54 protein-coding genes, 1 pseudogene and 1 riboswitch (2 of these 56 cut by a window edge) are annotated in these 57,671 nt (G+C 35.3%); of the genes and pseudogenes, 37 read left to right on the top strand and 18 right to left on the bottom strand.

The window, feature by feature from the left end; genetic code table 11:
- Both cspB and M014_RS0109910 read left to right on the top strand, forming a co-directional pair.
- Positions 1–113 carry the 3' portion of a cold shock-like protein CspB gene (gene cspB / locus M014_RS0109915; protein WP_003198964.1) on the top strand. Its footprint begins 88 nt before the window's first position, so only the last 113 of its 201 coding nucleotides appear in the window; the start codon falls outside the window, past its left edge; its stop codon occupies positions 111–113.
- A 262-nt stretch (positions 114–375) separates the two neighbouring features.
- Positions 376–1,209 (top strand): exonuclease, encoded by an 834-nt coding sequence (locus M014_RS0109910; protein WP_026591583.1) that lies wholly within the window; start codon positions 376–378, stop codon positions 1,207–1,209.
- A 342-nt stretch (positions 1,210–1,551) separates the two neighbouring features.
- Here the strand turns inward: M014_RS0109910 and M014_RS0109905 are convergent, their stop codons facing one another.
- Together M014_RS0109905 and M014_RS0109900 are read right to left on the bottom strand one after the other, a co-directional pair.
- Positions 1,552–2,631, bottom strand: coding sequence for a DUF3900 domain-containing protein (locus M014_RS0109905; RefSeq protein ID WP_026591582.1), 1,080 nt, complete (start codon positions 2,629–2,631; stop codon positions 1,552–1,554).
- 160 nt (positions 2,632–2,791) lie between these two features.
- Positions 2,792–3,121 (bottom strand): hypothetical protein, encoded by a 330-nt coding sequence (locus M014_RS0109900; protein ID WP_026591581.1) that lies wholly within the window; start codon positions 3,119–3,121, stop codon positions 2,792–2,794.
- 404 nt (positions 3,122–3,525) lie between these two features.
- On the opposite strand from M014_RS0109900, the gene M014_RS0109895 reads away from it, so the two are divergent.
- Positions 3,526–4,437, top strand: a complete 912-nt coding sequence (locus tag M014_RS0109895) for a VanW family protein (RefSeq protein WP_026591580.1) — start codon at positions 3,526–3,528, stop codon at positions 4,435–4,437.
- 174 nt (positions 4,438–4,611) lie between these two features.
- Here M014_RS0109895 and M014_RS0109890 read toward each other — a convergent pair whose 3' ends face one another.
- From M014_RS0109890 to M014_RS0109880, 3 genes are all read right to left on the bottom strand, one after another.
- Positions 4,612–5,064, bottom strand: a complete 453-nt coding sequence (locus tag M014_RS0109890) for a DinB family protein (protein WP_026591579.1) — start codon at positions 5,062–5,064, stop codon at positions 4,612–4,614.
- 34 nt (positions 5,065–5,098) lie between these two features.
- Complete coding sequence (locus tag M014_RS0109885; protein WP_026591578.1) at positions 5,099–5,617, bottom strand: GNAT family N-acetyltransferase; 519 nt, start codon at positions 5,615–5,617, stop codon at positions 5,099–5,101.
- 504 nt (positions 5,618–6,121) lie between these two features.
- Positions 6,122–6,736 carry a TetR/AcrR family transcriptional regulator gene (locus M014_RS0109880; protein ID WP_026591577.1) on the bottom strand — a complete coding sequence of 205 codons (615 nt, stop codon included), beginning with the start codon at positions 6,734–6,736 and terminating at the stop codon, positions 6,122–6,124.
- Between the two features lie 205 nt (positions 6,737–6,941).
- Between M014_RS0109880 and M014_RS0109875 the strand changes: the two genes are divergently transcribed.
- The 8 genes and pseudogenes from M014_RS0109875 (at position 6,942) to M014_RS0109840 (ending at position 13,995) form a co-directional block, all read left to right on the top strand.
- Positions 6,942–8,123, top strand: a complete 1,182-nt coding sequence (locus M014_RS0109875) for a YhgE/Pip domain-containing protein (RefSeq protein WP_026591576.1) — start codon at positions 6,942–6,944, stop codon at positions 8,121–8,123.
- 212 nt (positions 8,124–8,335) lie between these two features.
- The gene (locus tag M014_RS0109870; RefSeq protein ID WP_026591575.1) at positions 8,336–9,868 is read left to right on the top strand and encodes a cardiolipin synthase; all 1,533 of its coding nucleotides are present in this window, start codon (positions 8,336–8,338) and stop codon (positions 9,866–9,868) included.
- Positions 9,869–10,329: 461 nt separating this feature from the next.
- Positions 10,330–10,785, top strand: coding sequence for a MarR family winged helix-turn-helix transcriptional regulator (locus tag M014_RS0109865; RefSeq protein ID WP_026591574.1), 456 nt, complete (start codon positions 10,330–10,332; stop codon positions 10,783–10,785).
- Between the two features lie 111 nt (positions 10,786–10,896).
- Positions 10,897–11,430, top strand: a complete 534-nt coding sequence (gene pssA, locus M014_RS0109860) for a CDP-diacylglycerol--serine O-phosphatidyltransferase (RefSeq protein ID WP_026591573.1) — start codon at positions 10,897–10,899, stop codon at positions 11,428–11,430.
- On the top strand, positions 11,421–11,909 hold the full coding sequence (locus M014_RS0109855) for a DedA family protein (RefSeq protein ID WP_026591572.1): 489 nt from the start codon (positions 11,421–11,423) through the stop codon (positions 11,907–11,909). Before pssA ends, M014_RS0109855 begins: the two co-directional genes overlap by 10 nt.
- A 377-nt stretch (positions 11,910–12,286) precedes the next feature.
- Positions 12,287–12,658 carry an ATP synthase subunit I gene (locus tag M014_RS0109850; protein ID WP_026591571.1) on the top strand — a complete coding sequence of 124 codons (372 nt, stop codon included), beginning with the start codon at positions 12,287–12,289 and terminating at the stop codon, positions 12,656–12,658.
- A gap of 110 nt (positions 12,659–12,768) precedes the next feature.
- Positions 12,769–12,895: pseudogene (locus tag M014_RS28190) on the top strand (protein-tyrosine phosphatase family protein); the annotation flags it as partial.
- A 314-nt stretch (positions 12,896–13,209) separates the two neighbouring features.
- Complete coding sequence (locus tag M014_RS0109840; RefSeq protein WP_026591570.1) at positions 13,210–13,995, top strand: TrmB family transcriptional regulator; 786 nt, start codon at positions 13,210–13,212, stop codon at positions 13,993–13,995.
- 240 nt (positions 13,996–14,235) lie between these two features.
- On the opposite strand, the gene M014_RS0109830 is transcribed toward M014_RS0109840, so the two are convergent.
- Positions 14,236–14,760, bottom strand: a complete 525-nt coding sequence (locus M014_RS0109830; RefSeq protein WP_035414814.1) for a CbrC family protein — start codon at positions 14,758–14,760, stop codon at positions 14,236–14,238.
- A gap of 286 nt (positions 14,761–15,046) precedes the next feature.
- Here M014_RS0109830 and M014_RS0109825 point away from each other — a divergent pair, with 286 nt between their 5' ends.
- Complete coding sequence (locus tag M014_RS0109825) at positions 15,047–16,432, top strand: FAD-binding oxidoreductase (RefSeq protein ID WP_026591567.1); 1,386 nt, start codon at positions 15,047–15,049, stop codon at positions 16,430–16,432.
- A 160-nt stretch (positions 16,433–16,592) separates the two neighbouring features.
- On the opposite strand, the gene M014_RS0109820 is transcribed toward M014_RS0109825, so the two are convergent.
- The 5 genes from M014_RS0109820 to M014_RS0109805 form a co-directional block, all read right to left on the bottom strand.
- Positions 16,593–18,068: a protein adenylyltransferase SelO gene (locus M014_RS0109820; RefSeq protein ID WP_026591566.1), complete on the bottom strand. Its 1,476-nt coding sequence runs from the start codon at positions 18,066–18,068 to the stop codon at positions 16,593–16,595.
- A gap of 446 nt (positions 18,069–18,514) precedes the next feature.
- The gene (locus M014_RS0109815; protein ID WP_026591565.1) at positions 18,515–18,721 is read right to left on the bottom strand and encodes a hypothetical protein; all 207 of its coding nucleotides are present in this window, start codon (positions 18,719–18,721) and stop codon (positions 18,515–18,517) included.
- Positions 18,722–18,809: 88 nt separating this feature from the next.
- Positions 18,810–19,001, bottom strand: coding sequence for a DUF3967 domain-containing protein (locus M014_RS30615; protein WP_141527929.1), 192 nt, complete (start codon positions 18,999–19,001; stop codon positions 18,810–18,812).
- Between the two features lie 392 nt (positions 19,002–19,393).
- Positions 19,394–21,181: an oligoendopeptidase F gene (pepF, locus tag M014_RS0109810; protein ID WP_026591564.1), complete on the bottom strand. Its 1,788-nt coding sequence runs from the start codon at positions 21,179–21,181 to the stop codon at positions 19,394–19,396.
- Between the two features lie 307 nt (positions 21,182–21,488).
- Entirely contained in the window at positions 21,489–22,721 is a 1,233-nt protein-coding gene (locus tag M014_RS0109805; RefSeq protein ID WP_026591563.1) for a MerR family transcriptional regulator, read from the bottom strand.
- A gap of 186 nt (positions 22,722–22,907) precedes the next feature.
- Here M014_RS0109805 and M014_RS0109800 point away from each other — a divergent pair, with 186 nt between their 5' ends.
- The 7 genes from M014_RS0109800 to M014_RS0109770 all read left to right on the top strand — a co-directional run bounded on the left by M014_RS0109800 (position 22,908) and on the right by M014_RS0109770 (position 32,291).
- Complete coding sequence (locus M014_RS0109800; protein ID WP_026591562.1) at positions 22,908–24,194, top strand: NAD(P)/FAD-dependent oxidoreductase; 1,287 nt, start codon at positions 22,908–22,910, stop codon at positions 24,192–24,194.
- Between the two features lie 13 nt (positions 24,195–24,207).
- Positions 24,208–25,680 (top strand): aldehyde dehydrogenase family protein, encoded by a 1,473-nt coding sequence (locus tag M014_RS0109795; RefSeq protein ID WP_026591561.1) that lies wholly within the window; start codon positions 24,208–24,210, stop codon positions 25,678–25,680.
- Between the two features lie 45 nt (positions 25,681–25,725).
- The gene (locus M014_RS0109790; protein WP_026591560.1) at positions 25,726–27,144 is read left to right on the top strand and encodes an MATE family efflux transporter; all 1,419 of its coding nucleotides are present in this window, start codon (positions 25,726–25,728) and stop codon (positions 27,142–27,144) included.
- Positions 27,145–27,189: 45 nt separating this feature from the next.
- Complete coding sequence (locus M014_RS0109785) at positions 27,190–27,471, top strand: cupin domain-containing protein (RefSeq protein WP_026591559.1); 282 nt, start codon at positions 27,190–27,192, stop codon at positions 27,469–27,471.
- Between the two features lie 246 nt (positions 27,472–27,717).
- Positions 27,718–29,178: a CoA-acylating methylmalonate-semialdehyde dehydrogenase gene (locus M014_RS0109780; protein WP_026591558.1), complete on the top strand. Its 1,461-nt coding sequence runs from the start codon at positions 27,718–27,720 to the stop codon at positions 29,176–29,178.
- 30 nt (positions 29,179–29,208) lie between these two features.
- Positions 29,209–30,564 (top strand): aspartate aminotransferase family protein, encoded by a 1,356-nt coding sequence (locus M014_RS0109775; RefSeq protein WP_197030397.1) that lies wholly within the window; start codon positions 29,209–29,211, stop codon positions 30,562–30,564.
- 107 nt (positions 30,565–30,671) lie between these two features.
- Positions 30,672–32,291, top strand: coding sequence for an amidohydrolase (locus M014_RS0109770; RefSeq protein WP_026591556.1), 1,620 nt, complete (start codon positions 30,672–30,674; stop codon positions 32,289–32,291).
- A gap of 214 nt (positions 32,292–32,505) precedes the next feature.
- On the opposite strand, the gene M014_RS0109765 is transcribed toward M014_RS0109770, so the two are convergent.
- Positions 32,506–33,297, bottom strand: coding sequence for an arylamine N-acetyltransferase family protein (locus M014_RS0109765; RefSeq protein WP_026591555.1), 792 nt, complete (start codon positions 33,295–33,297; stop codon positions 32,506–32,508).
- Between the two features lie 595 nt (positions 33,298–33,892).
- Here M014_RS0109765 and M014_RS0109760 point away from each other — a divergent pair.
- Both M014_RS0109760 and M014_RS0109755 read left to right on the top strand, forming a co-directional pair.
- Positions 33,893–35,794 (top strand): endonuclease MutS2, encoded by a 1,902-nt coding sequence (locus M014_RS0109760; protein WP_026591554.1) that lies wholly within the window; start codon positions 33,893–33,895, stop codon positions 35,792–35,794.
- Between the two features lie 6 nt (positions 35,795–35,800).
- A complete protein-coding gene (locus M014_RS0109755; protein WP_026591553.1) occupies positions 35,801–36,328 on the top strand; it encodes a GNAT family N-acetyltransferase in 528 nt (175 codons plus the stop codon).
- A 62-nt stretch (positions 36,329–36,390) separates the two neighbouring features.
- On the opposite strand, the gene M014_RS0109750 is transcribed toward M014_RS0109755, so the two are convergent.
- Entirely contained in the window at positions 36,391–37,356 is a 966-nt protein-coding gene (locus M014_RS0109750; protein WP_026591552.1) for a quinone oxidoreductase family protein, read from the bottom strand.
- A gap of 137 nt (positions 37,357–37,493) precedes the next feature.
- On the opposite strand from M014_RS0109750, the gene M014_RS0109745 reads away from it, so the two are divergent.
- The 3 genes from M014_RS0109745 (at position 37,494) to M014_RS0109735 (ending at position 39,656) form a co-directional block, all read left to right on the top strand.
- Positions 37,494–38,390, top strand: coding sequence for a LysR family transcriptional regulator (locus tag M014_RS0109745; protein ID WP_026591551.1), 897 nt, complete (start codon positions 37,494–37,496; stop codon positions 38,388–38,390).
- 318 nt (positions 38,391–38,708) lie between these two features.
- Positions 38,709–39,269: a GNAT family N-acetyltransferase gene (locus M014_RS0109740; protein ID WP_026591550.1), complete on the top strand. Its 561-nt coding sequence runs from the start codon at positions 38,709–38,711 to the stop codon at positions 39,267–39,269.
- A gap of 159 nt (positions 39,270–39,428) precedes the next feature.
- A complete protein-coding gene (locus M014_RS0109735) occupies positions 39,429–39,656 on the top strand; it encodes a hypothetical protein (RefSeq protein WP_026591549.1) in 228 nt (75 codons plus the stop codon).
- A gap of 35 nt (positions 39,657–39,691) precedes the next feature.
- Here the strand turns inward: M014_RS0109735 and M014_RS0109730 are convergent, their stop codons facing one another.
- Positions 39,692–41,017, bottom strand: coding sequence for an ArsB/NhaD family transporter (locus M014_RS0109730; protein WP_026591548.1), 1,326 nt, complete (start codon positions 41,015–41,017; stop codon positions 39,692–39,694).
- A gap of 243 nt (positions 41,018–41,260) precedes the next feature.
- Between M014_RS0109730 and M014_RS0109725 the strand changes: the two genes are divergently transcribed.
- The 3 genes from M014_RS0109725 (at position 41,261) to mgtE (ending at position 44,252) form a co-directional block, all read left to right on the top strand.
- Positions 41,261–41,611 (top strand): YojF family protein, encoded by a 351-nt coding sequence (locus tag M014_RS0109725; protein WP_026591547.1) that lies wholly within the window; start codon positions 41,261–41,263, stop codon positions 41,609–41,611.
- A gap of 15 nt (positions 41,612–41,626) precedes the next feature.
- Positions 41,627–42,289 carry a bacillithiol biosynthesis deacetylase BshB2 gene (gene bshB2, locus M014_RS0109720; protein ID WP_026591546.1) on the top strand — a complete coding sequence of 221 codons (663 nt, stop codon included), beginning with the start codon at positions 41,627–41,629 and terminating at the stop codon, positions 42,287–42,289.
- A 286-nt stretch (positions 42,290–42,575) separates the two neighbouring features.
- A riboswitch (M-box (ykoK) riboswitch) is annotated at positions 42,576–42,742 on the top strand.
- 181 nt (positions 42,743–42,923) lie between these two features.
- Positions 42,924–44,252, top strand: coding sequence for a magnesium transporter (gene mgtE / locus M014_RS0109710; RefSeq protein WP_026591545.1), 1,329 nt, complete (start codon positions 42,924–42,926; stop codon positions 44,250–44,252).
- Between the two features lie 148 nt (positions 44,253–44,400).
- On the opposite strand, the gene M014_RS0109705 is transcribed toward mgtE, so the two are convergent.
- Positions 44,401–44,799, bottom strand: a complete 399-nt coding sequence (locus tag M014_RS0109705) for a DUF2871 family protein (RefSeq protein ID WP_026591544.1) — start codon at positions 44,797–44,799, stop codon at positions 44,401–44,403.
- Between the two features lie 321 nt (positions 44,800–45,120).
- Between M014_RS0109705 and M014_RS0109700 the strand changes: the two genes are divergently transcribed.
- The 5 genes from M014_RS0109700 (at position 45,121) to M014_RS26745 (ending at position 49,221) form a co-directional block, all read left to right on the top strand.
- On the top strand, positions 45,121–46,050 hold the full coding sequence (locus M014_RS0109700) for an AAA family ATPase (RefSeq protein ID WP_026591543.1): 930 nt from the start codon (positions 45,121–45,123) through the stop codon (positions 46,048–46,050).
- Entirely contained in the window at positions 46,047–47,144 is a 1,098-nt protein-coding gene (locus M014_RS0109695; RefSeq protein ID WP_026591542.1) for a DUF58 domain-containing protein, read from the top strand. The genes M014_RS0109700 and M014_RS0109695 overlap by 4 nt, the downstream gene beginning before the upstream one ends.
- An 11-nt stretch (positions 47,145–47,155) precedes the next feature.
- Entirely contained in the window at positions 47,156–47,908 is a 753-nt protein-coding gene (locus M014_RS0109690) for a hypothetical protein (RefSeq protein ID WP_026591541.1), read from the top strand.
- A gap of 90 nt (positions 47,909–47,998) precedes the next feature.
- Positions 47,999–48,751, top strand: coding sequence for a quorum-quenching N-acyl homoserine lactonase AiiA (aiiA, locus tag M014_RS0109685; protein WP_026591540.1), 753 nt, complete (start codon positions 47,999–48,001; stop codon positions 48,749–48,751).
- Positions 48,752–48,849: 98 nt separating this feature from the next.
- Positions 48,850–49,221 carry a hypothetical protein gene (locus tag M014_RS26745; RefSeq protein WP_035414809.1) on the top strand — a complete coding sequence of 124 codons (372 nt, stop codon included), beginning with the start codon at positions 48,850–48,852 and terminating at the stop codon, positions 49,219–49,221.
- A gap of 318 nt (positions 49,222–49,539) precedes the next feature.
- Here M014_RS26745 and M014_RS0109675 read toward each other — a convergent pair whose 3' ends face one another.
- Positions 49,540–50,001, bottom strand: a complete 462-nt coding sequence (locus M014_RS0109675) for a hypothetical protein (protein WP_372440524.1) — start codon at positions 49,999–50,001, stop codon at positions 49,540–49,542.
- A gap of 583 nt (positions 50,002–50,584) precedes the next feature.
- Between M014_RS0109675 and M014_RS26740 the strand changes: the two genes are divergently transcribed.
- The 4 genes from M014_RS26740 to M014_RS0109655 all read left to right on the top strand — a co-directional run bounded on the left by M014_RS26740 (position 50,585) and on the right by M014_RS0109655 (position 54,707).
- Positions 50,585–53,236 carry an immunoglobulin-like domain-containing protein gene (locus M014_RS26740; protein ID WP_051588568.1) on the top strand — a complete coding sequence of 884 codons (2,652 nt, stop codon included), beginning with the start codon at positions 50,585–50,587 and terminating at the stop codon, positions 53,234–53,236.
- Positions 53,237–53,446: 210 nt separating this feature from the next.
- Complete coding sequence (locus tag M014_RS28185; RefSeq protein WP_000505670.1) at positions 53,447–53,554, top strand: YjcZ family sporulation protein; 108 nt, start codon at positions 53,447–53,449, stop codon at positions 53,552–53,554.
- A gap of 378 nt (positions 53,555–53,932) precedes the next feature.
- On the top strand, positions 53,933–54,253 hold the full coding sequence (locus M014_RS0109660; RefSeq protein ID WP_026591538.1) for a metalloregulator ArsR/SmtB family transcription factor: 321 nt from the start codon (positions 53,933–53,935) through the stop codon (positions 54,251–54,253).
- Between the two features lie 64 nt (positions 54,254–54,317).
- Complete coding sequence (locus tag M014_RS0109655; protein WP_026591537.1) at positions 54,318–54,707, top strand: hypothetical protein; 390 nt, start codon at positions 54,318–54,320, stop codon at positions 54,705–54,707.
- 1,103 nt (positions 54,708–55,810) lie between these two features.
- Here M014_RS0109655 and M014_RS0109645 read toward each other — a convergent pair.
- Both M014_RS0109645 and M014_RS0109640 read right to left on the bottom strand, forming a co-directional pair.
- A complete protein-coding gene (locus M014_RS0109645; protein WP_026591535.1) occupies positions 55,811–56,317 on the bottom strand; it encodes a DNA topology modulation protein in 507 nt (168 codons plus the stop codon).
- An 89-nt stretch (positions 56,318–56,406) separates the two neighbouring features.
- Complete coding sequence (locus M014_RS0109640) at positions 56,407–56,826, bottom strand: hypothetical protein (protein WP_026591534.1); 420 nt, start codon at positions 56,824–56,826, stop codon at positions 56,407–56,409.
- 418 nt (positions 56,827–57,244) lie between these two features.
- On the opposite strand from M014_RS0109640, the gene M014_RS0109635 reads away from it, so the two are divergent.
- Positions 57,245–57,671 carry the 5' portion of a VOC family protein gene (locus M014_RS0109635; protein ID WP_026591533.1) on the top strand. 32 nt of this gene lie beyond the right edge of the window, so the window shows 427 of its 459 coding nt (coding positions 1–427); the start codon lies at positions 57,245–57,247; its stop codon lies beyond the right edge, outside the window.

The following is a 57,671-nucleotide window of genomic DNA, read 5'->3' as shown; positions in this document are numbered from 1 at the left end:
TCTCAGCTATCCAAGGCGAAGGATTCAAAACTTTAGAAGAAGGTCAAGAAGTTACTTTCGAAGTAGAACAAGGTAACCGTGGACCACAAGCTACTAACGTAGTTAAGAAGTAATTGAATGAAAAGGAGAAGGGATTTCCCTTCTCCTTTTTTTTGTTGGATTTAATCCATTTTATCCTGTAGTATATATCATTGAAAATAATTTGACGAAGATAAAGAAAAAACATGGATTGAAGTTTTATAAAAATTTTTGGGTGTTTTTGTCTTAAAATTCAAAAAATAACCTGTAATCTTTTTTAGAAATTTTGTTTTTTGTACTGGTACAGTGGGGACTATATAGTTAAAACTATAATTAGACAAGGAAGAGGTATGTGACTTGAATGAACCTAAATATTATATTGTATTTGATGTTGAGAGGAATTTTCGGCCTTATAAATCGGAAGATCCATTGGAAGTGGTTGATATTGGAGCAATTAAGGTAGAAGCAAGTACAATGCGTATTATTGAGAGATTTTCTTCACTTGTTAAACCGATAGCACCTCTGACTCGTCATACAACAAAATTAACGGGAATTACAAAGAAAGATTTAAAAGGGGTAGAAAAGTTTCCAAAGGTAATGGAGCGATTTCTTCAATTTGCTGGAGGTGACTATATGTTTATAACATGGGGGAAGGAGGACTATAGATTTCTTGCGCAAGATTGTAAACTACATAATATAGAATGCCCTAATATAGAGAATGAAAGGAAATTTGATTTGCAAAAATTTGTATTTCAAGCATATGAGCAATTATTTATACATACACCAAGTTTGAAATTTGCGGTGGAGCAATTCGCATTAGAATGGGAAGGCAAACAGCACCGTGCCTTTGCAGACGCTAAGAACACCGTAAATATCTTTCTTAAAGTATCAAAGGAAAAGGATATTTATAAGCGATATAAAAGAAATGAAGAGCTCGTACTTGCTAAGAACGGTGTATTGACCGAAAAAGCAAAAAAGAAAATGAAAAGATGGGTATTTAAAGAATTAAAGAAAAAAGAGCATGTTCAATTTAATTGGGAGGATTTTTATAATAGCAAGACATGGGAACATATAATGGAACGGTATTATATTCATGATGATACAATCTTGCTTTTACAGGAATATTTTACTGTTGCTGTACAGAAAGGAAACCAGCAATTACGCGTATTAGAAGAAATGAATGATGTATAGTCAAAAGTTAGGGTGGCTGTTGGAAATAATTTTTATAAGGCGTATCCTTTTACCTAGATTTCTTTAATTAGTAGAAAAAGGAGTATATGTATACAAGTTTTCCAAAATCTAATTTGTGAAATTGTAGTATTTTTTGAGGTGAATGAAATAATTATTCTTATTAATAAGTGGGCTTTTAAATTTTATTTTTGGTTATCTCACTTTGAGCTCGTCTTCATACATCATCTTTCTAAGTTGGTGATTTTTCTAATCGGAGGTTTTAATACTGTAGTAACGCGGTGATAGAAATGTGAGTGGAAATAATCGAGCACTATAAATTAGCGCTCGATCAAAATGTAACTTTTAATATTGATTGGGGTTGGAAGCTTTTTTCTCAATCCTTTCAATCACATCCTGCAACTCATCTGGCTTCAAAAATTCAATAGGAGAGAATCCCTTCTCAAATGTAAGTGTATCCGCTTCAATCATGAGTACATACCTATCGTTTACCTTCGCAATATGGATCTGATCCCCGAAATCTGCAAGTAAGGCCTTCACAGAAATATGATCTGCTTTTACTTTCAGTTCAACCTCAGGGGCATGCTCGACGATTTGCGCTGTGGCTTCCAGTACTTCTTCCGTTGAAAACTGTTCCATAATTTCACGCTTCGGACTTGCAGCCCATACTTCCATTGCTTGGTCAAATTGCTCGCGTTCTTCTGTGCCTTCTTCAAATACATCTTCGATTTGGTCATATACCATATCCATAACTTGTGTTTTCATAATTTCAGGCATGGAACGTTCGTATTCTACGAATTTTAAGAAATCCTCAAAGTAGCGGGCGTGTGATGCTTGGTGTATTTTTAGTTCGCCTACTTCTACCATGCCTTCTTCCGGCATATATGGGTATTGAATGGATTTCATATTTTTTGTTGTAATTGCCATTTCCACGTTATGAATAAGTGTTGCTTCATCAGAAATGGAAGCAACTTTTGGCTCGAAGTCACACTTCATAACGAATACGAACGGGTCGTCAAAGTATTTACGTAATTTTGCCTGAGCAACTAAAAATACACCACCACGTACTGCGCTTGTATCGATATATGTATAAACGAGAGGTTCGCTCATATCTTTGAAATTCTCTTTCGTTTCTGCAAATCGGATACGATTAAATAAATTATAATGAGGATTGGAATCGAATTCGTGCCCAGCTTCTACAATAAATCGACCGATCTTTGTTGGGGCTTGTTCGGTTTTTGCATGGCGTTCTACTTTACGTTTAGATATTTTTAATAATTCACCATCTAAGAATTCTTTTAAAGGGCTATCTTCATATTCTTCAGCATCTAACGTTTGGAAATGCTTATATCGCTTATCTGCTTGTTCACCTTTTCCTTCTACTTGTACGACATAGAAAGAAAGGAAATTTATTTCAAAATCCATATTTATCACCTTGTTTCATTTCATTGACTCTTATCAGTATAGAGATGGAGAAAACTTTCGTCAATTTAATAAGAGAAAACGAATATTGGAGAACTACTACCTATTAATTGGGGCTATAGGGAAGGAGCCTCCTTCCCTATAGTTTTTTTTATTTTATTAATTAGAATCCATCTTCAAGTGCTGAAAATGGAATATTTAGTCGGTTCTCTACAGTACGTAAACGTTGATTTAATCGATTAAGTCTACGTGTATGGCGTTCTACTGTGTTTTGAAGTTGATTTACTTGACGATTTAATTGATTTACGCGTTGCTCTAGCTCATTTACTCGTCTTTCTAACTGACGGCCACCAGTACCTGGGAATGAAATTGGAATTTGAAATTGTCTGTTTGGATCATATGGATCAATTTGTTCAGTTTGTTCTATATATGGTTGATATTGCGTTTGTCCGTCATATTGACCTTGATAATGATAAGGGGTGTAGGGGTACATAAATATCCTCCGTTCTCTAAATTTGGTTGAATTCATCATAATGTATGTGTAAGAGCGGATGGGTGGCACGGCAAATACCTATTTTGAATGAGGTCCTTCATAAGACATATTGAAAAGGATTTTTATGAATTATTATTGATTATGAAAAAATTCTTACATATTAATTTATTAAAATTGTTTTTGAATTATCATTTGGTATATACTGGTTAAATAAGAGAGGGTTACAATCTTACAAACTTAAGTTTTTCAAGTAAATATTTGTAGACATTTCTTAAAGAAAAGAGTAATTTTAATATAGTGGAAATCAAATTGTAATATTTTAGAGTCATATTGCAAAAAACATGTAATCATATATACATAAATTTGAAAACAAAGAGTAATAGCAAAAAAAAGGAGAGAGTGTATTGTTACGTAAGGTACAAAGTATAGTAATAGGGGCACTATGTGTAAGTATAGTGAGTGGATGTGGTACAAAAGTAAGTGAAGTTTCATTAGTGAGTGGTATAGGAGAGCATACTGTAGAAGCTAAGACTGGAGTCAGTGACAGTGTGAGTTTAGTTGATCCTAGAAGTGGGAAAGAAATAAAAAATGTGAATCTAGCAAACTTAGGTTATTTTGAAGATGAAAATAAATTTAAAAAAGAAGTAACGAAGGTTGCTAAGGAAGTTGGAAAAAGCATTGATCAAAAGATGGTTCCTTCACGTATGGCAAGCAATGGAACATGGCAGGAAGGTAAGCCTTCTTATGAATTAATGGAAAAAGAACTAGTAGATAAATTAATGAATGTAGGTATGTGGGATGCCTCATATCAATTGCCGATTGTTGAGAAAAAACCAGTAGCGACACCGGCCGATGCAAGTGGTAATGGTGCAGTTTTAGGGAGATATGAAACAAATTTAGGTGGTTCTACTGGTGGTAGAATTGAAAATATTCGTTTGTCTGCAAATAGCATTAGTGGAGTTGTATTAGGAAAAGGAGATCGCTTCTCTTTTAATGCCCTGATTGGCGATACAACACCAGACAAAGGGTATCAGTTAGGAAAAGAAATTGTTGATGGAAAATTAGTAGATGGTTATGGCGGTGGTGTATGCCAAACGTCTTCTACTTTATTTAATGCAGCAGATCAAGCTGGATTAAAGATGGTGGAGAGAACAACGCATTCCAAAGAAGTAGGATATGTTCCAAAAGGCCGAGATGCTACAATTGCCTATCCATATTTAGATTTAGTATTTGAAAATACAAATGATGTACCTGTGAAGCTTTATATGAGTATAGAAGGTGGAAAGCTTATTGCTGAGGTACGTGCAGCAAGATAAGAAGTGTATTCTTGTTTCGTGCTTGATTGATAAAGGTTGCCTATTCGTAAGGGATGAAAAAATTTTCATTAATAGAAGAGCGAGCTAAGCCATTCTTTCTAGTATTTTTCTAGAAAGAGTGGCTTTTTGTATACAATTAGAAAGCAATTGAGTAGGATAAGGGTGAAATGAGATTTATTTTTTATGTTTTTTAAATATCTGATTAAGATGATGGTTCATATGATCAATATAATCTGTAACAAGCCATTCTAAAGTTACTTCTTGTTGGTCTTCTAACTTACATGTTAGTTGCCATTGTTCATTCTTTACATTGTTTAGTAATCTTATAATTTGTATGTTATTAGCTTCCCATAATTTTAGAATTTCATTTGATGAAAAAGACTGTTGATAATTATGTGTATGCACCCATAAATCTTGGTTATAGCCAGTGAGTGTAATAGCTTCCTTTGAAGTAAGAATATCAACAAAGCGTTTATGATTTACCGTACCGGAATCGCAAAGATGACCTAATATTTCTTTTTTAGACCATTTTGTTAGATTAAATTTTATGTCCATATCAGAAAGAAGTATCATTTTTTGCGAAGCAGTATGAATTATATTTTCTAATTGGGTTGCCAGTGTAGACATGTGAACTCCTCCTTTGTCCTTAATAACTGGATGTTTACAGCTCAATCCAATACCTTCTTACAACATTACCGTCTTCTTCCATAAAGTCACTATCACGAAATCCTCTGTTATGCAAAATTGTTTTTTCTGAAGCGGTATTATTTTCATCGCAAACAACAAGCACTTTTGTAACACCTAATTCTTTTATTTTTTCTAACGATAAAGCTAACAATTTTGTAGCGTATCCTTTTTGTCTTGCTGAAGGGCGGATGCCATAACCAATATGTCCACCAGCATTGAATAAATGCTCTGTTAAACGGTGACGAATATTAACAACACCAACAATTTCTTTATCTTGTGTAACAAGCCAATAAGTAGAGTCAGGTACCCAGCCTTTACGGAGGTTTTTTCCTTCCGCTGCATCGAGTAACTCTTGAACCATGGCAGGTAAGTTAGAAGGATCTTTTGCAATAACCCAAGGAATCATTGTTTCACCACTATTTTTCCATTCTTGATAAAATTCTAAGTATTCTTTTTGTAAGTCAATTGTGGGTTGTACTAAGTAGACATCCATTATTATTAGACTCCTTTTATGTATTTCTTGAAATGTTAAAATAATCTTAACATAATTTGGATGATAGAGAAATAAAGTACTTGCAGATATTGATGTTTCTGAATAAGAGGTGATAGATTGAAATGTTCAAAGGGTATTCATTGTTTCAATGAACATGTACATGGAGGTTTGCAAAATCAATAATTCGTATATGCAAAATTTATCTGTAATATTTCACCATGTTCATAATGTTGTAGAAAGACATGAATTCCTAAACTGAAAATTTATGAATAAACGTTTGTAAATAGACATGAAAGTATAAACTTTTTGATCGTGAGACAAGAAACTCTAAACTTTTTTAAATTATGGTGATAGGGTGGCTTGTCTACTGTGAGAACACAAGGATTTGAAACATGAAAAGACTACAAAGCTTTCTTAAAAAAGCGCTTTGCAGTCTTATAATTTCTTGTTTTATTTAATATAAACAGACAAATAAAATAAGGAGAAAAATGATGAAACGAAACTCTAGCCCTCATTAAATAAAGTAAAACCAATTGCACACAAGGGTCCTTTAGTCAAAAGCTTCACTAATTGTTGTGCAGTATATTTTGGTGAATATTTCATGTCATTTTGAAGCCACCAAATTGCCATCCCAACAACAGAGGAAGTGATGAAATGCAATACCATATCCTTTGGAATATCTAAATCATGTTCTTCAATTTTAAGCTCAATGAAATTTTGTTCAAGGTTATCCATAATAGTCCGCTGCATTTGTAGGTTAAAATCATAAATGCCATGAGGACCAAGCATGGTTTTATAAAAGTCTGCATGTTTTACCATACATTCAAATATGGATTGTAAAATTTCCTCGAATTTCGAAAGATCTATTTGATCTCCCTGTACATGGGCATATAGGACCATCTTACTTGTCAACTCTCCTAGTACCCCCTCACTAAGCTTTGTTAACAAATCTTGTTTATCCTTGTAATGCGAGTAAAATGTTGCCCGATTGATGAGTGCCTCATTTGTGATGTCTTGAATGGTAATAGCATCGTATCCCTTTTCCGCTATCAGTTTGATAAAAGCATCATATATAAATTTCTTTGTCCGAATAATCCGCAGATCCGCTTTTTTCAACATCTTATACCTCCTTGTTCGTTATTGCTGTTATAAACAACAGATTCTACCCTGTTGTTTCTTATCTTACATTTATGTCCTAAATGTAAATTGCATTGTGTAGCAAAAACGATATAATTTCATTATAAACAACATGAATTCATTATAAACTACATATTGTTCGTTATCTATCTTTTTGTTAGACGAATGCTAGGAGGAATAATTTAAAATGCTTACAGTAAAGCAATTTTTCAAACAAAAGATGGTTCTAGGTGGCTTGTTAGGTATTATGGCTGCTGTTATCATCGCTAGTTTTGCTTTTATGGGATCAACTGTTAATCCTGTTCCAAAAGACTTGCCGGTTGCCTTAGTAATACAGGATACAGGTGTGAACTTACAAGGACAAGGAAGTGTAAATATAGGAGATAAAATAAAAGAGCAAATTCTGCAAAATAAGCAAAGCACAGTTAAATGGACGTTCTTACAAACGAAAAAAGATGTATTGCAAGGGATGAAGGATAAGAAGTATTACGCTGCCATTGTGTTTCCACCAGAAATATCCCAGCAACTTGTATCGCTGACCACACCTAAGGGAAAACAAACTGAGGTACAAGTCTTGGTGAATCAAGGAATGAACTATAATGCCGCAATGGTTTCGAGCCAAATGATTGATAAGTTCATTGGAGGGATCAACGAAAATATCCGTAATACCTTGCTTGATCAGCTTTCACAAAAAAATATGACACTAACAACTGAACAGGCAAAGTTATTGGCAAGCCCATTTATTGTTAAAACGGAGTTGATTCATCCAGTTCAAGCACATACAGGTAATGGAAATATTCCTATAATGCTGACACAAATCTTATGGATTACTACTCTTATCAGTTCCTTAGTCTTATTTATAGCTGTCCAAAAGTTTACAAACGGACGTGTTACAGGAAAATCAGTCTTATCACAGATCCTTGCAGGTTCTGTTTTCGTGACAGTAATTGCAAGTTTAATCCTTTTCATTGCTCATACCATACTCGAGGTAAACATACCGAACCAAGGAGAAATTTTCTTATTGTTCCTTTTCTTTGGCTTCATGTTCTTCCTTTTGCAAAGTGCAGTACTCAACTGGATTGGGCGTGTCGGGGTACCAATATTAATGGTATTCTTCTTCTTTTCTATGCCAATCTTATCACTGGCACACGAATTTCTTCCGGATGTGACAAAACACTGGTTGTATTCTTGGACTCCTTTTAAGTACAGTGTAGAAGCATTTCGTAGCAGCTTCTTCTTTGGCGGGTACAGGATAGGCTCATATGTTCAGGTGATGGGGCTTCTTGGACTTGTATCTCTTATAATTATGGTACTGTCTGTATTCAAAAAAGATAAACAAAAAGGTTCTATATCTACTGTGTCAGTATAGAGGAAGTAAATCCATAGTCAAAAAGATACAAGGGAAATTCCTTGTATCTCTTTGGCTTTCATGAGCTCGAATTTATTAAGTCATTACATTTTATGTGAATGATATGACGGACTAGAGCAGCACCCCTGTGATTTAACACTAATAGAAATGTTAGATTACAGCTTCCATATACGAATCCTATATTTAAGACAGAATGGGTGAATTTTATCAAGATGAAAAATCCTATCGTTCAATTATTATTTGTGTTTACACTTGTCTCTATCGTGCTCTTTCTGTTAGATACATCGATTATCTCACTATACAACTTTGTCCGCGTACTATGGTATATCGCAATAGTAGGAATTTCCTTCATTATTTTTATCGAAAACCGTTCACCACAAAGTACTTTAGCATGGTTTTTGGTATTAGCACTTTTTCCGATTGGTGGAGTACTTTTGTACTGTCTTTTTGGCCGGAGCCGCTGGAGAAGAAAAAAACATCTACGTCGTTCAGAGGAGAAAAGAAAATTATTCCGTGAGATTTTAGAAGAAAAACGCCTAGATCTATCATTCACTTCCTCATTAAGTGAGCGCTCTGCTCGTTTAACACAGGTTGTACAAAAATTCGGTGGCGGTCCTGTTGCCAATAATACCACAACAAAACTCTTAACAAATGGGGATCAAACATTTACAAACATTATACAAGCTATTGAAAATGCTACACATCATATACATATTCAATACTATATTTATCGAGCAGATGAAATTGGTACAAAAATTCGCGATGCATTAATAAAGAAAGCAAAATCTGGTGTAATTGTACGCTTTCTTTATGATGGGATTGGAAGCAATTCATTACGAAAGCGCTTCTTACAACCCATGAAAGATGCAGGAATTGAGGTTATGGCATTTGATCCTGTTCTTTCGGCATGGCGTCCACTTGAAACAGTAAATTATCGTAACCATCGTAAAATTGTTATTGTAGACGGAGAGATTGGTTTTACAGGTGGGCTCAACGTTGGCGATGAGTATCTTGGTCGTTCTAAAAAATTCCCAATTTGGCGTGACAGCCACTTACGAATAGAAGGAAAAGCATTGTACAAATTACAAGCAATATTCCTTGAGGATTGGCTCTATGCCTCTAGTGATTTAAATACTTATTCTTGGAATCAATTTATGAATACAAAATACTTTCCAGGTAAAGAAAAGTCTCATGCAGAAGGTGCTGTTCAAATTGTAGCAGGTGGGCCGAGTTCAGATGATACAAACATTCGTAATACTTTACTTGCTGTTATAGGTTCTGCTAAGAAATCAATTTGGATTGCAACACCCTACTTCATCCCGGATAAAGAAATATTAACATTACTACGTTTAAGTGCAATGGCTGGAATAGATGTCCGTATTCTATATCCAGGTAAGAGAGATAGAATCATTAGTGATCAAGCATCTCAATCATACTTCACACCTATTCTAAAAGCCGGTGCTTCAATTTACAGCTATAAAGATGGGTTTATGCACGCTAAAATTGTACTTGTAGATAATGAAATTGTAACAATTGGCACAGCAAATATGGATGTCCGTAGCTTTGAACTAAATTATGAAATCATTAGCGTACTTTATGAATCTAAGACAGTTCTTGATATTAAGCGTGATTTTGAAAAGGACTTTAATTATTCAACTGAAATTCGATGGGAATCGTTTCAGAAACGTAGTATTCAAAAACGAATAATGGAATCCCTAATGCGTCTAATTTCTCCTTTATTATAATTCTGAAAAAAGTAATCTAAACAATAAAATAGCAGTGTTTTTTCTGATCAAGAGTTAAAACATGCATTTTACAGAACAAATCTTTTAAAAAATTATTAAGCATAAAGGTAGCGTAGAAAACCTTGTAAAGGTAGGAATTGAGAAAGCTAAATATTTTTTGTGAAATTTTCATTAGCGTACGAAATTTGCGTTTTTGGTGCTAGCCCTATCGATAGACTAAGAGATCAGTATATCAATATTTCTTTTTTTGATTTATACATTTTTTCTCCTAGAAAGTTTTATTAATAATAATTGGGGCTTCTTATGTGTTACTAAAATGAATTTGTAATGAAAGTATTGATATATATTTTCCTTTACACTAACATAAAGGTGTAATATAGTTAAGTTAACTAAACTAAACTATGTGTCGAAACAAAAAACGGCGCACAATGCAATAACAGAATGGCTGGAGGAACAATACTATGACCAGATCTTATAAAGAAGTAATTAACGAAATGAATCGAGCCTACAATGAATTCTACATTTTACTATCTCAGGAGTTAAAGGATGAGTTCGGTCTTACAGGGCAGCAAGAGAGTATGATATTCTATATTAATTTAAATAAAAATACTACAGCGAACAATATTGCGACCACTTTTAATATATCTAAAAGCGCTGTTAGCCAAGTTTTATCTAAATTGGAAAAGCATAATATGATTTCGAAACAAGTAAATCCTAACAATAAACGTGAGTATTTCCTTACACTTGGTCCTAATGGTAGCAATTATATAGAACGGTTGTCTCAGCTAGATGATTTACTTATTGAGAAGTACTTCTCTAAAATTGATATCGAAGCCTTGCAGCAAATGACTGATACCTTAATTAAAATAAATAAAATTATATTGGAAGAAAAAAAGAAGACACTTGAGCCCAAATAGTAATAAAGTTTCTATGAAGCGATTTTTATTAAAAAAGTTGTATATGTTCACTGAGTTTTAATTAACTTTTTGAAACATTACTTAGTTAGTTGAAAGAGGGAAAAGCATGTTATGAGTTATATACCAAGTATTATTACGATAGCAAATTTTATCTGTGGACTTCTGGCTATTTACTCAGTTTTCGTTCACGATATTTATTTTGGAATGATTTTTATTATTACAGGTATGTTATTTGATCTGTTTGATGGCATGATTGCTCGGAAACTTGATTCTGTTTCGGAGATAGGTAGAGAATTAGACTCATTTGCGGATTTAGTTACCTTTGGTATAGCTCCGTCTATACTTGCATATAGTGTAGCTTTAAAAGATCTGCAGTCTATTGGGATGCTATGTGCACTGGCTTACAGTATTTGTGGAATGCTTCGGCTTGCTAGATTTAATATTCAACAAAGCAAGCTCCCGACGTTTATCGGAATGCCAATTCCATTTGCGGCAATGTGTCTCGTCATTTTATGCTTTTTGAATAATCCTATTCTTATAGCCCTTGGCACATGTGTACTGTCTTATTTAATGGTGAGCAAAATAAAATTCCCCCATTTTAAAAAACATATGTCAAAAAAATTGGAGTCTGAAAGATGGAATTAGTACAGCAGGTTATAGCAGACTATGGTTACCTCGCTATTTTTTTGATGCTTGTTCTTGGGATTGTAGGAATACCAATCCCTGATGAAGTCATGATGACAGTCGTAGGTTACTTTACGAATATTAATGTCCTGAATTATGAGCTTGCCATTTTAGTCAGTTTTGTAGGAGCGTTGTTGGGTATGTTGATCAGTTATATGATCGGCAAAAAGGCAGGTCGTCCTTTTATTGAGAAATATGGGAAATGGATCGGTTTGAAGGAAAAGAGAATAATTAAAGTTGAAAAGTGGATGGGGAAATATGGATCCTATTCTCTTATTTTTGGGTATTTCATTCCAGGTGTCAGACATATAACCTGTTACCTTTCGGGGATTAGCAAAATGAAGTTGAAAACTTATATTTTGTTCGCTGCTATCGGCGCATTTTTATGGTGTTTCGTTTTTATTACGTTCGGCAGGGTTATAGGAGTTATTCATGAATAAGAATGTATGAAATTATCGAAAAGATTCTAACTGGAAAAGCTAACTCTAAAATCATTTAAGACAGTTATGACGATGTTTTGCGGTTATCTCATTCTAGAGGTCACGTTATCAAAAGCGAAAACTTGTACGTTAAGGGATAACATGTTGTTTTGTACAGAAACCCCATGTTATTGAATATAGATATAAAATAAAAAGGTGACATAAAATCATCCTTTTTTTGTGTGGAAGAGAGTATCCGGCACTGGATAGAAGCGGTCAGTTCTTTATTTCACGTGACTTATATATTAGAAAAACAATAGGGATATATGTATTTTTTTAATAGTAGTAGCTGTAGTTGTTGATATGTAAATACAATGAAGCAGGTAAAGGAGCACAGCATGATTCGTATGGCACTAAGAGCATTTAATATACAAATATATTATTTGCTAGGCGCGATGTTATTAGGATGGGTTATGACGCCTTTCTCGTCCCATTTTTTAGGTGCAAGCATTGGCTTGCTTGTTAGTATGTATTGTGTTTGGATTTTAGGAAGGCGTATTGAAAAGTTTGGAGATAGCATTGTAAAAAAAGTAAAAGCACCAACGCTTGGTATGATGAATCGGTTTGCAGCAGCGATACTCGGTGCGATTATTATGTATGAGATTGAACATCATAGTGTCATGTGGACATTTGCTGCTGGAATTATGGGTGGTTATTTCTTAATTGTGATTAATTTAGGCTATTATAGCATGAAAGATGCGAAGAAATAGATTAGCATAAAACCTTTTTGGGTCCACTCAAAGTAGCCACAATCTTTTCATAAACAGATTGTGGCTATTTTTTATCTAATTTGAAGCGTTTAATCGATTAGGTGAGATGGCGTAATCGCACTGGTACAGTGGTAACTGGACTATTGTTAGAATTAGGTTATGCTTCCAATGTTGGAGATGCAGAACAACAAGTAAAAGAAGTTCGTTCAGATTAATATTAAGCTGGAAATGAAGTAAGTGTTGAAACATGTATACGTATAATTCATCTAATCCCCAAAAACAAGAACTTTTGGGGATTTTTCTTTAAAGGAGTTATCTTCTTTCAAATTTATTTATTTGATTTAACCTAAGGCTACATGGGTAGAATTTTGTAAATCTATAAAATTCTAGTTTAGACTTTCTTGTTCTTGTACAAATGTTAATTAACAAGAATAAACAGATGAAATTTTGTTGATTTTCGTTTAAACTAAGGGTAATACACTTTTTAGGAGTATTGATAAATACCACTTAAGATATGCATCCCATTCAAGTGTTAAGATAGGAGGTCTCCCATGATTGATTTACTAAAAAAAATAGGTTTGTCTGATTTAGAAGCAAGGTGTTATTTGACGTTACATGAAGAGACAGAGTTGTCCGGCTATGAAGTTGCAAAACGGGTATCTGTATCAAGAACAAATGTATATGCTGCATTACGATCATTAACGGACAAAGGAGCTTGCCGTAGTATAGAAGGGGAGACAGTACTTTATAATGCTGTTCCAATTAAGCAATTAATTCGCCTTGTTCAGACTGAATTTGAACAAACTTCGAAGGCTCTTATTAATCAATTAAAAAATCCGCCTAGACCTGCATCTGCTTTTTATAATTGGCAAGGAAGCAATGCGTTAGATAATGCTGCACGTCGCGTTATTGCAAATGCAGAAACATCTATAGTTGTAGATGTTTGGTCAGAAGATTTACACCATATAGAGGAAGCGTTACTTGTAGCTGAATGTAAAGGGGTTAGTGTCATATTAATTACAATGGGAGCATGTAAAACACCTCTTAAACATGTATTCCAGCATTATAGGGACGAAGAATGGCCTGTGGATGAAAGGAAGTTTTCTATTCTCTGTGATTCTAGTTCAGCTTTAATTGGTAGTTTCAAAGGAGATATGAAGCCATCTGCATTAGAGACGAGCCATCCAGCAGTAATTGAAGTAATAAAAAACGCTTTTTACCATGATATGATGATGCAACACATTGAAGAAGATTTTGGAAAAGAATTTCAGGAGAAGTATGGTGAGAATTACCGGAAAATGTTAAGTTATTTCAAAGAGAAAGGTTTGCATGTTTAATTGGGGTGCTTTTGGAATTATTGCTGCAAATCAAGATATACATGAAGAAATGGAAAAGGAACTTCAAAATCTTTTCACATATATACAAAAGAGTCCAATACAAGTGGACTCTTTTTCGTTTTTTGATGGTAGGAAGAAGTTGTATTCATTGTTGCTTTGTATCATTATAGAAAAATGAAACGAAATGCGCTATTGGTATAAAGTATTACGATGTGAATACAGTTGTCGCACATTGATATATTAGGTGCAATCTACATGTAAACGGTGTATACCGCAGTGTAAACACTTGAAAAGATATCCTTGAAAACTACCTTGATGCCCCAATGAATACTGAAAATCTTGTAAACTAAGTCCATAATACTCCGTAAATTCAACTAAGTCTTGTTGTAATTCATTCTCTAAATGAGCGATTTCTTTCCATTCTACATATCCAATGAATGCACAAAAATCATTGCAATGTCCTAGCCAGTATTCCTGTTGCCATCCGCGATATCCAGGTGTTCTATGGATAAGTTCCTTTAATTTTTCTTCATCGTTTACTTCATCACAAGAGTATGAATCTTGAAATTCGCCATCAAATTTTTTAGCTGCATTTCCATTAGCGATACACCAAGGGCAGATGCTTTCTACATTTTCTATGGAATAGAAAGGACCACTATAAACATATTCACGTTCGTTTTTGCAAACACAACAAGTCGTAAGTTCTTTTTTTATAATCCCTAATTCTAATGAGTTCGGATTATATTTAAAGGTTGGTAATTGCACGTCTAATTCCCCCATAAATGATATTTATCCTGTATGTCTATTGTTAAATTCAGGTTAATTTGAATATAAACAAAATTTCTTGATGTTACAAACATTAACTCTGGATAATTTTAGTAATCTCCTAACAAGAAAAGAGAAATTTCGAAATTTAAATTGTTTCCGAATTAAGACTTGAATTATTTGATTTTTCAGATTACCATGTATGGAATAGTTCATCAGATGAATCATTATAAAACGATCTTAAATTGTATATCAAATCTGTAACAAAATGATGGGAGAGAATAAAATGAAAGCTGAAACTGCAAATTTGATAATTGCCTTAAAAGAGGTACTTCCTGAAACGCAAGTAGTAGTAAATGAAACGGTGAGAGAATTGCACAGTAAAGATGAATCTTATCATGCTAGTAGTTTACCAGATGTTGTCGTATTTCCAACAACGACAAAAGAGGTTAGTGAAATAATAAAACTAGCGAACAAGTACCAAGCACCCGTTGTACCATTTGGAGTAGGATCAAGTTTGGAAGGGCATGTGATTCCATATGAAAACGGGATTACAATAGATTTCTCACTTATGAATCAAGTGCTAGAGGTAAGAGAAAATGATTTTCTGGTTAAAGTTCAACCGGGTGTGACTCGTTCGCAGCTCAATAAAGAGTTGAAAAAGCATGGGTTGTTTTTTAGTGTAGACCCAGGAGCCGATGCTACGCTAGGAGGAATGGCTGCTACAAATGCAAGTGGAACGACTTCAGTAAAGTATGGTGTGATGCGTGATCAAGTTCGTGATTTAGAAGTGGTACTGGCAGATGGGACAATTATACACACAGGGACTTTAGCGGCAAAGTCATCATCTGGCTATCATTTAAATGGTATTTTCGTTGGATCAGAAGGAACACTTGGTTGTTTTACGGAATTGACATTAAAAGTGTATGGAATACCTGAGCATACGATGGCAGCAAGAGCATCTTTTCCGGCAGTAAATGATGCTGTAGAAGCTGTGATTGATATTTTACAAGCTGGCATTCCGATCGCACGGATTGAACTTGTTGATGAACTTTCAATGAAACAAGTTAATCTTTATAGTGAAACAAATTATAGAGAAGAGCCAACTTTATTTTTAGAGTTTCATGGGAATGAAGCAGGATTAAAACAGGATGTTGAATTTACAAAAGAGATTATGAAAGATCATAAATGTAATGCTATTTCATTTGAAACAGAAACGGCAGCAAGAAATAAATTATGGGAAGCAAGGCACAACTTAGCGTATGCATATGTTCATAGCCATCCAGGGAAAAAACTGATGAGTATGGACGTTTGTGTGCCAATTTCAGAGTTAGCAAATGCAATACAGTATGCCAAAGAGACTTTAGATGCAATGGGAATTGTTGGGGGAGTACTTGGACATGTCGGAGATGGGAATTTTCATGTTCTATTAATGGTGAATCCTAATGATACAGAAGAAGTGCATAAAACAGAAGCGGCAAATGAAAAAATTGTAATGTATGCTCTTGAACGCGGTGGAACATGTACAGGTGAACATGGGGTAGGAATTGGTAAACGAAAATATCAAGAAAAAGAGCATGGGGCAGCACTTCTTGTGATGAAAAATATAAAACAAGCTCTTGATCCGAAAAACATTCTGAATCCGAATAAGATCTTTAAAATGAAAGAATAGGGAATGGTTCTACTAATAACTAGTGGGGAATGAAAAAAACAACTGATTAAAGCTTCACTTTATACGAATCATGTGAAAGAAATGCTCCCCCTTCAAGTGAAGGAGGAGCATTATGTTATATAAACAGTAAATCATGAAAAGGTGTTGACTGCATGTTTTCTCACGTACCACAAAAAGTTCGATAAGGACGGGATGAAGGCGCAGGCAATGTAGCGTATTCACATTGTTCAGGTGAATGTGCGTAAGGGGTTGAAAGAACCGCGAGCAGTCGTTCCGTCACACTATAATCCCCTTGTTTTACTGCGGCCTCTAGCGCCTCTTCCACACGATGATTTCGTGGAATTACCGCAGGATTATTGTCTCGCATCAACTGATGTGAAGAAGATTTTGATTCCTGCTGTCTGCCTAGTCTTGCTTGCCATTTTTTCTTCCACTGAGTAAACTCTGTGCTGTTAAACAAATCGGTATCTTCATTTGTATCAAAAGTTAAAGCAAGGAAGGTATTCGTATAATCTGCGCGATATTTCTCCATCATCTTAAGGAGTTCATCAATAAGGACTTTATCTTCTGCTTCTTCATTACATATACCTATTTTCGCTCTCATTCCAGTTAGCCAATGTTGTTCATATAGAGCACCAAATTTTGAAAGGCTATCTTGAGCTATTTGGGTCGCTTGTTCCAAATCTGTATGTAGGAGTGGTAATAAAGATTCCGCAAATCGGGCAAGATTCCAAACACCTATATAAGGCTGGTTACCATAGGCATATCGGCCTTGTGTATCAATGGAACTAAATACGGTTGCTGGATTATATTCGTCCATAAAGGCACAAGGACCGTAATCGATGGTTTCTCCACTAATGGTCATATTGTCGGTATTCATCACCCCGTGGATAAAACCAACGAGTTGCCATTTTGCAATTAGGCTGGCTTGTTGCTTCAGCACTTCTTCAAGTAGCGCTAAATATGGATTTTCCTGCGATTGAATAGCTGGAAAGTGACGCTTAATTGTATAATCAGCTAAAGTTTTAAGTTCCTCAACTGAGCAGCTAGCTGCTGCGTATTGAAACGTGCCGACGCGTATATGACTGCTAGCTACACGTGTCAAAATTGCACCTGGCAAGGCAGTTTCGCGAATGATTAACTCACCTGTTGAAACTACAGCCAAACTACGGGTAGTAGGAATACCAAGCGCATGCATTGCCTCACTTATGATATATTCACGCAGCATGGGTCCAAGTGCCGCGCGGCCATCCCCTCGGCGGGAGTATGGTGTTCGACCAGAACCTTTTAGCTGAATATCAAACCTCTTACCTGAAGGAGAAATATGCTCGCTAATTAGTAGAGCACGTCCGTCCCCCAGCATATTAAAGTGTCCAAATTGATGCCCAGCGTATGCTTGAGCAAGGGGAGAAGCACCTCCGGGAACTTTGTTGCCGGCAAGCATTGCTAAGCCTTCTTCGTTTTTAAGTTCCTCTATGCTTAACCCTAAAGATGTTGCCAAAGAATCATTTAGAATGACTAACTTTGGTGAACGTACGGGTGTTGGAGAGAGATTGGCGAAAAATGGCTCTGGTAGACGAGCATAACTGTTGTCAAAATTCCATCCAGCTTCTTTTAGTTCTTTTTTCTTTTCCATTGTATCTCCTTTTGTTGTTTTATTTTTAAAACTAGTTTTTTACAAACCTTTCTTGGATTCATCTATAATTATGTGCATTTCCTCTGTAATCAATGAATAAAAAACGTATCAATCATTGGTTTTATTAAGTCGTTCTGATATCTATAGTAGCACTTTTATGAGTGGAACTAAAACGTATTTCATCATTTAAAATTGTATAAAGTTTTTTTCGGATATTCATTTATGTAGTTCATGGTGAAATGTAAGTGCCTCTAGTTGAGGAATAAGAAAAAACAAGGTAATAGAAAAGAACTGTGTCCGATAAAATTTAAGAAAGAATGAAGAGTTAAAAAAAATGTTATAAATAAAAATCCATATAAGGTTAACATAGCGCAATTAGTAGCAAATATAAAAAGCCTAACCTTTCTTACAAAGGATAAGCTTTTTATATGATTTCTTACCAAAAACTAAAAACGAGGAACTATTTTATCAATGTTTGCAATCACAATGAAAACAAATGAAACAACATCTACGACGATGTTCTCTCTTACATCTACAAGAACCACTATCACTATGACGTTTACACTTACAAGAATCACTGTCGTGTTTATCTTTCCACGAATCGCTACGGTGCTCACATTTACAAGAATCATTACGACGCTTCGAACAGTCACTACTCCAACTCATTTTTATACCTCCCTTCGAATAAGAGATATATTATTTTATGTTTTAATAGAAAAAGTGCTTGTTTATTAACCTATATTAACTTTTTTGTACCTCTCGTATATGTTGCATCAGCACTTGATCTCGTTCTTCTAATCTTTGCAAAATACGTTGCTTACTACTAAAAACTCCTGCTTGATTGCCTCTAACAATTCTTTTTTCAATTGTACTTTTTCCATGTTCAAATCTATATCTATGAGTGAAGGGTGTTCTGTGGGGTGAGTGGGACATGCTTTTGCTTGCTCAGCACTTGTTTAATTGCAGTTTCTAGCTTTTGGCCCTGACTTTGTAGGTGCTTAATTTTTTTCTAATAAGAGTACGTCTCGTTCAAGGAATACAGTAGCCTTTTTAATAGATAGTGAAGAAGACTCATTACATTAGGAAACTGAGGTGGGTGATTCATTTATCGAGGGAGGACTTGTATCACTTGCTTTATGGTGCATTAGTTAAATAAAATACATTTAATAAATTTCAATTGGGATAAACAAATTTTGAACATTCTTTTCTTGAATGTCCAAAATGGAATGAGTGATGTATGTAATCAGGAATTTTGAAAGGAGGCAAAAGATTTATTAGAAGGAAAATAAATTTGAAAAAGCCTCTAGCATAAGAGGCTCTTTTTGTTAAAATGACGAAAATTCTTCAACTAGTTTACTAAAACGATCTAATGCACTTTCAATAGGTTTTGATGTTGTTAAATCGACACCGGCTTTCTTTAAAAGGTTCAGTGGATAATCTGAACTTCCGCCTTTTAAGAAATCGATATAATTTTTCTGAGCGGTAGGATCACCGCTTAAAAGTTGCTCTGCGATTTGAATTGCGGAAGCAAATCCGGTAGCGTATTTATAAACGTAAAATGGTCGGTAAAAATGAGGGATTCTAGACCATCCATATTTTACTTCTTCATCGAATACGAGAGTGTCCCCGTTGTATTCTCTAAATAATTTCTCATAAACATCATTGAATGCTTGAGCATTTAGTGGCTTACCTTGTTCTGCCATTTCGTGCGTAATCTTTTCAAATTCAGCAAACATAACTTGTGTAAAGAAAGTTCCTTTAAACTGGTCGATAAAGTGATTGATTAAATGTTTGCGTACGTCTATATCTTTTGCTTCTTTTAATAAATGGTGAATGAGCAGTACTTCATTTACTGTTGAAGCTACTTCGGCTACAAAAATTGAATAGTGAGCGGAAATTCTCGGCTGGAAACTATGTGAATAATATGTATGCATACCATGTCCACATTCATGAGTAAGCGTAAAGAGACTATTTAAGTCATCATTATGATTTAAAAGGATAAACGGATGAACACCATATACGCCAAAATTATAGGCACCAGAACGTTTACCAGGTAATTCTCTTACATCTATGTAGCGTTTGTCTTTAAAACCTCGGAGTGTTTGAAGATATTCTTCACCGAGTGGAGAAAGGGAAGTAAGCATCATTTCAAATGCTTCATCATATGGAATATCTTGTTTTACGCCTTTTACTAAATCAACATTTAAGTCATACTGTCTTAATTCATCTAGCTGCAATTTTTCTTTTCGTAAATGATTATACTTATGAAGAGATTTAATATTTCTTTTAGTCGTATCAATTAAAGTATCATATACTTCCTTTGGAACCATATCACCAAATAAAGATTTTTCTAAAGCAGAAGGATAGTTTCTAATTTTTGAAATGGTAACATTGTTTTTTATAGCTGCTGCTAAAGTAGAAGCTATAGAGTTTTTTAGTTGAACGTAGGGTTGATAGTAGGCTTTATAAGCTTCCTTCCTCGTATCTCTATGTTCATCTTTTATTAATTTTGAGTACATCCCGCGAGTTAAGTTCACTTTATCCCCATTTTCAGTTGTAACTTCTCCAAATGTAATGTCTGCGTTATTTATCATTCCATATGTATGTTGAGGAGCAGAGAGGGCTTCACCCATTTGGGATAAAATCTCTTCTTTATCTTTATTTAAGACATGGTTTTTATAGCGATATAATTCAAATAAATCCTCTTTATAATAATGTAAGCCTTCATTTTCTTCTATATAAGAATGTAATGTTTTCTCATCGATACTAAGTAAGAACGGTGAAAAGAAGGAACGAGTGGCGCTTATTTTAACATGTAATTGTGATGCTTTGTCTACAAGAGACTGAGCTTCCATATCGCGTGTATCAAGGTCAGCTTGAAGCCTTGCATATGCATAAACGAGACTGAACAAACTTGATACTTCTTCACTTTTTGTAAGATAAGTAAGTAAACTTTGGCCATCATGGATATTTCCATTGAATTCTTTTAAGTTCTCTGTTAAAATTTCGATTTTTTCATAGTCGTTTTTCCAGTCTTCAATTGTTTTATAAATGGCTGTTAAATCCCATTTTTCCTGATTAAGTACATCTATTCTATTCTTAAATTCTGTCATAATCATGTCCTCTCTAAATATGTAGTTTGTATATTCTCTATATAACTATGAAATACAACAAATTGCAAAAAATCCCTGCTGCACGATGAAAAGTCTTGTCGGAAACGAAAAACTGAGGGGAGGAAAGTGTCTTTTTAATTTCACTTGCCTATAATTTGCTTAAGAATAGCAAATAGATCAAATCGAAAATGGTAGCACGGGTGCTTATGCCTGCGCTACCATTTTTTAGATTAATCATGATTTTAGCTACAAGGGGGCTGTCTCATCCGTGAACTAGCCTGCTTTTCGGACAGTCTCTTTTTGTGCGCTATTTTTTTGTACTAGCCAAATACATTAGCATGTGGAATTTTTCGCCTATTACATGATAATCAAAATAGGGTCCTGGATCTGTACAGTAACCGATATTTTCACTTTGGGTGATTTGAAACTCGTTGACAGATAAATTTTCTTCTAAGTATTTTGGATATAAAATATGCTCGTTAGAATTTGGATATAAGGCTGAAATATTTTTTAAGGATTTGGCTGAGCTATCATAATAGGAATACCCGCCAACAATTGTTGAACTGCTATGGAAATAGTTTTTTAGAACGTGAGTTGGGAACTGCGGATTGAGCAGTGAAAAATCAGTTGCTGTAAAACTATCCACAAAAATATCGATGCTAAGCGGTTTCAATGGCAAATTTAAATCAGAATTCAAAATATAAAGGACGTTTGGCTTCGGATTCATACGCTCAATTCTTTTTCTAACCTTCTTGAGCATCGCAAGTGAATAGCCACTGAATACATAGGATGCGCTCGTTTCAAGACCATCGATATATTTGGGTAGTGACACAAAAGCGTCAACGTTCGTTTCCACGATTAATTTGTTTTTCAAATCTACATTTTGTAGAACTTTTTGGAACCAAAAATTACTTTTTTCAAATAAGTTAATCATTTTGGGATTGATCTCTTTAATCGTTTCTTTATCGTAAAAATAAGATGGATAAGGAGACGTCTCGTACAAGTTTGAGGTAATGATAATACCTTCCTCGATAGCTGCCTCGTATCCACAAGTACAAGTTAAACTTCCTGTTTGAATGTAGACTTTTTTAATCGTTACATCTTTCATTTCAAGTGGAATGTGACACTTCGGACAATAGAGCAGGTTTACAAAGGAAAGCGGGATCCCTGTAAGATTCTCTTCTTTGGATGAAGGTGAGCTAGTTTGAACCGCTTTTTCAATCAATTGGATAGCTTTTGATATGTCTTCTTTTTTCTTGATCAACTGGCTCTTTTTATCAATGAGCAAGTTGTTGTAGTAGTCGATATCCTCATGGTCCGAGAAGTCTGTGACACGCTGATACGATAAAATTTGTTGAATTTCTAGCAGTGAAAAATGAAATTTTTTCAACTCAGTAATAAAAGCCATGTCGTCGAGACACAATTGGTTCATTTGATACTGGGTGTTTTTTTTGTCTGGTATTAATAATCCCAGTTCAATGTAATAACGAACGGTATCAGTTGTAACGTGAAATAGATTTGCAAATGTACCAATTTTCATAGATGTCCCCCCAATGAAAAAAGTGGAGTTACTCCACTTTTTTCGCAAAAATGAATTCAAAAAGCACTCAAATTGCTATTGACCTGGAGGAAACTCCACGTCATATGATAGATTCACGAAATGTGAATATTGTGAATAATTTGACTGTATTGTAACATACATGTCACCAAAGGAGAAGAATTAGCTATGGATAAGATGGATCGAATGGATACTCTCTCACTGTGGACAGCGACTGCAACCAGTTATGAAAAAGGAAAAATTCTTGAGGGAAATGAAGAGGCAGATGTTGTCATTATTGGCGCAGGTTTCACAGGTCTTTCTTCTGCATATCATTTGCAAAAATTAGGGAAGAGTGTCGTTGTCCTTGAGCAAGAAACAATCGGATATGGCGCAAGCGGTCGTAACGGCGGGATGGTATTGCCAGGCTATAAGCCAACGATGCAGGAGCTTGCCAAAAAGTATGGTGCCGAGGAAGCCAGACAGCTTAACGATCTCTCCCTGTTTAGTGTTGAATTGGTTAAAAGTATCATCAACGAGCATCAAATCAACTGTAACTTTAGAAAAACAGGTCACATTGTGGCGGCTTACAAAGCCAAGCATTTTGAAGGATTGAAACATGAAAGCGAATACTTAAACAAAACTTTCGGGTACGAATCAAGCGTGCTTGATCGAAATCAGTTGCATCAAGAGATTGATTCCCCACATTATTATGGCTGCTTAGTCGACGACTCGAGTTACTCGTTCCAGCCACTGAACTATGCAATTGGTTTGGGAGAAGCAGCTAAATCGATTGGTGCAAGAATCTTTGAGCATTCGAAAGCACTATCTATTGAGTACGGTCAAAACAGTGTGAAAGTTGTAACAGAAAAAGGTGTTGTTACTGCGAAAGACATTATTGTGGCTACAGATGGTTACTCTGGAAAAATCATGAGTGAACTGAACAAAGGCGTACTGCCAATTTCGGCACGTATTATTGCTACTGAACAGCTTCCAGAATCACTGGTGAGTACCGTCATTCCTAAAGATCGCATGGTTTTTGATACAAGCAGTTTCCTTTACTATTTCCGACGTACACCAGATAATCGGATCGTATTTGGCGGTGGCGATGTTCGTCCAAACTTAGGCGATGCTGTTTACCAAAATGTTTACGATGCCATGGTTAAAATCATGCCAAAACTAGCAGGAAGCAAGATTGATTACCGTTGGGGTGGATTTATCGGGGTTACAATTGATACTTTCCCGGTTATCGGCAGATCTAAAGAAGGCGCATATTTCGCAACGGGTTATACGGGCCACGGCGCTTCTCTCTCGACATTGTTTGGTAAGTTATTGGCACAATGGATTGTTACGGGGAGTGCAGGTGGATATCGATTTGAAAAGGAACGCCTCAAATCATTCCCGTTCTATAATCAGAAAACTATGCTGGTAAATCTAGCACATATTGGTTTCAAACTTTTAGATATTATTGCGTAAAGGAGAGCTATTTATGAAAATTAATATGTTCATTGACGGGAAATGGGTAGAAGCGTTATCCGGCGCTAGACGAAACATTATCAATCCGGCAAACGGAGAGGTCATCGCATCGTCTGCTTATGGATCAGCAGACGATGCGAAGATAGCAATCAAGGCGGCTCGCAAAGCGTTTGACAGCGGAATCTGGTCGGATTTATCGGCTGATGAAAGAGCTGACTACCTCTATAAGATTGCAGACCGTCTTGAAGAGAAGGCAGCTGAAATTGCAAGTTTGGAAACTGCAAATAACGGTAAGGTGATTCGTGCAACCACTTATGTGGATATTCCGGTATCGATTCAATGCTTCCGCTATTATGCTGACTTGATCAAGGGCATGAAAAAGGAATCTTACACGCGTGCTGATTCTTCAGACACAATTATTATTCATGAACCGATTGGTGTTTGTGGACTTATTGTACCTTGGAATTTCCCGCTTATGTTAGCTGTTTGGCAAATTGCTCCTGCACTTGCCGCAGGGAATACAATTATACTTAAGCCTGCTGAAGTCACTCCTGTAAGCGTATTCAAACTTTTTGAGATTATCGAAGAGATTGGACTTCCAGACGGAGTGGCAAACTTGGTATTGGGACCTGGATCAAAGGTTGGGAATGAGCTTGCCGAGAGTCATAATGTTGACAAGATCGCCTTTACTGGTGGAACAAAAACAGGTCAAAGCATTATGCGCGCAGCTGCGGGCAATATGAAAAAAATCACACTTGAACTGGGTGGTAAATCTCCACTTATTGTGTTCGATGATGTGGATTTTGAAACTGCAGTCGAGAATGCGATGTTTGGTATTTTCCACAATGCTGGGCAAGTTTGTTCAGCTGCATCTCGTTTGCTTGTACAAGAGACCATTTACGATAAGTTTGTTGAAAGATTGGCCGAGCGTGCGAGCAAAATTGTAGTTGGCAACGGGGAAAGCGAGAACATTGAAATGGGAGCCATCACAAACGAGTCTCATATGAATGAAGTTTTACATTACATTAAGAGCGGAATTGAAGAAGGTGCAAAATTAGTTTGTGGCGGTAAGCGCTTAACAGAAAATGGGCTTGATCAAGGATTTTTTATTGCGCCAACGATCTTTGCTGATGTAAATGCGAATATGCGTATTGTTAAGGAAGAGATTTTTGGTCCAGTCCTTGTTGTAGAGAAATTTAAAGATGAGGAAGATGCCATCCAAAAAGCAAATGATTCCATTTATGGATTAGCCGGTGCTGTATTTACTGAAGATATGGATCGAGCAAAACGAGTCATTAGTAAATTGCGTGCGGGAATTACTTGGATTAATAGTTATCATTTCGCCTATGTTGAAGGTCCTTGGGGAGGATATAAGCAAAGTGGAATCGGAAGAGCGTTAGGTACTGTTGGGCTAGAGCAGTTTATGGAAACGAAGCAAATCAATATTCATCAGAATGCGAAGCCTGTAGGTTGGTATGCGAATTAATTGAGCTTAACTTGCTATATAAATTATTTATAAGGGGACATGCTCATGAAAATAGTAGACAACCGTCCATCATCGACGATAGAGCAACTAGAAGTAATGAATAAGCCGGCGAATGATTCAGTACTGGGAACCAAAAGTATTCCGTTACTATATTTACGGTTTGCTTTGGCTGGAATTATGGCTAACGTGATTCTAGGAGTTGTAGCGGTTGTCGATGGTTATTTCGTCAGTGACTTTCAGGAGCTGGAAGTCGAAGGGATCGGAATTGGATTTACGGTCATGGTTATTACCCGTATGCTTGGCGTTCTTTTTGGTATAGGAGCCGGAGCGGTCATTTCACTTCGACTTGGAAAAGGGGAAATTGAAGAAGGTAGGAGTATTATGGGGCAAACTTTATGGTTTACTCTTTTCTTCTCAACATTACTAGCCATACTTGGATTGGTCTTTGAAAATCAAATCATGACTTTATTCGGAGCAAGTCAGGAGGCACTTCCATATGCGGTGAAATACAGCCGACTATTGTGGATTTCATTGCCAATAACGATATTGGCGGTTGTACTAAGTATTTTTACAAATATTGATGAAAAACCTGTATTATCAATGAACAGTTGGTTAATTGCAGCAGTTGTTGCGGGAATTACAGAATGGATTCTGGTAGTGAAATATGACATGGGAATGATGGGATCTTCGTGGGCGAATACAATTTCACAATCGATCCCTGTTTTACTTATCTTTTATTTTTGGTTTGGGAAAACAAAGCTTAAGCCAAAAATAAAAGATATGAGGATTAAGCTTAAGGTAATTGGTGAGGTGGCTTGGACAGGATTTGCATCTTTCTCAAGTCAGTTCATGATGTTTATTGCAATTATCTTCTTCAACAACTTACTGCAAAGCTACGGTGGTGGGCTGCACGTTGCTGCTTTCACGATTCAAAATGGTTACATTACAAATCTGCTCGCCTTAGCAGCGCTCGGTGGGATGACAGGACTGCAACCGATCATTAGTTATAATTACGGTGCGGGCAACCTTGAGCGTGTGAAACAAGCAATTAAGATGGGAATCATTTTTACGGTTGCTTTCTTTGTGATTGTGACAGCCATCCTAATCATTTTTGCAGATCCAATTGTTTCATTTTTTTCCGGTGGTAATCCTGAATTGCAGAAACTGGGCATTTGGACGACAGTTGTATTCAATTCTTTGTTTGTGTTTAATGCAGTTAGCTTGCTTGTATCTGGTTATTTCGAATCCCAAGAGAGAAACTGGACTGCAACGTTTATAAATGTTAGCAAAATGTTGTTTTTCTCATTTCCATTCATGTTTATTTTCCCGAAGTTCTGGGGTGTAGAAGGTATATGGTACGCAGGTCCTGCTGCAGAAATTCCAGGCGTTCTCATTGCCATATATTTTATAAGAAAAGAGTTCAAACGTTTAAAAGATACGGATGTTAAGAACGTACGTTTATAGAATCTATTCCTTCAAAAATACCAATAAGAAAGAGAGAGGATCATCATGTTTTTTGCGAAAAAACTTACAGCAGAAGAAGCACAAAAATTAGGTGTTGACACGTGGGAACCATGGGTAGGTGAACCGAATAAAGGGCCGTGGCATGTAGAAGAGCAGGAAGTTTTCTATGTGACAGATGGTGAAGTGTTCATTACTGTTGAGGGGGAAAGATATCATATTACAAAGGATTGGATCGTTTCCTTGGCTAAAGACCTTGTTTGTGAATGGGATTGTCCAGTGTTTTTGAAAAAGAATTATAAAATGAACCATGAGATCAATCTGAAATAATGTGAAATGAGAAGAGGGCCTAAGCAGATGACTGCTCCTATGTATTTCACGGGTGAGAAATTCAGAATAGTAGAACAAAAAAGAGATAAAGTCTAACGAACCAAAAAGCCGACATTGTACTCTCAAGTTATGTTGACGAAATGTAGTGAGATTTATGCAAATAATTTTACATACCGTCATATGAATGCGCTTTCTTTTGAGGGTGCAATACATAGGACAGTTATTTAAAAACTAGGAGGTTTGATGATGGTAGTAACGAAAAATGTACAAGCGTTGAAAAATTATATTGGCGGACAATGGATAGAATCCACAAGTAAACAGATTGAAGATGTACCAAATCCAGCAACAGGAGAGATCATTGCTCGTGTGCCACTTTCGACTAAAGAAGATTTAAATAGAGCTGTAGCAACTGCTAAAGAAGCATTCAAAACATGGAGAAGAGTCGCTGTGCCTCGGCGTGCTCGTATTCTATTTCGCTATCAACAGCTATTGATTGAAAACTGGGAAGAGTTAGCTAAGCTCGTTACCCTGGAAAACGGAAAAAGTCATAAAGAAGCTTACGGTGAAGTGCAGCGGGGGATTGAATGTGTTGAATTTGCCGCAGGTGCACCCACTTTAATGATGGGAGAGCAACTTCCTGATATTGCTACTGGTGTTGAATCGGGGATGTATCGTTACCCAATCGGAGTAATCGCAGGAATAACGCCATTTAACTTTCCGATGATGGTACCATGCTGGATGTTTCCACTCGCGATTGCATGCGGAAACACGTTTGTATTAAAACCATCTGAAAGAACACCGCTATTGGCTAATCGTTTAGCTGAACTGTTTAAAGAAGCAGGTCTTCCAGATGGAGTACTAAATGTTGTGCATGGTGCACATGACGTCGTTAATGGCATTCTTGATAATGAGGATGTGAAGGCTGTATCTTTCGTTGGTTCTCAACCTGTGGCTGAGTATATATATAAAACCGCAGCAGCTAACGGCAAACGTGTACAAGCTCTTGCAGGTGCAAAAAATCATTCGATCGTATTAAAAGATGCGGACCTTAGTTCTGCAGCGAAAGAAATTACAAATGCTGCCTTCGGTTCAGCTGGTGAACGATGCATGGCGGCGGCTGTTGTGGTTGTAGAAGAAGACGTTGCAGATGAGCTCGTTAATAGACTACTTCAAGAGGCTAACGCTATTACTATTGGTAATGGTCTGGAAGAAGATGTTTTCCTTGGTCCTGTTATTCGTGAAGGACATAAAGAGCGGACACTCGGCTACATTCAATCCGGTATAGAGCAGGGAGCGACACTTATTCGTGACGGACGTGAAGACGATGCAGCAAACGGTCAAGGTTATTTTGTTGGCCCAACGATTTTTGACAATGTGACACAGGAAATGAAAATCTGGCAGGATGAAATCTTCGCACCGGTTCTTTCTATAGTACGAGTAAAAGACTTGATGGGAGCGATTGATGTTGCTAATGATTCGCCATTCGCAAATGGTGCATGCCTGTACACCGATAGCGCTAAAGCCATTCGTGAATTCCGTGAAGAAATTGATGCAGGTATGCTAGGGGTCAATCTAGGAGTTCCTGCTCCAATGGCATTCTTCCCATTCTCAGGTTATAAAAAATCCTTCTATGGTGATCTCCATGCAAATGGAAAAGATGGCGTAGAATTCTATACTCGCAAGAAAATGCTTACGGCTCGTTATTGAAAGAGTAATGTAAAATCATAAAAAGATAGAATGGAGTTGGTGATTGTGCAAGCGACAGAACAAACACAAAGTTTGAAAAAAGCAGATGAAAAGTACCTTTGGCATGCAATGGGAGGAGCGGCCCCTAATCCAACGAATTTAATTATCACAAAAGCAGAAGGGGCATGGGTGACGGATATTGATGGAAACCGTTATTTAGATGGTATGTCCGGCCTTTGGTGCGTGAATGTTGGGTATGGTCGAAAAGAACTTGCAAGAGCGGCTTATGAACAGCTTGAAGAAATGCCGTACTTCCCTCTGACACAAAGTCATGTTCCTGCTATTAAATTAGCAGAAAAATTGAATGAATGGCTTGGTGACGAATACGTCATTTTCTTTTCTAACAGTGGATCGGAAGCGAATGAAACAGCGTTTAAAATTGCTCGTCAATATCATCAACAAAAAGGCGATCATGGACGCTATAAGTTTATTTCACGCTATCGCGCTTACCACGGTAATTCAATGGGGGCTCTTGCAGCAACAGGTCAAGCCCAACGAAAGTACAAATATGAACCATTGGGGCAAGGATTTCTGCATGTAGCACCGCCGGATACGTATCGCAATCCAGATGATGTTCATACACTGGCAAGTGCTGATGAAATCGATCGTGTCATGACATGGGAGTTAAGCCAAACAGTAGCCGGGGTGATTATGGAGCCAATTATTACTGGGGGCGGAATTTTAATGCCTCCTGATGGATATATGGCAAAAGTAAAAGAAATTTGCGAGAAGCACGGTGCGTTGCTCATTTGTGATGAAGTTATATGTGGATTTGGCCGGACAGGGAAGCCATTTGGATTTATGAACTATGGCGTCAAACCAGATATCATTACAATGGCAAAAGGTATTACTAGTGCGTATCTTCCTTTGTCAGCAACAGCAGTCAGACGAGAGGTTTATGAGGCATACATAGGCAGTGAAGATTATGATCGCTTCCGCCATGTGAATACGTTTGGAGGCAATCCTGCAGCATGTGCCTTAGCTTTGAAGAATTTAGAAATTATGGAGAATGAGAAACTCATTGAACGTTCGCAAGAATTAGGTGAACGACTGCTATATGAACTAGAGGAGATAAAAGAGCATCCAAACGTAGGAGATGTTCGCGGAAAAGGTCTTCTTTTAGGTATTGAACTAGTGGAAGATAAGCAAATGAAAGAACCGGCTGCTATTGAAAAGGTGAACAAAGTCATCAATGCTTGTAAAGAAAAAGGTCTAATTATTGGTAAAAATGGTGACACTGTTGCAGGTTACAATAATATTTTGCAACTTGCTCCGCCATTAAGCATCACAGAAGAAGACTTTACTTTTATTGTTAAAACATTAAAAGAATGCTTAGCTCAACTTTAACTAGTTATGAACAAATCTTGTTAAAAAGCAGAATAGCATATCGAGAGAGATAGTTTTAAATACTGAACGAATCACTCTAAAAGAGTAATTCCGAAAGGGCTGAGTTTATGAAAGCTGATGTTGTATTGATAAATGGAGAAGTTATTACAGTAGACCAAAAGAATACAGTAGTCGAAGCTGTAGCAATAAAAGATAATCGTATCGCAGTTGTTGGTTCGAATCAGGAAGTTAAGAGTTTTATAGGAGAAAAAACGGATGTAATTGACTTGCAAGGAAAAACCCTTCTTCCTGGATTCATTGATTCTCATATTCACCTCATTTCTTATGGGGTGAATCAGTTGGCGGTAAGTTGTAAAGCTGAACATATTGATTCTATCGAGGCTTTGTTAAATGACCTGAAAAAGAAAGCTTTAGAAACTCCTAAAGGTGAATGGATACGTGCTTGGGGCTTTAATGAAACTGCTGTGAAGGAAAAGCGTTATCCAACAATCACTGAGCTGGATGAAATTTCAAGTGAACATCCCATTATTGTATCCCGTACTTGCGGCCATATAAGTGTGGTGAACAGTAAAGCATTAGAAATTGCGGAAATTAACGAGAACACACCGGATTCTAATGGGGGAGTTATTGAAAAGAATCAGGCAGGAAAGCTTACAGGAAAGTTAATTGAAGCAGCAAATATGGAGATGAGCGAGGTTGCAAGTTATACAGAAAGTGAACTGATGAAGGCTATGAAAATTGCATCAGATCATTTCGTTGCAGCGGGCATAACAAGTATACATGAGGCAGGTGGATATGGCCCTGAGAGTTACCGTTTACTACAACAAGCTGTGAAGAGTAAGAATATTCGTGTCCGAATATATGCAATGATATGTCAGTTAAATAACTCCCATGAATTTGTTAATAAAATGGTCGAAGCTGGCGTGGTAACTGGTACTGGAGATGAGAGATTTAGAGTTGGACCAGCCAAATTGTTTACAGATGGAAGTAGCACCGGACCTACAATTGCAACCCGTGAGTCGTACTCCAGTGACTCTAACAACTATGGTATTCTTTATTATAGTGAGGAAGAAATCTACCGGATTTTAGGTGAAGCACATAAAAAAGGCTATCAAATCACTGTACATGCACAAGGTGATAAAGCCATTGAAATGTATTTAAATTGTGTAGAAAAGGCGTTGGAGGAATCACCAAGAAAAAACCACCGTCATCGGATTGAGCACGCGGGAATTTCTTCACCAGATTTACAAGAAAGAATGAAAAAGCTCGAGGTGGTTCCTATTCCAAATCCTCCATTTCCATATGAATTCGGGGAGATATATGTAGAGCACTATGGTGATCGTGTGAATCACATGTACGCTGTTCGTGATTTTATTGATCATGGCATCATGGCAGCAGGTGGATCGGACGCACCAGTTACTGACTATAATCCTTTATTAGGAATTCATGTTGCGGTTAATAGAAAAAGCCAGTCTGGAATGGAGTTTGGTGCTAATCAATCTATAAGCGTAATGGAAGCTATTAAACTATATACCTGGAATGGTGCTTATGCGAGTTTTGAAGAAGAGATAAAAGGAAGCATAGAGGTTGGAAAGTTGGCGGATTTAATTATATTAAATGACAGCATTTTAAGTGTCAACCCAAACCAAATTAAAGATTTAAAAGTAGAAACAACTATTATTGATGGTGAAATTATCTATCAAGAAGAACAACCAGTAAAAATTTAATATTTCATGGTTTGCATACGAACTTGCTAACATTTGTACAAAATAGGTATAACTTATCGCTGATATGTCACTTGGTAAATTGATAAAACGAGTAAACATTCCTTCGAAAGCAAGGCTTAGTATATTCTATATAACTGTGAAATACAACAAATTGCAAAAAAACCTGCTGTACGATAAAAATTCTTGTCAGAAACGACAAGAATTTTTAGTTTGACTATAATTGTATACCAAATATTGCGTGCAATAGGTCTGCATATTGCTCTTTTGTAATCTCTTCTTTACTCTGTTTTCCTTGCTTTGTTACTGTAAAACGATCTTTTGTTAGAGTAGCATGCCCATCAGAAGTTAGTTTTACGGTGAGAGGTACTTTATTAAAAGGGGAGTCTGTATGTTCTACAATTGTTTTTTGTGCTTCATTTAATTTTCTTTCATCAACTGCCTCTATATAAAATGCGTAACCTAATGTCCAATCTTGAGAAGAATCCTGATTTAGAAATTCATTATTTTTTTTCATCTCTAAAATATAGTTTCCCTTTGTAGTTGTTTCTTTTCGAATGCGATAGTCCCCAGTAACGGAATGAACAATCTCACCGGTGAAAGGAACAGGTGAAAGTGGAAGGTTTGAACCGAAACCGACTTCAATTAAATAAAATTCAGTATTATGTTTTAAAACAGTTGCCACATGCCCTGAATCAACAGCCCAAGTATTAGAAGCGGCATGATAAACTGTTCCTGATACTAAGTGAACATCAAAACCGCAATCTTTAAGGAAGTAATACATCGTTGGATTTAATTCGTAACAAAGGCCACCGCGGTTATGCACTAAAATTTTTTCTTGAAGATTTTCTTTTGAAATTTCTTTTACTGTACCGTGAATAATATCTAGATTCTCAAAGGGAATCGCTTGTGCCATTGCAGGAAGGATTTCGTTTAAATCTTCAAATGAAATGGACTCTCTTTCTTGTATATTTAATCTGGAAAAGAATTGCTTTTGTAGTTCTGTCACGTGAATCGCTCCTTATCCATTTTACTTATATATAATTGTATCGAATGTCGAATAAGAAAACATCCGTAATACGTTGAATAAATAATCCATATATATACTTACGACTAAAGTATAATAAGAAGAATATTGTAAAGTATGGAACCTTTACTTCTGCCGTAACATATAGTATGATAATTTCAATAAATTAGATTTCAATGAACATAATTATAAATTAATGAGAGGTGCTTTTTGTGAGTGCGGTAGGTTCTAAATAGGAAAAAATTGAATGAAATAAATCTAATGAGAACAGGGGATTTTTATATACTTCTAACCCCTAACTTTGTCATGGATTTATTTCAAATAACCTATGAAGATACCTACAATACTTTATAAAGCGTGTAATGATTATGGGATAGCCATATGTTTTTTTGAGATGGTTTTATTTTTATATATTGCACAGGCCTTGTAAATGTAAAAAGCTGCGGTATCTACGCAGCTTTTTTGTGTTTATTTTTATCACATGAAAGTTATATTTAATTAAATATATCTCATTGAAATCTAATGGGTAGGTATCTTCATTTTTGATGTGAGTAAATCATAGTGAGGAGAATAGAAATTGAATAAAATGACTTTTGAAAAGTTGCAATATAACGAGTTAAAGGAAATAGTTAAATCGTATTGTGTGAGTGGATTAGGAAAACAATTGTTAGATAAATTGGAGCCAAGCGCAAGTATCAAAGTAGTGAAAAATCGTTTGAATGAAACAACTGAAGCGCGAGCTATATTAGATGCAGAAGGGCATGTACCTTTTTTCGGAATTTCTAATATCGATAGTACAATTCAAAAGCTAGAAAAGGGAATGATTTTAGATCCAACTGAGCTAGTTAGTGTATCAGACTTTTTAAGAGGGTGTCGAAAGGTTAAAACGTTTATGCTGGATAAAGAATTTTTCGCACCCATACTAGCATCGTATGCGAATTCAATGTCTGAATTCAAAAGTGTGGAAGAAGAAATTAATTTTTCAATTAAAGGAAATAGTATTGATTCTGCCGCAAGTAAAGAATTGAAGCGAATACGAAATAATATTGACTCCGTAGAGGGGAAAATTAAAGAACGTTTAAATAAATTTTTAAATAGCAGTACAAATAAAAAATATATTCAAGAATTCTTTATTAGTAAAAAAGACGATCGATATACGATTCCGGTGAAAGCTTCCTATAAAAATCAAGTTGCAGGAACAATTGTTGAAATTTCTTCTAAAGGTTCAACAGTTTTTATAGAACCAAATACTGTTACAAAATTAAATGTGGAACTAGCGAGCTTAAAAGCTGAAGAAGCGATGGAAGAATATCAAATATTAGCTACTTTATCAGGAATGATCTTAGAGGACATTTATAACATTAAGATTAATATGGAGCTGGTTAGTCAATACGATATGGTGTTTGCAAAAGCAAAATGTAGTAAACATATTGGCGGGATAGAGCCGAAATTAAATGATTATGGGTATGTAAAGTTAGTAGGGTGCAGACATCCATTATTAGCAGGAGAAGCTATACCGCTTAATTTTGAAATCGGGCAAAACTATCGGAGCTTAATTATTACAGGACCAAATGCTGGTGGGAAAACGATTGTTTTAAAAACAATTGGGCTATTAACATTGGCGACAATGTCAGGATTGCACATCGCTGGAGACAAGGAAACGGAAATTGCTGTTTTTGAAAATATATTTGTAGACATTGGCGATAATCAAAGTATAGAAAATGCACTGAGTACATTTTCATCTCATATGAAAAACCTTTCAGAAATCATGAGAGTATCAAATAATAATACGCTTTTACTATTTGATGAAATAGGCAGCGGTACGGAACCGAATGAAGGAGCTGCACTTGCGATTTCTATTTTAGAAGAATTTTATCATATGGGTTGTACGACTGTTGCAACTACTCATTATGGTGAAATTAAACGCTTTTCAGAAATGCACAGTGACTTTATGAATGCGGCGATGCAATTTAATAGTGAAACATTGGAACCGATGTATGAGTTAATGATAGGGAAATCAGGAGAGAGTAATGCTCTATGGATTTCTAGAAAAATGAACGTGCGAGAAAACGTACTGCAAAGAGCGAAAGGCTATATGGAAAATAAAGAGTACCGCTTAGAGCGAGTGAATGAAAGTAGACTGAGAAAGCCTAAGATTGTCAAAGAGAAAGCAGAAGAGAAGGATGAATATAAAAAAGGGGACCGTGTGAAATTATTAGACTATGATGACTTTGGAATTGTATATAAAGAAAAAGACAATTTCTTCAATATCGTTGTGTTTTATAATGCCCAATTCATTGAAGTAAACGTTAAGCGAATTTCTTTAGAAGTACAGGCAAAGGAATTATATCCAGAAGGGTATGATTTAGACACATTGTTTGTGGATTATAAAGAATGGAAAATGCAGCATGATATAGAGCGTGGATCGAAAAAAGCGTTGCGTAAAATTCAAAAAGAAATAAGAAAGAATAGAGGATGAGGGGCTATAAATATAAAGATTAGACAAGAATTTGAGAAAGAATATAAAAGGGCAGAAGAGGTTGTAAAACAAGCATTTTCACATGAAACATTTAGCGATCAGAAAGAGCACGAACTTGTAAATCGTATTAGAAAATCTGATGCGTTTATTCCAGAGTTATCATTAGTGGCGGTAGATAAAGAAATTATTGGTCACGTCCTTTTATCTAAAATAAAAATCGTCAATGGTGATAAATCTGTAGATTCGCTAGCGCTTGCTCCAGTATCTGTTGCACCAGACTATCAGAAAAAAGGAATTGGAAGCTTGTTGATTTCGAATGTATTAAGAGAAGCAAAAGAGCTCGGATATCATTCTATAATTGTTTTAGGGCATAAAGAGTATTATCCGAAATTTGGTTTTAAATCAGCTAGTCTATGGAATATAAGAGCGCCATTTGAGGTGCCAGACGAAGTATTTATGGCAATGGAGTTAACGGAGAATGCTCTTCAAAATGTGCAAGGCGTTGTTCAATATTCGGAAGCTTTTTCTGAGTAGCACAGATAAAGATAGCTAGAAGAAATCTTCTAGCTATCTTTTTGATTTTTAAGTCGAAGTGTTCATGGTATTAATAAAATTTTCCCCGTACTTTTTCGACTTTCCAATAAATGATGTGCCTCAGCACCATCTTCTAAAGAGAAAGTAGTTGGATTTTGGATGTTTAATTTTCCAGCAGTAATCCAATCAAATAGTTGATTGGAACGTTGTTTGCGTTCTTCATACGTTGTGAGTACGTTCCAAAGATCGCCGCCAGTTAAAGTTTTCGAAGTATCCATCAGCATTCGTGGATCAACAGGAGCAGGATCACCGCCGGCCATTCCGTAAAATACAACCGTACCACCGATTTTTGTAGTCTTAAAGCTCTCTTCTAATGTAGAACCTATTGATTCGTATACAACATCTACGCCATGACCTTTTGTAATTTGTAGTACTTTCTCACACCATGATTCTGAATATAAAAATACATAGTCTGCTCCAGCTGAATAAGCTGCTTTTGCTTTTTCTTTAGATGAAGTAAGACCGATTACTTGTGCGCCTTGCATTTTAATCATTTGAATGAGAAGTTGCCCAACCCCTCCGGCAGCTGCATGAACTAAAACAAAATCACTAGCTTTTATTTTGTAGCTGTCTTTTGTTAAGTAATGAGCAGTTAACCCTTGTAATAAGACGGAAGAGGCTGCCTCGAAGGAAATAGAGTCCGGGAGTAGAATCGCTTTTTCTTTTGGAACAGCTACTAACTCCGCATTTGCAAATGGTACATCAGCAAATGCAATGCGATCACCGGCAGAAATGTCCGTAACTTCAGCGCCGATTTTCTCTACAATTCCTGAACCCTCATACCCTAATATATAAGGTGGTTTACCAATAAGATGATAGTTACCTCTACGTCTATATATATCAGCAAAATTTAGGCCAATCGCTTTTGTGCGGACGAGAATCTCATTCGGTTTTATAGTTGGGTCTGAAACTTCTTGATATTTTAATACATCCGCATTTCCGAATTCCTCGAAACAAAGTGCTTTCATATGAAATACCTCCAATTTGTAACATGAATCAATATTGTTTGTTATTGGTTCTTATCATACAATATAAATATTAATAGGCAAAGAGGATTATTCAGATATAATCAATCGAAAATATTGATTAGAAGGAGGAAAGTGTCTTGGAGATAAAACAATTAATCACATTTAAAACAGCAGCAGAAAACTTGAACTTTACGCAGACAGCTAAAATATTAAATTTTGCTCAATCAAGTGTCACGGCACAAATAAAAGCATTGGAAGCTGAGCTAGGAGCAACATTGTTTGAACGATTAGGAAAACGCCTTTTTTTGACTGAAGCAGGACGGAAGTTTCAACTATATGCCAATAAGATAATAGCGTTAAGTTATGAAGCGAAAATGGTTGTGCAAGATGAGGAAACAACATCTGGTACGCTAGTGATTGGCGCACAAGAAAGTCAATGCACATATCGGCTTCCTTCCATTTTGAAGGAATTTAAGACGAAATTCCCGCAAATAAGACTTATATTCAAACCTGCTCATTCAAATGAGGCTGTAAAGGAGCAACTGATGGAGGGAAAACTTGATTTAGCCTTTATTTTAGATGAATGTAAAATAGAAGATGCTTTGCATGTAGAGTCGTTAGTTCGAGAAGAATTGAAAATAGTAGCATTTCCTAATCATCCTTTACTTGAAAAATCTTTAATCTCTACAAAGGATTTAGAAAGTGAAACACTTTTGTTAACAGAATTTGGCTGTTCTTATCGTACTATATTTGAAGAACTATTCCGGGCAGAAGATGTATATCCTGCAAATAAAATTGAGTTTGTTAGTGTAGAAGCAATTAAGCAATGTGTAATTGCGGGCTTAGGTATAGCTATTTTACCAGCAATGGTAGTAGAAAAAGAGATACAACAAGGTACAATGAAGGAGTTAGTTTTAGAGAATACAATCTCTCCTATTTTTACACAGATTGCTTGGCATAGAGATAAGTGGATTACAGCGCCATTACAGCAATTCATAGATGTAACAAGAGTGTCAATTGGAAACATGTATTAAGGGGAGAAATATTTGTTTTGCATGTAAGAAGAAAAGTGAATAATAGATGTTTTGAAAGAAGAGAAAGCCGATATTTGGATGAAGAACAAATATCGTTTTTTTCTATGTTTGTAAGGACAGTCGCTATGCTAGTTTCTATATAAACAAGTTGAATGAATAGTCTGATATAAGTACAATAAATTTATACATATTAAAAGGGGATGAATGATATCGCGTATCGTAAGTATTTCATTGGTAGTGAGGGTTATGGAACAAGGGGATACAGAGGCTTATTAACTTACAGAGCTATCCCCAGAATTGAAAAGGGGGATTTTTGAAATGAACACGAAATTGAATAATCTTTTTCTAGGTGAAAATATTAAGTTATCAGCAATCAGAGCTGAAGATATTGAGCAAATGGCTATTTGGCAAGAAGATAGTGAGTATTTAAGAAATGTAGATACGGACGCTGCAGTTCCACAATCGTTACATGAATTAAAGGAATATGAGTTATTAAAAGGACAAAAATCAAATGGCGTTTCTTTTATGTTAAGAACGATTCAAGATGATATTTTAATTGGTTTTGTGGCACTTCATAGCATAGAGTGGAATAATAGAGCTGGGTTGTTAGCAGTTGGTATAGGTGATAAGAATTATAGAGGTAGGGGATATGGTACGGAAGGATTACGCCTTATTCTGAAATATGCTTTTTATGAATTAAACCTACATCGTGTAGGTCTCGATGTTATTTCATATAATAAATCGGCAATTGAAGTTTATAAAAAGGTTGGATTTAAGGTGGAGGGGTGTATGAGAGAAGCTGTTCAGCGGGATGGGAAGAGTTTTGATCGTATCATAATGGGTATATTGCGAGATGAATGGCTAAAGACTCAAAATTGATTTACATAGGGTGTAATCGCACATAATGTTGTAACATATCAAATTAATCGTAAAAATTTTGCTATATTTATATTTGGTAATACGGATGTAATTGCAGGGAAAAGGATAACGACTGGCGAAATTTTACAACATATGAATTGAAATAAGGAGTCATGTCATATGAATTTAGAAAAAACAAAGCCAGTAAATGAAGAATTAGCAGAGTTAAAAGAACTCGTAAAGGAATTGCATGGTAGTGTGCATCAACTACAAAGTGAAGTTCAACAGCTTAGACATGAAAGGCCTGTTGTAGAAGTTAAAAAAGGTGTTCAATTATCACCAGGAATCGTTGGAGAAATTGGTGGTATAATTTTAGGAGCATTGGTAATTATCGGGATATTTTGGTGATAAAAAAGGTTTGCAGCAATATGCTGCAAACCTTTTTATATTAAATAACGTAAATATATATAAGCATGTGATAATAATAATGCAACGATTGTTAACGGTAAGCCAATTTTTAAGAAATCAAGGTAAGAAAATCCATGTCCTTCGCGCTTAGCAATACCTGCGACAACTACGTTTGCAGAAGCGCCAATTAATGTTCCGTTCCCCCCTAAGCAAGCACCAAGTGATAATGCCCACCACAGTACTTCAATTTGAGGAGAGTCAACAGAAAGTCCAAGTCCTGAAGCTAAATCTTGAATCAGCGGAATCATCGTTGCGACAAATGGAATATTATCAATAGTAGCTGATGCTGCCCCTGATACCCATAAAATAAGAATCGCTGCAAAGCCGATATCACCATTTGTTACATCAATCACTTCTTTTGCCAAAGATGAAATAAGTCCGATATCAATTAAACCGCCAACAAGAACAAATAATCCAGCGAAGAAGAAAATCGTTACCCATTCTACATGAGCAAATATATCTTCTAATTCATGTTGTTTTACACCAAGTAACATGAGGAGCGTTGCACCGGTCATCGCGATAACTGCCGCATCTACATGAATAATGGAATGAAGAACAAATCCGAGAATTGTCAATCCTAAAATGGAAAGAGATTTTAGGAGCAAGCTTCGGTCACGAATATAGTCTTTTTCATTTAGTTCCATAAGTTTAGCAATTTGTTCAGGTGTTGTTTTTAATTTGTTACGATACATAAGATAAATAATGCCTAATGTAACAATGGAAATAATAAGTACAATTGGTGTTAAATTGAGTAAAAAGGCATTAAAATCTAGGTGTTTATTAGCAGATCCAATCATAATGTTTGGAGGATCACCAATTAGTGTAGCAGTACCACCGATATTTGAAAATAATACTTCAGAAATCAAATAAGGAACAGGTTGTACCTTTAAAATACGCGTGATCGATAGTGTAACAGGAACGATTAATAATACGGTTGTTACATTATCTAAAAATGCAGAGCCGACTGCGGTCAATAGGGATAAAAATAATAAAATTCGAATTGGTTTTCCACCCGCTGCTTTTGCTGCTTTAATGGCTATATATTCAAATACACCAGATTGACTCGTAATATGCACGAGAATCATCATTCCAATTAAAAGAGTAATGGTTTCCCATTGGATATGCGATGTAAAGGCAGTATGTAAGTCTACAATGCCAAAAATAATCATTATTGCAGCACCCAATAGTGCAATTACAGCACGGTTTAATTTCTCAGAAATAATAAATCCGTATGTCACTAAAAATACGGCGATTGCAAAATAATATTGCCAATTTGCTACTTCATGTGCTGAATATTCCAACATGTCACCTTCTTTAAAATATATATTAAATTGTCGAAATATATCCCTCCGCATGAACTCTATTGTAGCAAATTCAAAAAAGAAAGAAAACTATTTACGAGTAGTAGGAGAATAGTGAACTTTTCTATGTGAAAAAATAAAAAACAAAATGCAAATTATTATGCAAAGTGAGTTTTGTCCTCTAATATAGAGATAGCAATTTACTTTATTTTTGCGTAAAATGGTTTAAAGAGGTGAAATCCGATGGAAATAGTAAAAGATAGTACTGTTATTCAACATGAAATTGAACGGTTTGTAAATAAAGATGTATATATTCATTTAGAAACAACAAATGGAGCATACGCTTCACATTTTAATGAAAAGATGATGACAGTCGGAGCATTTATTCGAAATGCAATTATTCGTTTTGAACGTGGGAAAATAACAGGAACAAATCCATACCGAGTTGGTCTCAAAATGGATCATGGTTGGGTATATGCTGAAGGCATTACACATTGGGAAGTAGACGAGAACGATCGTTTATTATTAGCAGGGCATGATAATAAAGGTCGTTTAGCAGTAGCGCTTGAATTAAGCTTAACACCATTTAAATAAGAAGGAGGGAAATGTATGGAAAGACATGTGCTTGTTGTATTTCCTCATCCAGACGATGAATCGTTTGCAGCTGGAGGAACAATTAGTTTATTAAGAAAGCAAGGAGTACCTGTGACATATGCGTGCGGAACGCTTGGACAAATGGGACGCAATATGGGAAAGAATGTTTTTGCGAACCGCGAAACGATTCCGAATATCCGTGAAAAGGAATTAAAAGATGCATGTGAAGCGATGGGCATTGAAGATTTAAGAATGCTTGGTTTCCACGATAAAACACTAGAATTTGAAGATGTAGATTTTGTAGCAGATAAAATTGAAACTGTCATTCGCGATGTACAACCATCACGAATTATTACATTCTATCCAGAGCATGGTGTTCATCCAGATCATGATGCATTTGGCCGTGCTACTGTTCGCGCTGTATCACGTATGCCGAAAGAAACACGTCCGGTCATTCATGCAGTTGCGATTACAAAAAATCGTGAGGAAGTATTAGGTGAACCAGATGTTATTAACAACATTAGTGAAGTATTCGAACAAAAATTAGCGGCTTTACGTGCGCATCGTTCACAAACAGAAGCGATGTTAGAAGAAACGGAAGTAAAGTTGCAAAACAAAGATGCTGCAACATTAAAATGGTTACAAATTGAACAATTTTGGACTTATAAATGGGAATAGGCTAGAAGATTTTCTACTAGTCTTCCATACATACAAAAGCGATGTCGCATTGTGACATCGCTTTTTCTGTTAAGTATCAGGAATGTGCATTGTGCGGTGTTGGTCAACGCTTTTGTACTTTTCTCCCTCATAAATACTTGTTCAAATGTTAATTATACTAATAATTTGAGAAAGCATAAAATATCAACACTATACTTTTAACAGAGCCAAAAATTAAAAAGAATATATATTTATTATAAAAAAATTGACAAATCAAAAAGAACGCTGTAAATTGAAGTTATATTTGAATAGTCTCTGTTAGGTGAGGCTCCTGTATAGAGAAACGCTGCTGCCCAAAAATGTCGAGAGACGCCAATGGGTCAACAGGAACGGTCGGAGAGAAGGCCCTTCTTAATGTAGCTGGTTTCAAACCTATGCTGTACAGTGCTAAAACTCAACGAGGGAGAGGTACGTGATAATTTGGAGGGATATATCTCTATGATGGTAAAAAGAGATTTCACCCTTTGTTTATTTGTGATTTTTAAAAACCTTTACTCCTTTTTGAGTAAAGGTTTTTTTATGTATACGATCATCGATATCTAATTATTTGTACTATTAAATGACCTAATGGAACTATTTATTAGGAGGAATTATGATGAAAAATAAATTAAAGCAGCTTTTGTTAACAGAAAATATTTTTATGGTAGAAGAATTTTTGAGTGATCCACCATATGATATTGCACAAGAAATTAAAAAATTTCCACTTAAAGATCAAGTATCAGTAATAGATCTGATCCCAATTACAAAAAGCTCTAAAGTCCTTAGACATATGAGTCCAGACGAACAGTATAAGATCCTAATCAATTTACCTAGAGATAAATCTAAAATATTGCTGAATAAGCAACCAGTTGATGAGCTTGTTGATTTGTTTCTAGCTATTCAGCTTAATAAAGATGGACAATTAATGTCGTATTTAAATAAAGAAACGCAACAAAAGGTAAAGGATTTAATGAAATTTAAACCTGAGACAGCAGGTAGTCTTGTAACAAGTGATTATATTTCAGCTAGAGAGGATTGGTCAATAAAAACGACTTTAGAGCATGTTAGAAAAATTGCTACAAATGTAGAATCGGTATCCTATATATATGTTCTAGATAACTACGGACACCTCAAAGGAATCGTTTCCATACGTGAGTTATTATCAGCATCGGATGAGGAAATCTTATCAAACATAATGATTCGAGATATTATCTCAGTATATGCTGAAGCCAATCAACAAGAAGCTGTAAAAAAGTTAACAGATCATGATTTATCTGCTTTACCTGTAACAACAGCTGATAAAAAAATGATGGGTATCATAACATTTGATGATGTAATGGATGTAATGGAAGAAGAGGCAACTGAAGATATCCAGAGGTTAGGTGGTAGCGAACCATTAAACCAATCATATTTTGAAGCTTCTATTTCGAGGATTTTTTCTAAACGGATTCCCTGGTTATTGCTTCTATTCATGGCTGAGGCATATACAGGCACAGTACTTCACCATTTTCAAGATGAACTTGACAAAGTGGTCGCACTTGCGTTCTTTATTCCATTACTAGTAGGTACTGGAGGAAACACAGGTACACAGGTTGTAGCAACAATTATTCGTGCAGTAGGTATCGGGGAAGTGAAGTTTAAAGACATTTTTCGTGTTATAAGAAAAGAGATGTTAATTGGTGTACTCCTTGGTCTTGCGCTTGGTACAGCAGGTCTAATTCGTGCATATATATTAGGAGTTGGAATAGAAGTTGCACAAGTTGTAGCAATTACAATGGTGTTTATTGTTGTTTGGGCTTCTATTGTAGCCGCTGCATTACCATTGATTATCAGAAGATTCAAACTAGACCCTGCCGTTGTTTCCGGACCGTTCATTACAACGTTTGTTGATGGCACTGGACTAATCATTTACTTTATGGTTGCTAAAATGATATTAAATTTATAAATATAAACTATGTATATTTCTGGTACGAAAAAGATGAGTAGCATGTTTATTTATAGCTCTAAGGTTATAGAGTCTGTTTAATGTAGAAAAAAGAGTCTCATAAGTAATATGAGACTCTTTTTTGTTTTGGTTGAAGTTTTATTACACACTACATTTTGAATGATTTTTTTAATAGAATCATAAACCAAATAAGGGTAAGACCAATGAGAGAGTGAGAGAATCCAATTATATAGGTTAATTCTTTAAAATTAGCACCATTTAGTTGAAGAAGCCCTCGAGTTGCCAGTGAAGAAAGGGTTAAAATTAATCCAATATTATGGACGATGAACCAACTATTAAAGCCCTTCACTTTATGAAATGAAAATGCTTTTGCTAATGCTAGGGCAATTAAGAAAAATAAAAACCCAAGTACGAGCGTATGTGTATGTAAAAGGTTTAGCAGAGTGGATCCTAGAATACCTTTTGATTTTGCATATTCTCTAGCGAATACACCTGATAATAAACCGATTACTAAATATACGAACGATGCATAATATAATTTTTTCATTATATACCTCCTGGTGCAAATTTTATATTGTGGGTTTTCGATTTGTAAATTTCTATTGTATTTTCAAATCATGGTGGTTACATAACAAAGACTCCTAGTGTTCCAGGAGTCATAGTATAACAAGTTTAAAATTATTGTATCATAATTATAGGGTATTCGATTATATGAAATAATTGAACTTTATGTGAACAAAGGGGATTGTAAAGGTTTGGGATTATATTTGGAATAAGAATTAAAAATCCAATTCATTTTCCGGTTTATGGAAAAAGGATATTGTGTTAAAATATCAGAAAAATCAAACACTTAAGGGTGATAAAAAATATGTCTATATTAGAGAAAATTAAAGAAAATGTTTCAAAAGTTATTGTAGGGAAGGAAGAAGTAATTGATTTAGCAATGATCGCGCTAGTTGCCAACGGACATGTCTTACTAGAAGACGTACCAGGAACGGGAAAAACAACATTAGCCAAAACACTTGCGAAAAGTATTGATGGGGCTTTTCAACGTATTCAATTTACATCGGATACGTTGCCGGGTGATGTAGTAGGATTAGAATATTTTGATATGAAAGAAAGTGATTTTAAAACGAGGAAGGGGCCTATTTTTGCGAATCTTGTATTAGTAGATGAAATTAACAGGGCGGTTCCGCGGACGCAATCAGCGTTGTTAGAGGTAATGGAAGAACGTACGGTAACAATTGCGGGCGTAACACATGTATTACCAAGCCCATTTATTGTATTGGCAACGCAGAATCCTTTAGAGTCGGCAGGAACATTTACACTTCCAGATGCGCAATTGGATCGCTTTTTATTAACCATTCGCCAAGGGTATCCAAATCGAAAATATGAGAAGGAAATGTTAAAACGATTTAAAGAAAACAATCCATTTAACGATTTACAAAGCGTTGTAACTCTCTCTGACATATTGGAGTTGCAAGAGCAATCTAAAAAGATTCATATACATGATGAGGTGGAAGAATACTTGCTTGATATTGTAGAAGCGACGCGAAATCATGATTTAGTAGAAATTGGGGTTAGTCCGCGTGGATCTTTAGCTTTTATGAGAGCCGCTCAAGCAAGAGCTTTATTAAAAGGAAGAGATTATGTAACTCCTGATGATTTGAAAGCTTTAGCATCCCCGGTTTGTGCCCATCGATTAACGTTAACGATTGAAGGGGATATGAAAACAACTAAAGTAGATGTGCTGCAAGGGATTTTAGAAAAACTTGCAGTGCCAGTGGAAAGCGTATGAATGAAATTATAAAAAGGAAACATCCGTTGTTAGAGCCACTTTTTATAGTGGGAATCGGCGCATTTTGTCTTATACTCGTCGTGTTTACCAATCAATTTTTCATTGTGGCTATCTTTTTGTTTTATTTGTTGCTAGTTGGATTTTTGTATTTGTATATGAAGGCAGTCATGAAAGTGAAATGGGAAATCTCCCAAAATCAAAAGAGGCTATTTATGAACGAAAGAGGAGAATGTGTGGTGCAGATTATAAATGAAGCACGTTTTCCAATTTTTAAAGCAGTTCTTCAGTTTCGCTCTAATGAACAAATAGAGTGGGAAACGGATCAGAAGATGCAGCGTTCGCATCACTCGTATCAAATTCCTCTCCAATTAGAAGGGCGAGATATGATAACAATTATGTTAGAGGGAAATGCACATGAAAGAGGGAGACAAGGGTGGCAAGCTGCGGAACTCATGATATCAGATCCATTTGGTCTTTTAACGTATTACTTGCCTATTGAACAAAAAAAACTCCCTGAATTTCATATTCTTCCGCAAATGTCGAAAGTAACAATACCAGAAATGACAACATGGAAACACGGATTTCGTAGAGCGGCTGTTTCTCCGTTATATGATGAAACGAAAATAGTAGGTGTGAAAGAGTATGAAGGGGAATCCTTTCGTTCGATTCATTGGGGAGCTACTGCGAAAACAGGAGTTATTAGTGCAAAAAAGTATGAATATACGCAAGGCGATCGGTATGCATTATATGTAAATCTATTAGGTAAAACGGGATATACACTTCGCACCGATATGGAATATTTAATTCAAGTTGCTGCTGGTGTATGCCGGGAGTTAATTTCACAAGATTGCTCGTTCGAACTATGGATAAATGGAGTACGGGAACAAGGTGTCATTCATTTAAAGGGCGGAAAGCACCGAAAACAACTTTATAAAGCAATGGATTTGTTGTCTTCATTAACGGAAAAAGATACACCGCTTAATACGCATTTCTTTTATCAAACAGGATTTCGCAGACAAGAAGCAGGATGTATCCCATTAATTATAGGATATCCACCTGAAAAACAAAAAGGATGGATACAAATTGTGAAGTAAAGGGAGGAACGGTGAATACATTGAAATGGGGATCGCGTGTTATATTTTGTTTCCTAGCTATTGGTCTTTGTTTTATATTAGCGATTGGAATAACGGAAGGGGTCTTTTTTGCAAAGGAACAAGTATTAGATTCTTCTCAATCAAAGGTAGGAGAGGATGGTGATTCACAAATGCCCAGAAAATGGGTATTTAAAGGAGCAGGAACGCCGGTGGAACCAGGAGAGGATTCAGGAGGATTATATGAAATAGAAGATTTTCCAGGTTTTGATAAAAATGGGTATTATAAGAAAGAGAACCACAAAGGAATTCCTCGAGATAGAAAGGTGCCACTTGGTGGCATAGAATTTCTAGGCGTTAGCACTGAAAATATATTTATACAAATTGGCATCCTTGTCTTAGTAATATTAATCATATTTTTCATCTTTCGTCTTATACGGAATAAGAGGCAGGAGATCCATCTTATTGATACGAAACAAAAAGAAATACGAAAAGTTGAGGGGAATGTAGAACAAGAAGAGCAAGATAGCTTAATCCTTCCAATAGAAGAAGTGCGTGCAATGTTAATCAAATGGGAAATGACATTACCGAAGTTTGAAAAGAGAAGATTACAAGAGACGATGCAGCAATGGTTTTCCCGTATCCATAAAGGTGATACTATTATTCCGATTTATGAGAAAGTGAGATACGGCGAAGGAACTGCTTCAAATGAGGAGTTACAGGTGATGCGGAGATGGATATATGAAAATGTAAAGAAAAGTTTATAGTGAAAAAAGAGATAAAAGGAGAAAGTTTGTTGTTAGCGGAAGTATTATAGTACTGTTTTATCCAAACTGATACGAGAAGGTGGATATAGAATGACGGTTAAAAAACTTTACTTTTTACCAGCTGGCCGCTGCATGTTGGATCATTCTTCTGTTAATAGTACGCTTACTCCGGGTAAACTCTTGAATTTACCAGTCTGGTGCTATCTGTTGGAAACGACAGAAGGTCCAATTTTGATAGATACAGGAATGCCAGAAAGCGCAGTAGATAATGAAGATCTTTTTAAGGGAACGTTTGTTGAAGGACAGATTCTCCCGAAAATGAAACCGGATGATAGAGTTATAAATATTTTAAAGCGGGTAGGTTATGCGCCAGAAGATCTTCTCTGTGTTATTAGTTCTCATTTGCATTTTGACCATGCTGGGGGGAATGGGAACTTCAACCATACACCCATTATTGTGCAACGAACTGAACATGATGCTGCTTTACATAGAGAAGAATATTTAAAGGAATGCATACTACCAAATTTGAACTATCAAATGATTGAGGGAGATTATGAAGTAATGCCAGGTGTTCAGTTGCTTTATACGCCAGGGCATTCCCCAGGGCATCAATCAGTATTTGTTAAAACGGAAAAGTCAGGTTCTGTTTTACTAACGATTGATGCATCTTACACGCAGGAAAACTTTGAGCAGGGCGTCCCATTCGCAGGATTTGATTCAGAAATGGCCTCACAATCTATCAAACGATTAAAAGAAATTGTTTTGGATGAAAAACCTATTGTTTTCTTTGGACATGATATGGAACAAGAAAAAAGTTGTAAAACATTCCCTGAGTGTTTATAATGTATCCATTTTGTAGGACGAAAAATAATATAACTACACCTTTTTTCGTATTGATTTATAGATACGATATCCGAATAAAATTTAAAAAGGTGGAAGGTATGAGGAAAATCATAATGCTGTTTAGTGTAATGATATGTTTTTGGACGTTAAGTGGTTGTGATCGCACCTATTCATATGTTGGAGAAAGTAAGCATTGGAAAGGCAAGTATATAATTTCACAGACAGATACGAGTGAATCTGGAGAAGGCACAATTATTTACAAAGGAAAAGATAGAGAAAAAATCAATGACGTAAAATGGAGAGTTGAAGATAATAGTAGTAAACAAGAGGGAACAGGATTTATTGAAAGGGGAACGATTCAATTAAAATCGTCATGTTCAGGTTGTGCAGTGCATGATAAGGAAGAAGTGTTTCTTGTGACAATTGAATGGGATGGAAAGAAAGAGAGCTTTGAAATGAGATACAAGTAGTTGATATTCCCTACCTAAAGAGGGAAATATCGGTTTAAAAAAGATGAACCGTAGAATAAAAAGCTTAGAATAGGTTATAGGAAAGAACCAAAAATGGCTTGCTTTAATATGCAAGCCGTTTTTGGTTCTGGAATTTGTAAAAAAGAACCTAGAATTTTGGTGATGAGAAATAAGCTCTTTCCTAGTTAGCGAGAGTATTATTTTGTTTCTACTTTAGGTTGAGTAAAAAAGAAGATAAAAATAATTAAAGGAAGAGCTAAAAGAAAGACTCCGTTTTTAGATGGGTGAATAGTGGGAATATCTGTTAAAGCCATGTTATCATTCCTTTGTAAGTATTTTTAATAAGTTAGGATTTACATGAAAATGTTTGGACACAACTTTTTGGAAGAACTTATAATCCCTTTTCAAGTAAGGGAGAGTAGGTTCAAGTTTAGGAACACCAAAAATTGGTCCACTCACATTAATAGTAAATCTACCAGGTGCAATAAAACTCCCCGTAACTCCAATTTCATCGTTGAGTAATAGTGCGGCGAGGATAACGTCTATTACATCAATAATCATATTCGCAGTTTGTTTTTCGAATTTACCTTCTAGTCGACTTTCTCCTGTTAATGGTCCTCCTAATGAAACGCGAAAACCTCCTGGTGTCACAAAGACTCCTATAATAGTGATCTGTCCAGTTAGTAATAGTGCGACTGTCACAATATTGAGATCGCGTTGGATAGACCGTATGACTTGTATATCTCTTGTAATTTCAATGTTTTTTTTCAATATTGTCACACCCTCTAGGTACATATTATTCTGAGCGATTGTTAAAGGTGAGTAAGGATAAGTATTAAATATAGGGGGGATGTAGGAATGGAACCGAATGTAACAATAAGTATTAGCTGATATCAATAATTAATTTTTTATAATGTTTGCTAATACTTGTTGCTCGATATTTCTTCATTACTATATTTGTTTATATCATCATCCAATCAAAAGATGTGATGAAGGATTTTTTTGTCGATATTTAACGAAAAATGTCATATTTTAATTGTCATATTATATAGTGAATGTTAAAATCAAGGTGATAAAAAATTATGAATAAACTAAAAATTGTAGAAGAAAATTTTTCTGAATTTTCCTTATAATTATTGGTGATTATTTTTTGTATATAAATCCCTTCTACTCAGAAAGAAGGTAACCTGCACTCACCATCCTTTTTGTTTTCAGCTTGTACAAAGCACGAAGAGGCCCGGACCGAATCCTCCATTTATACTCATGTTTTACATTTCACTAATGTGAAAATGTTTATATAAAACTTATTAATATGTATTGAACTATTAAACTTGTAAAACTACAGAAAGGTTTGTGGTACAGAATGAAAAAAGATACCCAACAAAGGCATCAAGGGGTCGCAATCAAAACATTAATAGCTATGAATGTACTTGCTTCACCATTTATGGGAGGAGTAACAGGAATAACAAAAGTTGCAGCTAAAACACAAGTATCGGCGGAACATGTTTTTTATGTCGAAGGTAAGGGAGATCCAGAAAAAATTAGAGCAAATGATCGACGACAATTTAAGTTTAGCCCCTATGAACCAACTGGACTATATGCAAGTCCAAACGAAAAAATCACCATTCAAGTTGAAGGAAAACAAAATATTCAAGCTTATATAGGAACATTCTCATACGATGGTGCATGGAACCAAGATTCGCTCATAAAGTCGTTCACTTTAAAACCAGGAGAAAATACAATCGAATCTCCAAATGGCGGAATGATTTATTTATATAATCCAGGGCAAGGTGGAACAGTGAAGACGGAGATAAAAACAGGTGGAACAACTAGCCCTCTGTTTGAGTTAGGAAAACATACACAACAAGATTTAGTAGACATGCTAGATAAATATCCTAATGCCCATGTGGTGGAACTAAAAGGAGAGCGTGTACTTATAACCGCAAGTCCTGCAAGAGTGAAAAAATATTTAATAGGTTCTAACACAGATCCTGTACAACTCTTAAAAAAATTAGATGAATCTATTAGAATTCAAGATCGAGTTTCTGGTTTATCTGAAAAGGAAGCGGACAAGCATTATGTACACTTTGTGGAGGATAATCACTCAACTCTTTATATGTATTCGTATTATGGTAGAACTGCGTATGTCGGAGATGCAATTCAGCATGTACTAAATGTGAAAGACTTTACAGAAAATGGATGGGGGCCTTGGCATGAAGCTGGTCATCAAAGGCAACAACTTCCTTGGACATGGGATGGATTAGGGGAAGTTACTGTAAATATTTATAGTATGTCCGTACAACGAGCTTTTGGAAATAAATCGAGGTTAGAGAACGGAACATATGACAAAGCATTTACTTATTTAAATAAGCCTCAATCCGAAAAAGACTATAATAAAATTGATGATCTCTTCGTCAAATTAACAATGTTTTGGCAATTAGACTTAGCTTTTGGGGAAGAGTTCTATCCGAAATTACATCAATTATACCGTGCAATTCCGAACGAAGAACTTCCTAAAACTAGTGACGAGAAAATACAAGATTTCATTTATAATACTTCTAAGATTGCACAGAAAAATTTACTTCCATTCTTTGATAAATGGGGGCTAATTGCTACACTAGAAACAAGACAAAAAATAGAAAATTTGAATTATCCACTTTTAGCCGCTCCTATTTGGGAAGCAACTGATTCTAAACCTGTTATTGTAGAAGAAAACGAAGAAACTCCAGATATGGAACCGAAATTAACAGTACCTGGTGGAACAACAATGAATGTAGGCGATTCATTCGACCCAATGGCAGGAGTATCCGCTATTGATAAAGAAGACGGAGACCTTACTTCTAAAGTAACAGTTGATGGTAAAGTAGATATATTTAAAGCAGGTACTTACGAGTTAACGTACACAGTTAAAGACTCTAAAGGTCATCAAGTAACTGCAAAACAAACAGTAACGGTTAAAGAGAAAGAAGAAACAAAAGATGAATCACCAGTACTAAAAGTACCTTTAGAAACTACAATTACTGAAGGAGATAAATTCGATCCAATGAACGATGTAAGTGCTACGGATAAAGAAGATGGTGAGATTACGCCAGAAGTAAAATATGAAGGTCATATAGATACAAATACACCAGGCACTTACACGATTAAATACACAGTTAAAGATTCTGCAGGTCATTTGGCAACTCAAACACAAACTATAATAGTTAATGAAAAACCTGTTGAAGACAAAGCACCAGAGTTAACAGTACCAAAAGAAACAGTATTAACAATTGATGATAAATTCGACCCAATGAGTGGGGTTAAAGCTATCGATAAAGAAGATGGTGATATCACTTCTAAAGTAACAATTGACGGTAAAGTAGATACTACTAAAACGGGTACGTATGTTTTATCATACACAGTTAAAGACTCTAAAGGTTATGAAGTAACTGCGAAACAAACGGTAACAGTTAAAGGGAAAGAAAAGTTAAAAGATGAATCACCAGTATTAACTGTACCTGCTGAAGTGAATATAAATGTAGGAGACAAATTCGATCAAATGTCAGGGGTTAAAGCTATTGATAAAGAAGATGGCGATATTACTGATAAAGTAATACATTTTGGTGAAGTAGATACAGCTAAAACTGGTACTTACGAAGTCAAGTTCCTTGTTCGTGACTCCGGCGGTAATGAGGTAACTACAATACAAAAAGTAGTTGTGAAAGATAAGGACAATGGTAACGGTTCTGATAACGGAAACAATGGTTCAGGCAACAATAACGATTCTGACACTGGTAATACCAATACCAATACTAGCACTGATAATGGTAGTACTGGTACTAACAACAGCAATGGCTCTGATACTGATAACAGTAATATCTCAAATAATAGTACTTCTGATAAAAAAGAAGATACATATAAAGAGCTTCCAAAAACGGGAGCAAGTACAAATAACAGTGCAGCAGTGGGTATATTGATGGTTCTTGCAGGTATGGTACTTACTTTTGGTCGCAAATTTAGAAAGGTACTAAAATAATTGTAACTCAGTGCATTGTATAAAAAGACATCTTCGAATAATGAAGATGTCTTTTTATCAATAAATTACTGATTTGATAAGTACGCATTGAGTGTCTTTTTTTTATTTATTAAAGGACCTGCTCAATTAGTTCGTAACAACATAAAATAAATCGAATCCGTTACATGTGAACTCCTATGTTTTCCCCTCTTACTTAAAGGAGGAACTATTATGGGCTTTGGTGGTAGTTGTGGAGGTTGTGGCTTTGCTGGAGGATTTGCATTACTCGTTGTACTCTTCATATTATTAATCATCGTTGGAGCTGCTTGCTTCTGCTAAAAAACAATGAGAGAAGGCACTCATAAGAGTGTCTTTCTTTATGAAAAAATCCCCACACAATGCACGGGGATCCAATGTAAACCTTTCAGTTGTTGAATATTCAATTAAACTTAAAGAAAGTGTGGTAATGGTCGATTACGTATTGGTGTGACAAGTAATTAAATTACTTTATTGAAGAATGCAAAAAAGTGCTGGATCTTCTGGTAGAAGCTAAAGAAATTTTCAAATTTTAATTATGATATTTACTAACTATTGTTGTGAAAGATGATATACTTATGAAATAAACATAGTCATGATACTATCGGTAGGAATCTTACTACCATTTACCCTATGCTGATGGAATCTAATTTGAATATAATAATTAAAAGGATGCGGATTATGGAAAATTACGAATGCAAAAACAGAGAAAATATATTGGAACAATTTAGGGTAACGACTCCAATTTTTCAAGCATTAGGTGATGTGAACAGGCAACAAATTATCATGATTTTACTTAAAAATGACAGCTTAAATGTAAACCAAATAACTGAACAAATGAGCATCTCGAGACCTGCTGTATCCCATCATTTAAAAATTTTAAAACAGGCAGAACTAGTTATGCCAAACAAAAACGGGAAAGAAATTTATTATTCTTTGACAACTAGTAATTTTTTGGAATATATGAAAGGATTAGTATCTGCAATTGAAGCAGGATATTAATTTTTAACTAATGCGTTTATAAGTTTTAATGGTAGAAATTTCATTGTGAATAAGAGGAGTAATTATGTTGAAAATCATTAAAAATACAATTTTATTTGTTTTATGTCTAGTAGTTCTTAGTGGTTGTTTTACAAGAGAGGGAACTGTTGTTGGTGGTAAAGTTCATGGTTCTTCAGATAGTGTATCTGGTAAGTATAAAAAATTCTCTGGTTCAGCAGCCCAAGATATGAAAGTGAAAAAAGGTGAAAATTGGGTATTTTCTTTTGATGAAACAACAAAGAAAGGAACTATAACTGCTTATGTGGTGGATTCAAATGATAATACAATATTAGAATTTAATAATGGCAAAGATCAAAAAAATATTAAAGTATCTAAAGATGATACATATAAGGTTAAAATTAAAACGGAAGAACATGGTGGAGAATTTCGAATATCATGGAAAAAAGAAAAGTAGTTTTTTGGAATCAAATAAGAAATGTATCAAGTACATTATCTTTCTCTTTTCTGTTAATTCTAATGTATTTGAGTATAATTAGTGGTGTGCTATGATTGAGTATTTCTTGTAACATAGCCACATCTTTTGTTTATGGAACTAATAGGGGATTCGTCCCATGCCCATCAACTTAAAAATATTAACTACCCCCAAGAGTAAAAAACGCTATCCTCACTAAAAGAATAGCGTTTTTTCATTATTTAAATATGATTTTATGTGTAGCTTTGGAATAAAGTTTGATCAGTTTCTATCTGTGTTATTCCAGAATCGCGCCCGATTGTAGAATATTGAAAAACACGATAACTGTAAAATAACTCCACAGTCATTTTGCTAAAGCCTCTTTTAATTTAATAAGGAAATTTTAAGAACCAACTTCCTAGTCCCAATCCATATAAAAACTCACCTTTAGCTTTTCTTGCCCACAATCTGGACAATCTAGAACATCACTTTGATTAATATCGACTAAAGGCTTTGACGGCATTTGAGTATTACATCGAGGACAAGTATGAGTGTTCGTGTAAGATTGGGTTCCTGACTTCATATGTAAATGTACTTTATTTAATAGGTAACAACACTTCTGACAAACATATAGACCGTCGTAGCATTCAAAAGACGTTTCCTTGTTATTAATAAACTCTCTGATGTATTGCCGACCTTCTTCTTCCTCATACCATTCTAAAATCGAACTCAAGTGTATATAATTAAATCCAATTCCTAAAAAAACATTTTGATTGTAAGAGCAATGTCCGCAGTTCAAATTACAAGCTATTCCCATAAATCCCAAATACCCCTCTTGTCCAGTTTAGATAGAAAACAATACAGAGAAATTTTAACACAAATATCCAGATTTTAAAGGTGTTATTCCATAAAATGGCCCGATTGTTGAATAGCATGACTAGAGTTTTTTGAACGACTTTATTGTAAATTAAATGTAGTGTAGTGCTTTAAAAAAGAAGATGTATTCTTTCATGAAAACAAATCCTAATTTTCTACAAGGGATAGTTGGGATTTGTTGGTTTTTAATAGACTTAGGGAAATGAAAACATACACCCTTCAGTTTATAATTATTGCACTTGTTCTAAAAATTGTTGAACTTCTTTTGGTGATTTTAAGATAATAACTTTTTTATCCCTAGATAATTGATCAAGTCTTTTTAAAATTACAGGTCTTTTGGTCGTTGGATATTCCCATATCCATTTGAAAAATTCTAAGTCAAATCTTTCTTCGCATCCTTCGCCCATATCTGGTCTTGTTCTATTTCGATATTGTACTATTCTTTTGAAAGCACGATAAACACATATTGTTTTATGTATATCAAGAAAGATTATTGTATCAGCTGCGTTCAGTCTTATTTCCATTGTCCCACCATAATTTCCATCAATAATCCATTCTTCTTCTTTAATTAAATCATTTTGCACTTTTCTTTGTTCATTCTTTGGAACACCTACCCAATTAGGTTTCCAAAATAATGCATCAAGATGATAAACATTTATTTTTAATTTTTCACCTAAGCGTCTTGCTAATGTAGATTTCCCTGAACCGCCCGAACCAATAAGTATAATTTTTTTCATAAACCGCTCCTTATTGTCTCATTAAAAAAATGTTTTAGACTATTTCTTTAAGCACTACAGAAACAACTTTATTGTCATTTAACATGGAACTATCGCCACCATTCTTTAACGGTAATTTTATGTGATTTTTCATTTTTATCTATAATTTCTACAAGACAATCATATTTTTCTAGCTCAGCACCAGAAATACCAATGTGTGAGTTTTCAAGATTAAAAATGATGCTTGCTGTTGCAGAAAAAACATTGTCTAAGGGAATATTTGCATTTTTTAAAAGACGTTCGAAGTCTTTTCCTAAATCATCTAAAGACTCCTTTATTACTGGAATTTCAAAAGCTTTAGGTTTAATATTTCTTCCTAAAATATCTATAACTATGCTATCTATATTTTTCTCTTTAGCAATATTATATAAATGTTTAAAAACAAACCCGTTGTCTCTACAATTCATTAAACTTAAATAGCTATGAACAGTATTATGTCCTATACTCTTTAATAATTTTAACCTAGCCATTTTAGCACCTCCTGTACTATTTTCTTCAAAATATATTATAAGCAACATTCTAAAATTATCCTGCTTCATTCGTTTAATAAAAAAGGTGAAATCCCTTCTCCACTTAGATAAGTTATTTCATCGCATCATTTTTAAAAACGTCGCAACTTTCTTCAAAACTTCGCGTCTTTTTTAGAAACATCGTGACTTTATTATAAAACTATATCATCTGAATTTAATGGAGATTTCTCCTACAAAAGTAGTAGGATTTTTATTTGAATTTGCTACCTCAGTTGGATTTATCATATTTCAACTTCGATATAATAGTAAATAGGTATATTGGATATGGAGATACATTACAATGATTATACATACTTCAGATTTAGAATTACAGTAACTACTCAACCCGTAGTTACCAATAAAGAAAGGAATAAGCAGAATGATACAGAACATATACGAAACTCATTTACATGTAAGAGATTTAGAAAAGGCGATAGATTTCTATCAAAATAAGTTAGGGTTAGCATTAGCAAGAAAACTATCCAAAAGAAAAGTGGCTTTCTTTTGGGTAGGAGAGAGTAAAAAGCAAATGATTGGACTATGGGAAGTACATAATATTGAAGATTTTGAGATGAAACACTTTGCTTTTGATGTAGATTTAGAATTTCTAAAGACTTCTAAATTGTGGTTAGAGAATCGTGGAATAGAAGTGGTGGGAAGCCAAGGAAAAGGAAATCAAGAGCCAATTGTCCAAAGATGGATGCCAGCTGCAAGTGTATACTTTCTGGATTGTGATGGAAATAAATTAGAGTTTATTTCTATGTTACATGATAATCCAGATGAATTGGAATATGCATCCTATTTAA

Origin of the sequence: Bacillus sp. UNC437CL72CviS29 (assembly GCF_000482345.1) — a bacterium.
GTDB lineage: Bacteria > Bacillota > Bacilli > Bacillales > Bacillaceae_G > Bacillus_A > Bacillus_A arachidis.
Note: the sequence above shows the minus strand (reverse complement) of the source record. Positions and strands in the feature narration are given on the sequence as shown.

What these genes read in the sequence shown, in the direction of transcription:
- M014_RS0109905 (WP_026591582.1), bottom strand. Translation starts at nt 2,631, where the DNA reads ATGGATTTTGAAATAAATTTCCTTTCTTTCTATGTCGTACAAGTAGAA.
- M014_RS0109900 (WP_026591581.1), bottom strand. Translation starts at nt 3,121, where the DNA reads ATGTACCCCTACACCCCTTATCATTATCAAGGTCAATATGACGGACAA.
- M014_RS0109890 (WP_026591579.1), bottom strand. Translation starts at nt 5,064, where the DNA reads ATGTCTACACTGGCAACCCAATTAGAAAATATAATTCATACTGCTTCG.
- M014_RS0109885 (WP_026591578.1), bottom strand. Translation starts at nt 5,617, where the DNA reads ATGGATGTCTACTTAGTACAACCCACAATTGACTTACAAAAAGAATAC.
- M014_RS0109880 (WP_026591577.1), bottom strand. Translation starts at nt 6,736, where the DNA reads ATGTTGAAAAAAGCGGATCTGCGGATTATTCGGACAAAGAAATTTATA.
- M014_RS0109875 (WP_026591576.1), top strand. Translation starts at nt 6,942, where the DNA reads ATGCTTACAGTAAAGCAATTTTTCAAACAAAAGATGGTTCTAGGTGGC.
- M014_RS0109870 (WP_026591575.1), top strand. Translation starts at nt 8,336, where the DNA reads ATGAAAAATCCTATCGTTCAATTATTATTTGTGTTTACACTTGTCTCT.
- M014_RS0109865 (WP_026591574.1), top strand. Translation starts at nt 10,330, where the DNA reads ATGACCAGATCTTATAAAGAAGTAATTAACGAAATGAATCGAGCCTAC.
- pssA (WP_026591573.1), top strand. Translation starts at nt 10,897, where the DNA reads ATGAGTTATATACCAAGTATTATTACGATAGCAAATTTTATCTGTGGA.
- M014_RS0109855 (WP_026591572.1), top strand. Translation starts at nt 11,421, where the DNA reads ATGGAATTAGTACAGCAGGTTATAGCAGACTATGGTTACCTCGCTATT.
- M014_RS0109850 (WP_026591571.1), top strand. Translation starts at nt 12,287, where the DNA reads ATGATTCGTATGGCACTAAGAGCATTTAATATACAAATATATTATTTG.
- M014_RS0109840 (WP_026591570.1), top strand. Translation starts at nt 13,210, where the DNA reads ATGATTGATTTACTAAAAAAAATAGGTTTGTCTGATTTAGAAGCAAGG.
- M014_RS0109825 (WP_026591567.1), top strand. Translation starts at nt 15,047, where the DNA reads ATGAAAGCTGAAACTGCAAATTTGATAATTGCCTTAAAAGAGGTACTT.
- M014_RS0109820 (WP_026591566.1), bottom strand. Translation starts at nt 18,068, where the DNA reads ATGGAAAAGAAAAAAGAACTAAAAGAAGCTGGATGGAATTTTGACAAC.
- M014_RS30615 (WP_141527929.1), bottom strand. Translation starts at nt 19,001, where the DNA reads ATGTCCCACTCACCCCACAGAACACCCTTCACTCATAGATATAGATTT.
- pepF (WP_026591564.1), bottom strand. Translation starts at nt 21,181, where the DNA reads ATGACAGAATTTAAGAATAGAATAGATGTACTTAATCAGGAAAAATGG.
- M014_RS0109805 (WP_026591563.1), bottom strand. Translation starts at nt 22,721, where the DNA reads ATGAAAATTGGTACATTTGCAAATCTATTTCACGTTACAACTGATACC.
- M014_RS0109800 (WP_026591562.1), top strand. Translation starts at nt 22,908, where the DNA reads ATGGATAAGATGGATCGAATGGATACTCTCTCACTGTGGACAGCGACT.
- M014_RS0109795 (WP_026591561.1), top strand. Translation starts at nt 24,208, where the DNA reads ATGAAAATTAATATGTTCATTGACGGGAAATGGGTAGAAGCGTTATCC.
- M014_RS0109790 (WP_026591560.1), top strand. Translation starts at nt 25,726, where the DNA reads ATGAAAATAGTAGACAACCGTCCATCATCGACGATAGAGCAACTAGAA.
- M014_RS0109785 (WP_026591559.1), top strand. Translation starts at nt 27,190, where the DNA reads ATGTTTTTTGCGAAAAAACTTACAGCAGAAGAAGCACAAAAATTAGGT.
- M014_RS0109780 (WP_026591558.1), top strand. Translation starts at nt 27,718, where the DNA reads ATGGTAGTAACGAAAAATGTACAAGCGTTGAAAAATTATATTGGCGGA.
- M014_RS0109775 (WP_197030397.1), top strand. Translation starts at nt 29,209, where the DNA reads ATGGAGTTGGTGATTGTGCAAGCGACAGAACAAACACAAAGTTTGAAA.
- M014_RS0109770 (WP_026591556.1), top strand. Translation starts at nt 30,672, where the DNA reads ATGAAAGCTGATGTTGTATTGATAAATGGAGAAGTTATTACAGTAGAC.
- M014_RS0109750 (WP_026591552.1), bottom strand. Translation starts at nt 37,356, where the DNA reads ATGAAAGCACTTTGTTTCGAGGAATTCGGAAATGCGGATGTATTAAAA.
- M014_RS0109740 (WP_026591550.1), top strand. Translation starts at nt 38,709, where the DNA reads ATGAACACGAAATTGAATAATCTTTTTCTAGGTGAAAATATTAAGTTA.
- M014_RS0109735 (WP_026591549.1), top strand. Translation starts at nt 39,429, where the DNA reads ATGAATTTAGAAAAAACAAAGCCAGTAAATGAAGAATTAGCAGAGTTA.
- M014_RS0109725 (WP_026591547.1), top strand. Translation starts at nt 41,261, where the DNA reads ATGGAAATAGTAAAAGATAGTACTGTTATTCAACATGAAATTGAACGG.
- bshB2 (WP_026591546.1), top strand. Translation starts at nt 41,627, where the DNA reads ATGGAAAGACATGTGCTTGTTGTATTTCCTCATCCAGACGATGAATCG.
- mgtE (WP_026591545.1), top strand. Translation starts at nt 42,924, where the DNA reads ATGAAAAATAAATTAAAGCAGCTTTTGTTAACAGAAAATATTTTTATG.
- M014_RS0109705 (WP_026591544.1), bottom strand. Translation starts at nt 44,799, where the DNA reads ATGAAAAAATTATATTATGCATCGTTCGTATATTTAGTAATCGGTTTA.
- M014_RS0109700 (WP_026591543.1), top strand. Translation starts at nt 45,121, where the DNA reads ATGTCTATATTAGAGAAAATTAAAGAAAATGTTTCAAAAGTTATTGTA.
- M014_RS0109695 (WP_026591542.1), top strand. Translation starts at nt 46,047, where the DNA reads ATGAATGAAATTATAAAAAGGAAACATCCGTTGTTAGAGCCACTTTTT.
- aiiA (WP_026591540.1), top strand. Translation starts at nt 47,999, where the DNA reads ATGACGGTTAAAAAACTTTACTTTTTACCAGCTGGCCGCTGCATGTTG.
- M014_RS26745 (WP_035414809.1), top strand. Translation starts at nt 48,850, where the DNA reads ATGAGGAAAATCATAATGCTGTTTAGTGTAATGATATGTTTTTGGACG.
- M014_RS26740 (WP_051588568.1), top strand. Translation starts at nt 50,585, where the DNA reads ATGAAAAAAGATACCCAACAAAGGCATCAAGGGGTCGCAATCAAAACA.
- M014_RS28185 (WP_000505670.1), top strand. Translation starts at nt 53,447, where the DNA reads ATGGGCTTTGGTGGTAGTTGTGGAGGTTGTGGCTTTGCTGGAGGATTT.
- M014_RS0109660 (WP_026591538.1), top strand. Translation starts at nt 53,933, where the DNA reads ATGGAAAATTACGAATGCAAAAACAGAGAAAATATATTGGAACAATTT.
- M014_RS0109655 (WP_026591537.1), top strand. Translation starts at nt 54,318, where the DNA reads ATGTTGAAAATCATTAAAAATACAATTTTATTTGTTTTATGTCTAGTA.
- M014_RS0109645 (WP_026591535.1), bottom strand. Translation starts at nt 56,317, where the DNA reads ATGAAAAAAATTATACTTATTGGTTCGGGCGGTTCAGGGAAATCTACA.
- M014_RS0109640 (WP_026591534.1), bottom strand. Translation starts at nt 56,826, where the DNA reads ATGGCTAGGTTAAAATTATTAAAGAGTATAGGACATAATACTGTTCAT.